Origin of the sequence: Palleronia abyssalis (assembly GCF_900302445.1) — a bacterium.
Taxonomy (GTDB): Bacteria; Pseudomonadota; Alphaproteobacteria; order Rhodobacterales; family Rhodobacteraceae; genus Palleronia; species Palleronia abyssalis.
Window position 1 is genome coordinate 56,681 of the sequence record NZ_ONZF01000013.1, and the last position, 53,983, is coordinate 110,663.

General features: G+C 64.8%; 55 protein-coding genes (1 of these 55 only partly in view). 30 read left to right on the plus strand and 25 right to left on the minus strand.

Features of this window, described 5'->3' with window-relative positions:
- The 3 genes in view from PAA8504_RS19020 to PAA8504_RS19030 are tightly spaced (each overlapping or abutting the next) and all read right to left on the minus strand, a layout consistent with a single transcriptional unit that may run on beyond the window.
- Positions 1-1,036: the 5' portion of an acyl-CoA dehydrogenase family protein gene (locus PAA8504_RS19020; protein WP_108895725.1), read on the minus strand. Its footprint begins 113 nt before the window's first position; the window shows 1,036 of its 1,149 coding nt (coding positions 1-1,036); it begins with the start codon at positions 1,034-1,036; its stop codon lies off the left edge, out of view.
- Entirely contained in the window at positions 1,036-1,836 is an 801-nt protein-coding gene (locus PAA8504_RS19025; protein ID WP_108895726.1) for an enoyl-CoA hydratase family protein, read from the minus strand. The genes PAA8504_RS19020 and PAA8504_RS19025 overlap by 1 nt, the downstream gene beginning before the upstream one ends.
- Positions 1,833-2,246 carry a MarR family winged helix-turn-helix transcriptional regulator gene (locus PAA8504_RS19030; protein ID WP_108895727.1) on the minus strand — a complete coding sequence of 138 codons (414 nt, stop codon included), beginning with the start codon at positions 2,244-2,246 and terminating at the stop codon, positions 1,833-1,835. The genes PAA8504_RS19025 and PAA8504_RS19030 overlap by 4 nt, the downstream gene beginning before the upstream one ends.
- Positions 2,247-2,562: 316 nt before the next feature.
- On the opposite strand from PAA8504_RS19030, the gene PAA8504_RS19035 reads away from it, so the two are divergent.
- Genes PAA8504_RS19035 through PAA8504_RS19065 form a run of 7 tightly spaced genes read left to right on the plus strand, consistent with a single transcriptional unit; the run spans position 2,563 to position 8,823 of the window.
- Positions 2,563-3,753 (plus strand): ABC transporter substrate-binding protein, encoded by a 1,191-nt coding sequence (locus PAA8504_RS19035; RefSeq protein ID WP_108895782.1) that lies wholly within the window; start codon positions 2,563-2,565, stop codon positions 3,751-3,753.
- A 22-nt stretch (positions 3,754-3,775) separates the two neighbouring features.
- A complete protein-coding gene (locus tag PAA8504_RS19040; RefSeq protein ID WP_108895728.1) occupies positions 3,776-4,693 on the plus strand; it encodes a branched-chain amino acid ABC transporter permease in 918 nt (305 codons plus the stop codon).
- Positions 4,690-5,676: a branched-chain amino acid ABC transporter permease gene (locus tag PAA8504_RS19045; protein ID WP_108895729.1), complete on the plus strand. Its 987-nt coding sequence runs from the start codon at positions 4,690-4,692 to the stop codon at positions 5,674-5,676. Before PAA8504_RS19040 ends, PAA8504_RS19045 begins: the two co-directional genes overlap by 4 nt.
- Positions 5,673-6,431: an ABC transporter ATP-binding protein gene (locus PAA8504_RS19050; RefSeq protein WP_108895730.1), complete on the plus strand. Its 759-nt coding sequence runs from the start codon at positions 5,673-5,675 to the stop codon at positions 6,429-6,431. Before PAA8504_RS19045 ends, PAA8504_RS19050 begins: the two co-directional genes overlap by 4 nt.
- Entirely contained in the window at positions 6,425-7,111 is a 687-nt protein-coding gene (locus tag PAA8504_RS19055; RefSeq protein ID WP_108895731.1) for an ABC transporter ATP-binding protein, read from the plus strand. Before PAA8504_RS19050 ends, PAA8504_RS19055 begins: the two co-directional genes overlap by 7 nt.
- A 23-nt stretch (positions 7,112-7,134) precedes the next feature.
- Positions 7,135-7,581 carry a cupin domain-containing protein gene (locus PAA8504_RS19060; protein WP_108895783.1) on the plus strand — a complete coding sequence of 149 codons (447 nt, stop codon included), beginning with the start codon at positions 7,135-7,137 and terminating at the stop codon, positions 7,579-7,581.
- 3 nt (positions 7,582-7,584) lie between these two features.
- The gene (locus PAA8504_RS19065) at positions 7,585-8,823 is read left to right on the plus strand and encodes a flavin-dependent oxidoreductase (RefSeq protein WP_108895732.1); all 1,239 of its coding nucleotides are present in this window, start codon (positions 7,585-7,587) and stop codon (positions 8,821-8,823) included.
- A gap of 9 nt (positions 8,824-8,832) precedes the next feature.
- Here PAA8504_RS19065 and PAA8504_RS19070 read toward each other — a convergent pair whose 3' ends face one another.
- From PAA8504_RS19070 to PAA8504_RS19090, 5 genes are all read right to left on the minus strand, one after another.
- A complete protein-coding gene (locus tag PAA8504_RS19070) occupies positions 8,833-9,993 on the minus strand; it encodes a pyridoxal phosphate-dependent aminotransferase (RefSeq protein ID WP_108895733.1) in 1,161 nt (386 codons plus the stop codon).
- Between the two features lie 7 nt (positions 9,994-10,000).
- A complete protein-coding gene (locus PAA8504_RS19075; RefSeq protein WP_108895734.1) occupies positions 10,001-10,666 on the minus strand; it encodes an amino acid ABC transporter permease in 666 nt (221 codons plus the stop codon).
- Between the two features lie 61 nt (positions 10,667-10,727).
- Positions 10,728-11,504 (minus strand): ABC transporter substrate-binding protein, encoded by a 777-nt coding sequence (locus tag PAA8504_RS19080; protein WP_108895735.1) that lies wholly within the window; start codon positions 11,502-11,504, stop codon positions 10,728-10,730.
- A 132-nt stretch (positions 11,505-11,636) separates the two neighbouring features.
- The gene (locus PAA8504_RS19085) at positions 11,637-12,386 is read right to left on the minus strand and encodes an SDR family NAD(P)-dependent oxidoreductase (RefSeq protein WP_108895736.1); all 750 of its coding nucleotides are present in this window, start codon (positions 12,384-12,386) and stop codon (positions 11,637-11,639) included.
- Positions 12,383-14,671, minus strand: a complete 2,289-nt coding sequence (locus tag PAA8504_RS19090) for a bifunctional salicylyl-CoA 5-hydroxylase/oxidoreductase (protein WP_108895737.1) — start codon at positions 14,669-14,671, stop codon at positions 12,383-12,385. Before PAA8504_RS19090 ends, PAA8504_RS19085 begins: the two co-directional genes overlap by 4 nt.
- A 191-nt stretch (positions 14,672-14,862) precedes the next feature.
- Here PAA8504_RS19090 and PAA8504_RS19095 point away from each other — a divergent pair, with 191 nt between their 5' ends.
- A complete protein-coding gene (locus tag PAA8504_RS19095) occupies positions 14,863-15,276 on the plus strand; it encodes an acyl-CoA thioesterase (RefSeq protein WP_108895738.1) in 414 nt (137 codons plus the stop codon).
- Between the two features lie 4 nt (positions 15,277-15,280).
- Complete coding sequence (locus tag PAA8504_RS19100; protein ID WP_108895739.1) at positions 15,281-15,685, plus strand: RidA family protein; 405 nt, start codon at positions 15,281-15,283, stop codon at positions 15,683-15,685.
- Between the two features lie 68 nt (positions 15,686-15,753).
- Here PAA8504_RS19100 and PAA8504_RS19105 read toward each other — a convergent pair whose 3' ends face one another.
- From PAA8504_RS19105 to PAA8504_RS19120, 4 genes are read right to left on the minus strand one after another with little or no spacing between them, the layout of a single operon-like run.
- A complete protein-coding gene (locus PAA8504_RS19105; RefSeq protein WP_108895740.1) occupies positions 15,754-16,311 on the minus strand; it encodes a nuclear transport factor 2 family protein in 558 nt (185 codons plus the stop codon).
- 18 nt (positions 16,312-16,329) lie between these two features.
- Positions 16,330-17,478, minus strand: coding sequence for an acetyl-CoA acetyltransferase (locus tag PAA8504_RS19110; protein WP_108895741.1), 1,149 nt, complete (start codon positions 17,476-17,478; stop codon positions 16,330-16,332).
- Complete coding sequence (locus PAA8504_RS22710) at positions 17,475-17,849, minus strand: Zn-ribbon domain-containing OB-fold protein (RefSeq protein ID WP_108895742.1); 375 nt, start codon at positions 17,847-17,849, stop codon at positions 17,475-17,477. The genes PAA8504_RS19110 and PAA8504_RS22710 overlap by 4 nt, the downstream gene beginning before the upstream one ends.
- A 10-nt stretch (positions 17,850-17,859) precedes the next feature.
- The gene (locus PAA8504_RS19120) at positions 17,860-19,140 is read right to left on the minus strand and encodes a CaiB/BaiF CoA transferase family protein (RefSeq protein WP_108895743.1); all 1,281 of its coding nucleotides are present in this window, start codon (positions 19,138-19,140) and stop codon (positions 17,860-17,862) included.
- A gap of 176 nt (positions 19,141-19,316) precedes the next feature.
- Here PAA8504_RS19120 and PAA8504_RS19125 point away from each other — a divergent pair, with 176 nt between their 5' ends.
- From PAA8504_RS19125 to PAA8504_RS19145, 5 genes are read left to right on the plus strand one after another with little or no spacing between them, the layout of a single operon-like run.
- A complete protein-coding gene (locus PAA8504_RS19125) occupies positions 19,317-20,078 on the plus strand; it encodes an SDR family NAD(P)-dependent oxidoreductase (protein WP_181375877.1) in 762 nt (253 codons plus the stop codon).
- A 20-nt stretch (positions 20,079-20,098) separates the two neighbouring features.
- Positions 20,099-21,382: an aromatic ring-hydroxylating oxygenase subunit alpha gene (locus PAA8504_RS19130; RefSeq protein ID WP_108895745.1), complete on the plus strand. Its 1,284-nt coding sequence runs from the start codon at positions 20,099-20,101 to the stop codon at positions 21,380-21,382.
- Positions 21,366-21,836: a MaoC family dehydratase gene (locus PAA8504_RS19135; protein ID WP_108895746.1), complete on the plus strand. Its 471-nt coding sequence runs from the start codon at positions 21,366-21,368 to the stop codon at positions 21,834-21,836. Before PAA8504_RS19130 ends, PAA8504_RS19135 begins: the two co-directional genes overlap by 17 nt.
- The gene (locus PAA8504_RS19140) at positions 21,833-22,582 is read left to right on the plus strand and encodes a ThuA domain-containing protein (protein ID WP_108895747.1); all 750 of its coding nucleotides are present in this window, start codon (positions 21,833-21,835) and stop codon (positions 22,580-22,582) included. Before PAA8504_RS19135 ends, PAA8504_RS19140 begins: the two co-directional genes overlap by 4 nt.
- On the plus strand, positions 22,579-23,466 hold the full coding sequence (locus tag PAA8504_RS19145) for an alpha/beta fold hydrolase (RefSeq protein ID WP_245897699.1): 888 nt from the start codon (positions 22,579-22,581) through the stop codon (positions 23,464-23,466). Before PAA8504_RS19140 ends, PAA8504_RS19145 begins: the two co-directional genes overlap by 4 nt.
- On the opposite strand, the gene PAA8504_RS19150 is transcribed toward PAA8504_RS19145, so the two are convergent.
- Positions 23,463-23,789 carry a Rieske (2Fe-2S) protein gene (locus PAA8504_RS19150; RefSeq protein WP_108895748.1) on the minus strand — a complete coding sequence of 109 codons (327 nt, stop codon included), beginning with the start codon at positions 23,787-23,789 and terminating at the stop codon, positions 23,463-23,465. The two genes, PAA8504_RS19145 and PAA8504_RS19150, sit on opposite strands and share 4 nt — an antisense overlap.
- A gap of 9 nt (positions 23,790-23,798) precedes the next feature.
- Positions 23,799-24,962 carry an acyl-CoA dehydrogenase family protein gene (locus tag PAA8504_RS19155; RefSeq protein ID WP_108895749.1) on the minus strand — a complete coding sequence of 388 codons (1,164 nt, stop codon included), beginning with the start codon at positions 24,960-24,962 and terminating at the stop codon, positions 23,799-23,801.
- 124 nt (positions 24,963-25,086) lie between these two features.
- Between PAA8504_RS19155 and PAA8504_RS19160 the strand changes: the two genes are divergently transcribed.
- From PAA8504_RS19160 to PAA8504_RS19170, 3 genes are read left to right on the plus strand one after another with little or no spacing between them, the layout of a single operon-like run.
- Positions 25,087-26,052, plus strand: a complete 966-nt coding sequence (locus PAA8504_RS19160; RefSeq protein WP_108895750.1) for a thiamine pyrophosphate-dependent dehydrogenase E1 component subunit alpha — start codon at positions 25,087-25,089, stop codon at positions 26,050-26,052.
- 12 nt (positions 26,053-26,064) lie between these two features.
- On the plus strand, positions 26,065-27,078 hold the full coding sequence (locus tag PAA8504_RS19165) for an alpha-ketoacid dehydrogenase subunit beta (protein WP_108895751.1): 1,014 nt from the start codon (positions 26,065-26,067) through the stop codon (positions 27,076-27,078).
- Between the two features lies 1 nt (position 27,079).
- The gene (locus PAA8504_RS19170) at positions 27,080-28,513 is read left to right on the plus strand and encodes a dihydrolipoamide acetyltransferase family protein (protein ID WP_108895752.1); all 1,434 of its coding nucleotides are present in this window, start codon (positions 27,080-27,082) and stop codon (positions 28,511-28,513) included.
- Between the two features lie 77 nt (positions 28,514-28,590).
- Here the strand turns inward: PAA8504_RS19170 and PAA8504_RS19175 are convergent, their stop codons facing one another.
- Complete coding sequence (locus PAA8504_RS19175; protein ID WP_108895753.1) at positions 28,591-29,277, minus strand: GntR family transcriptional regulator; 687 nt, start codon at positions 29,275-29,277, stop codon at positions 28,591-28,593.
- Positions 29,278-29,488: 211 nt separating this feature from the next.
- Here PAA8504_RS19175 and PAA8504_RS19180 point away from each other — a divergent pair, with 211 nt between their 5' ends.
- Together PAA8504_RS19180 and PAA8504_RS19185 are read left to right on the plus strand one after the other, a co-directional pair.
- Positions 29,489-30,031: a VOC family protein gene (locus tag PAA8504_RS19180; protein ID WP_108895754.1), complete on the plus strand. Its 543-nt coding sequence runs from the start codon at positions 29,489-29,491 to the stop codon at positions 30,029-30,031.
- Between the two features lie 10 nt (positions 30,032-30,041).
- A complete protein-coding gene (locus tag PAA8504_RS19185) occupies positions 30,042-30,842 on the plus strand; it encodes an SDR family NAD(P)-dependent oxidoreductase (RefSeq protein WP_108895755.1) in 801 nt (266 codons plus the stop codon).
- Here PAA8504_RS19185 and PAA8504_RS19190 read toward each other — a convergent pair.
- Genes PAA8504_RS19190 through PAA8504_RS19200 form a run of 3 tightly spaced genes read right to left on the minus strand, consistent with a single transcriptional unit; the run spans position 30,839 to position 34,123 of the window.
- Positions 30,839-32,512 (minus strand): class I adenylate-forming enzyme family protein, encoded by a 1,674-nt coding sequence (locus tag PAA8504_RS19190; protein ID WP_108895756.1) that lies wholly within the window; start codon positions 32,510-32,512, stop codon positions 30,839-30,841. The two genes, PAA8504_RS19185 and PAA8504_RS19190, sit on opposite strands and share 4 nt — an antisense overlap.
- 24 nt (positions 32,513-32,536) lie before the next feature.
- On the minus strand, positions 32,537-33,355 hold the full coding sequence (locus tag PAA8504_RS19195) for a ThuA domain-containing protein (protein ID WP_108895757.1): 819 nt from the start codon (positions 33,353-33,355) through the stop codon (positions 32,537-32,539).
- A gap of 6 nt (positions 33,356-33,361) precedes the next feature.
- A complete protein-coding gene (locus tag PAA8504_RS19200) occupies positions 33,362-34,123 on the minus strand; it encodes an SDR family NAD(P)-dependent oxidoreductase (RefSeq protein ID WP_108895758.1) in 762 nt (253 codons plus the stop codon).
- Between the two features lie 268 nt (positions 34,124-34,391).
- Between PAA8504_RS19200 and PAA8504_RS19205 the strand changes: the two genes are divergently transcribed.
- Genes PAA8504_RS19205 through PAA8504_RS19225 form a run of 5 tightly spaced genes read left to right on the plus strand, consistent with a single transcriptional unit; the run spans position 34,392 to position 40,818 of the window.
- Positions 34,392-35,537, plus strand: a complete 1,146-nt coding sequence (locus PAA8504_RS19205) for a thiolase family protein (protein WP_108895759.1) — start codon at positions 34,392-34,394, stop codon at positions 35,535-35,537.
- 10 nt (positions 35,538-35,547) lie between these two features.
- Positions 35,548-36,333: an enoyl-CoA hydratase-related protein gene (locus PAA8504_RS19210; protein WP_108895760.1), complete on the plus strand. Its 786-nt coding sequence runs from the start codon at positions 35,548-35,550 to the stop codon at positions 36,331-36,333.
- Positions 36,334-36,335: 2 nt separating this feature from the next.
- Positions 36,336-37,763, plus strand: a complete 1,428-nt coding sequence (gene lpdA, locus PAA8504_RS19215; protein WP_108895761.1) for a dihydrolipoyl dehydrogenase — start codon at positions 36,336-36,338, stop codon at positions 37,761-37,763.
- A 57-nt stretch (positions 37,764-37,820) separates the two neighbouring features.
- Positions 37,821-39,452 carry a GMC family oxidoreductase gene (locus tag PAA8504_RS19220; RefSeq protein WP_108895762.1) on the plus strand — a complete coding sequence of 544 codons (1,632 nt, stop codon included), beginning with the start codon at positions 37,821-37,823 and terminating at the stop codon, positions 39,450-39,452.
- Positions 39,445-40,818, plus strand: a complete 1,374-nt coding sequence (locus tag PAA8504_RS19225; protein ID WP_108895763.1) for an FAD-dependent oxidoreductase — start codon at positions 39,445-39,447, stop codon at positions 40,816-40,818. The genes PAA8504_RS19220 and PAA8504_RS19225 overlap by 8 nt, the downstream gene beginning before the upstream one ends.
- A 29-nt stretch (positions 40,819-40,847) precedes the next feature.
- Here the strand turns inward: PAA8504_RS19225 and PAA8504_RS19230 are convergent, their stop codons facing one another.
- From PAA8504_RS19230 to PAA8504_RS19240, 3 genes are all read right to left on the minus strand, one after another.
- On the minus strand, positions 40,848-41,417 hold the full coding sequence (locus PAA8504_RS19230) for a nuclear transport factor 2 family protein (protein ID WP_108895764.1): 570 nt from the start codon (positions 41,415-41,417) through the stop codon (positions 40,848-40,850).
- Between the two features lie 138 nt (positions 41,418-41,555).
- Complete coding sequence (locus PAA8504_RS19235) at positions 41,556-43,313, minus strand: FAD-dependent oxidoreductase (protein WP_108895765.1); 1,758 nt, start codon at positions 43,311-43,313, stop codon at positions 41,556-41,558.
- Between the two features lie 85 nt (positions 43,314-43,398).
- Positions 43,399-44,361 (minus strand): AMP-binding protein, encoded by a 963-nt coding sequence (locus tag PAA8504_RS19240; RefSeq protein WP_108895766.1) that lies wholly within the window; start codon positions 44,359-44,361, stop codon positions 43,399-43,401.
- Positions 44,362-44,429: 68 nt separating this feature from the next.
- Between PAA8504_RS19240 and PAA8504_RS19245 the strand changes: the two genes are divergently transcribed.
- A complete protein-coding gene (locus PAA8504_RS19245) occupies positions 44,430-45,170 on the plus strand; it encodes an SDR family NAD(P)-dependent oxidoreductase (protein WP_108895767.1) in 741 nt (246 codons plus the stop codon).
- Here PAA8504_RS19245 and PAA8504_RS19250 read toward each other — a convergent pair.
- The 3 genes from PAA8504_RS19250 to PAA8504_RS19260 are packed head-to-tail and all read right to left on the minus strand — an operon-like array spanning position 45,167 to position 48,091.
- Positions 45,167-46,039: an SDR family NAD(P)-dependent oxidoreductase gene (locus tag PAA8504_RS19250; protein WP_108895768.1), complete on the minus strand. Its 873-nt coding sequence runs from the start codon at positions 46,037-46,039 to the stop codon at positions 45,167-45,169. The genes PAA8504_RS19245 and PAA8504_RS19250 overlap by 4 nt on opposite strands.
- Positions 46,036-46,827, minus strand: coding sequence for an enoyl-CoA hydratase/isomerase family protein (locus PAA8504_RS19255; RefSeq protein ID WP_108895769.1), 792 nt, complete (start codon positions 46,825-46,827; stop codon positions 46,036-46,038). Before PAA8504_RS19255 ends, PAA8504_RS19250 begins: the two co-directional genes overlap by 4 nt.
- 7 nt (positions 46,828-46,834) lie before the next feature.
- Positions 46,835-48,091 carry an aromatic ring-hydroxylating oxygenase subunit alpha gene (locus PAA8504_RS19260; RefSeq protein ID WP_108895770.1) on the minus strand — a complete coding sequence of 419 codons (1,257 nt, stop codon included), beginning with the start codon at positions 48,089-48,091 and terminating at the stop codon, positions 46,835-46,837.
- A 115-nt stretch (positions 48,092-48,206) separates the two neighbouring features.
- Here PAA8504_RS19260 and PAA8504_RS19265 point away from each other — a divergent pair, with 115 nt between their 5' ends.
- Both PAA8504_RS19265 and PAA8504_RS19270 read left to right on the plus strand, forming a co-directional pair.
- Positions 48,207-48,731 (plus strand): VOC family protein, encoded by a 525-nt coding sequence (locus PAA8504_RS19265; protein ID WP_181375878.1) that lies wholly within the window; start codon positions 48,207-48,209, stop codon positions 48,729-48,731.
- A gap of 63 nt (positions 48,732-48,794) precedes the next feature.
- Complete coding sequence (locus tag PAA8504_RS19270; RefSeq protein ID WP_108895772.1) at positions 48,795-49,112, plus strand: 2Fe-2S iron-sulfur cluster-binding protein; 318 nt, start codon at positions 48,795-48,797, stop codon at positions 49,110-49,112.
- Positions 49,113-49,219: 107 nt separating this feature from the next.
- Here the strand turns inward: PAA8504_RS19270 and PAA8504_RS19275 are convergent, their stop codons facing one another.
- Positions 49,220-50,845, minus strand: a complete 1,626-nt coding sequence (locus PAA8504_RS19275; protein WP_108895773.1) for a class I adenylate-forming enzyme family protein — start codon at positions 50,843-50,845, stop codon at positions 49,220-49,222.
- A gap of 314 nt (positions 50,846-51,159) precedes the next feature.
- Between PAA8504_RS19275 and PAA8504_RS19280 the strand changes: the two genes are divergently transcribed.
- The 3 genes from PAA8504_RS19280 (at position 51,160) to PAA8504_RS19290 (ending at position 53,895) form a co-directional block, all read left to right on the plus strand.
- Complete coding sequence (locus tag PAA8504_RS19280) at positions 51,160-52,302, plus strand: ABC transporter substrate-binding protein (RefSeq protein ID WP_181375879.1); 1,143 nt, start codon at positions 51,160-51,162, stop codon at positions 52,300-52,302.
- A gap of 82 nt (positions 52,303-52,384) precedes the next feature.
- On the plus strand, positions 52,385-53,275 hold the full coding sequence (locus PAA8504_RS19285; RefSeq protein WP_108895775.1) for a branched-chain amino acid ABC transporter permease: 891 nt from the start codon (positions 52,385-52,387) through the stop codon (positions 53,273-53,275).
- Positions 53,272-53,895 (plus strand): branched-chain amino acid ABC transporter permease, encoded by a 624-nt coding sequence (locus PAA8504_RS19290; RefSeq protein WP_245897700.1) that lies wholly within the window; start codon positions 53,272-53,274, stop codon positions 53,893-53,895. Before PAA8504_RS19285 ends, PAA8504_RS19290 begins: the two co-directional genes overlap by 4 nt.
- Positions 53,896-53,983 lie beyond the last annotated feature (88 nt).

The window sequence follows — 53,983 nt, forward strand, 5'->3', positions numbered from 1 at the left end:
TCACGCCGTCGCCGCCGTGAAGCTGCACCGCCGCGTCGATGACCTTCTGCGCCTCGTCGGTGGCGTAAAGCTTGGCCATCGCCGCCTCGCGGCTGACGCGCGGGGCGCCGGAATCCTTGGTCCACGCTGCGCGATAGACCAGCAGGGCGGCGGCATCGACGCGCAGGGCCATGTCGGCGATATGGCCCTGGACCATCTGCAACTCGGACAGGGGTTTGCCCTGCACCTCGCGCGCGGCCACGCGGGACAGCGATTCGTCAAAGGCGCGGCGGGCGAAGCCCAAACCGGCGGCGGCAACGGTGGTGCGGAACACGTCCAGCACCGACATGGCGATCTTGAAGCCTTGACCGGGCGCGCCGATCAGAGCGGATTTGGGCAGCCGCGCGCCGTCGAACTGCAACGTGGCTAGCGGGTGCGGGGCGATGGTCTGCAACCGTTCGGCGATGGACAGTCCCGGCGTATCGGCGGGCACGACAAAAGCAGACAGGCCCTTGGCGCCGGGGCCTTCACCGGTGCGGGCGAACAGGGTGTAGACATCCGCGATCCCGCCATTCGAGATCCAGGTCTTCTGCCCGTCCAGCACCCAGGCGTCACCGTCATCGGTGGCGGTCATCGTCGAATTCGCCACGTCTGAGCCCGATTGCGGCTCGGTCAGCGCGAAGGCCGAGATCGCCTTGCCGGTGCGCGTCAGGGGCAGCCATTCGTCCTGCTGCGCTTTCGAGCCGAAAAGCGACAGCGCCCCGGTGCCAAGGCCCTGCATCGCGAAGGCAAAATCCATCAGACCGTCGTGGCGGGCCAGCGTCTCGCGCGACAGACACAAGGTCCGCACGTCCAACGGGTTCGGATCGGCGGGGTCCACGGCGGTGGGCTGAAGCCAGCCATCGGCCCCCAGTTTCGCGACCAGATCGCGGCAGGCGGCGTCGGTGTCGTGGTGATCGACCGAGCCAAGATCGCCTGCCCAGTCGTCCAGCGCCTTGGCGTGGTCGCGGTGGCGGTCTTCGAGGAACGGCCAGTCGAGATAGGAACGGTCGGGCATCAATCCCCCTGAAAGACGGGTTTTTCCTTCGCGACGAAGGCGTTGTAGGCGCGGGTGAAATCCTCGGTCTGCATGCAGATCGCCTGCGCCTGCGCCTCGGCCTCGATGGCCTGGTCCAGCGACATGGACCATTCCTGGTTCAGCATGGTCTTGGTCATCATGTGCCCGAAATTGGGGCCATCCGCGATCCGGCGGGCCATCGCTTGGGCCTCGGCCTCGAGCGCATCTGCGTCAACGACCTTGTTCCAGAAGCCCCAGGCTGACCCCTCGTCCGCGCTCATCGCACGGCCGGTATACAGCAGTTCGGCCGCGCGGCCCTGGCCGATGATCCGGGGCAGCATGGCGCAGGCCCCCATGTCGCAGCCCGCAAGCCCGACGCGGGTGAACAGGAAAGCGGCCTTGGTGTCGGGCGTGGCGATGCGCAGGTCGGACGCCATGGCGACGATCGCGCCCGCGCCGACGCAGACCCCGTCGGCGGCGGCGATCACGGGCACGCCGCAATGGATCATCGCCTTGACCAGATCGCCGGTCATGCGGGTGAAGGCCAGAAGCTCCTTCATGGTCATCTTCGTCAGCGGGCCGATGATGTCGTGGACATCGCCGCCCGAGCAGAAGTTGCCCCCGTTCGACCCGAAGACCACGGCTTTCACGTCGTCGCGGTAGGGCAGGGCGCGGAACCAGTCGCGCAGTTCGGCATAGCTGTCGAAGGTCAGCGGGTTCTTCCGGTCGGGTCGGTCCAGGCGCAGCGTCGCGATGCCGTCTTCGATCTGACAGCGGAAATGGGTGGTGTCGATGGTCAAGCTCTCTTCTCCCGTTGGGTGACGGCGTCGAACCGTTCGGACAGGGTGTCGGCCTCTTCGGCGTCGAAATCCGCCAGAAGCTCGTCGATCCAGGCTTCGTGGGCCGTGGCCTGGCGGGCGAATTCCTCGTGCCCCTTTCGGGTCAGCCGCACCAGCGAGGCGCGGCGATCGCCCGGCACCTGAACGCGCACGACGATCCCGTCCTCGACCAGCCGGTCGATGATCCCCGTGACGTTCCCGTTGGACACGCGCAGAATCCCCGACAGCGCGCTCATCTTCAGGCCGTTGTCGTACCGGGCCAGGGCGGCCATGACGTCGAAGCGGGGCAGGGTGGTGTCGAACTGGGCCCGCAGGCGTTCGCGCAGCTGGGATTCCACCATGCGGGTGCGTTTCAGCATCCGCAGCCACATGCGCAAACGGGCTTTCGAGGCATCCCCGGCCCGGTTTTCGGGTGTCGTTTCCGTCCCACGTTGCGCCACGCGCTTCTATCCCCCGCATGTGTGCCGAACCTATGAGCAAAGGCTAGGCGGCGCCCAAATTTGGTTCAAGCAAAAAAAGTTTGAGCTTGAAATACTATTTCCCCGACGTCAGCATCATCCCCGTCAGGATGGTCCCGGATGAGAACGGGGTTGCGAAACGATGCCATTCGCGCCCTGAATGCAGGATTACGGCACGACGCCCGCAAGACGGCGCGGCCTGAACGACAACCAACAAGGGATGACCGCAATGACCACCAAGACAATGCTTCTGGCGACCAGCCTTCTGACGCTGCCCGGCGCCGCGCTGGCGCAGGACGTGCCCCCCGCCGCTCAGGACGACGTGCTGAAGATCGGCCTGATCTATACGCTGTCCGGCCCCGCCGCCGCCCTGGGCGAGCAGGCGCGCAACGGCTTCATGCTGGCCGCCGAGCGCATCGGCGAACTGGGCGGGATGGAGACCGAGATCGTCGTGATCGACGACGAACAGCGCCCCGACAAGGCCGCCGACGACGCGCGCGAGCTGGTCCAGCGCGAGGAGGTCGATTTCGTTGTCGGCCCGATTTTCTCGAACATCCTCGTCGCGATCCACCAGCCCGTGACCGAGACGGGGACGATCCTGATCTCGACCAACGCGGGCACGTCGAATTTCGCGGGGGCCGAGTGCAACCCGAACTTCTTCGTCACCTCGTATCAGAACGACCAGAACCACGAGGTCATGGGCGCCTATGCCGAAAGCGAGGGGTATCAGAACGTCTTCCTGATGGCGCCGAACTATCAGGCCGGACGCGACAGCTTGGCGGGCTTCAAGAATTCCTACACCGGCGGGTTCGCGGGCGAGGTGTTCACCGAGATGGGGCAGCTCGACTTCTCGTCCGAGCTGGCGCAGATCGCCGCGTTCCAGCCCGACGCGCTGTTCACCTTCATGCCAGGCGGCATGGGCGTGAACCTGGTCAAGCAGTTCGACCAGGCCGGTCTGTCCTCGATGCCGTTCCTGTCGGCCTTCACGGTGGACGAGACCACGCTGCCCGCCACGCAGGACGCGGCCGTCGGCCTTCTGGGCGGCGCCAACTGGGCGCCCGATCTGGAGAACGAGGCCAACGAGGCCTTCGTGTCCGCCTATATCGAGGAATACGGCGCCGTTCCCGGCACCTATGCGATGCAGGCCTATGATGCGGCGCAGCTGATAGATTCGGCCGTGCGCAAGGTCGATGGCGACCTGACCGACCGCGACGCCCTGCGCGCCGCGCTGAAAGAGGCCGATTTCGACAGCCCGCGCGGCGACTTCTCGTTCGGGGTGAACAACTACCCGGTGCAGGACTTCTATCTGGTCGAGGCGGTCAAGCGCGACGACGGGATGTACGGCACCTCGGTCCGCGAGAAGATCTTCGACGACTACGTCGATACCTATGCCGACCAGTGCCAGATGGACGCGTCCTGATCCGGGAAGGGGGACCACGTTCATGGCGAACCTGTTCGTTCTGCAACTTCTGAACGGGGTGCAGCTTGGCGTCCTGCTGTTCCTGATCGCGGCCGGCCTGACGCTGGTCTTCGGGATCATGGACGTGGTCAACCTGGCCCACGGTGTCCTTTACATGGTGGGCGCCTATTTCGTCGCGACCTTCGCGGCGCTGACCGGCAGCTTCTGGTGGGGGTTGCTGCTGATGCTGCCCGCCGCCATCGCGGTGGGGCTGATCCTTGAGGTCGTGGTGATCCGAAGGCTCTACGCCCGCTCGCATCTCGATCAGGTGCTGGCGACCTTCGGGCTGGTGATGATCGCCAACGAGACGGTGAAGATCGTCTGGGGCACCTCGCCCCTGTCGGTCCCGACGCCCGAGCTTCTGTCAGGCTCGATCCCGCTGATGGGGCCGCTGCGATACCCGGTCTATCGCGTGGGGATCATCGTCGCGGGGCTGGCCGTGGCTTTGGGCCTGTTCCTGGTCATCAACTACACCCGCATCGGGATGCTGTTGCGCGCGGGCGCCACGAACCGGGCCATGGTGTCGGCGCTTGGGGTCGATATCGGCAAGTTGTTCGCCATCGTCTTCACGCTTGGCGCGGTGCTGGCCTGTTTCGCGGGCGCGCTGATCGCGCCGATCCTGTCGGTGGACACGGGCATGGGGGAAAGCGTGCTGATCCTGACCTTCGTCGTCGTGGTGATCGGCGGCATCGGGTCGATCAAGGGCGCGTTCCTTGGCGCGATCCTGGTCGCCGTCGTCGATACGCTGGGCGGGGTCTTCGGGCCCATCCTTCTGCGCGAGGTGCTGGATCCGTCGGCCGCGAACCAGACGGGGCGGATGCTGGCGCCGATGTTGGTCTATATCCTGATGGCGGTGATCCTGTTCGCCAAGCCCGCGGGCCTGTTCGGGGCAAAGGCATGACCGACGCGACCGCCCCCACCCCCCGCACCGCAGCGCCCGCGGTGGCGCCCCGGGTCAAGGTCGCGATGATCCTCTTCGCGGCGTTCGCGCTGTTTCCCCTGCTGGCGTTCGCGCTGGACGATCCGTTTCTCATCGTGATCGGCACCCGCATCCTGGCCTATGCCATCGCCGCCATGGCGCTGGATCTGATCCTGGGCTACGGCGCAATGGTGTCGTTCGGGCACGCCGCCTATCTGGGCTTTGGGACCTATGCCGTCGCGATCCTGTCGAGCTATGGTGTCACCGACATCTTCGCCCAGACCCTGTTCGCCGTCGCGATCTCGGCCGTGTTCGCCTTCGTTACCGGCGCGATCTCGCTTCGGACGAAGGGCGTCTATTTCATCATGATCACGCTGGCCTTCGGGCAGATGGCGTTCTTCTTCTTCATCTCCCTCTCGGCCTACGGGGGCGATGACGGATACGGGTTGTCCGGGCGGTCGACCGTACTGGGCTCGAACATGCTTGAGAACGACACGACGCTTTACTACGCGACGCTTGTCGCCCTGATCGCGCTGTTCGTTCTGTGCCACCGCATCGTGGCGTCGCGCTTCGGGCGGGTGCTGACCGGCATCCGCGAGAACCCGACGCGCATGGAATCCATCGGCTTTCCGCCCTTCCGCTATCAGCTGACGGCCTTCGTCATCTCGGGCTGCATCACCGCGGTCGCCGGGGTGCTTCTGGCCAATCAGGCGCAGTTCGTGTCGCCCGCGTTCATGTCGTGGCACCGCTCGGGCGAGCTGATCGTGATGGTGGTGCTGGGCGGGATCGGCACGCTGTCGGGGGCCATCGGCGGCGCGGTCGCGGCCCTGTTGCTAGAGGAAGTGCTGGGCATGATGACCGAACACTGGCGGCTGTGGTTCGGCATCTTCCTTGTCCTTATGGTGTTGTTCAGCCCGCGCGGCCTGACCGGCTTGTTCGAGCAGATCCGGGGGCGCCGGGAATGAGCCGCTTGGACATCTTAAACCTGTCGAAAAGCTTCGGCGCGCTTCAAGTCACCGACAACGTGACCCTGACGGTCGAGCCGGGAGAGGTGCATGCGATCATCGGTCCCAACGGCGCGGGCAAGACCACGCTGGTGGCGCAGCTTTCAGGACAGCTGAAACCCGACGCCGGGACGGTTGCGCTGGACGGGCGCGACATCACGCGGCTTTCGATGCCCGACCGGGTGCGCGCCGGGCTGGCGCGGTCGTTCCAGATCACGCAGGTCCTGCCCAGCTTCACCGTGCTGGAGAACGTGGCGCTGGCCGTGCAGGCGCGAAAGGGCTCCAGCTTTCGCTTCTTCGCGCCCGTCGCGACCGAGGCCGCGCTGAACGACGCCGCGATGCGGGTGCTGGACGGGTCGGGCCTGACGGAGCGCGCGGATGTCCCGGCCAGGGCCCTCAGCCACGGGGAACATCGCCATCTGGAGCTTGCGCTGGCGCTGGCGACCGACCCCCGGGTCCTGCTGCTGGACGAACCGCTGGCCGGGGTCGGCGGGGCCGAGGCGGACGCCTTCGTCGACCGGCTGCGCGCCATGAAGGGCCGCATGACCATGCTGCTGATCGAGCATGACATGGACGCGGTCTTCGCGCTGGCAGACCGGGTGTCGGTGCTGGTCAATGGCGCGATCATCGCCACCGGCGCGCCCGAGGATGTACGCTCGGATCCGCAGGTGCGCGCCGCCTATCTGGGCGAGGAAGAGGAGGCCCCGGCATGCTGACGGTCGAGGGGCTGGAAGCCGCCTATGGCGACAGCCGGATCCTGTTCGGGATCGACCTGCACGTGAAGGATGGCGAGGTCGTGACCCTGCTGGGCCGCAACGGGATGGGCAAGACCACGACGATCAAGTCGATCTTCGGGATGCTGAAGCCGCGCGGCGGTCGCGTCGCCGTCGACGGCACCGACCTGACAGGGGCCGAGCCGCACAAGATCGCGCTGGCCGGTCTGGGTCTGGTCCCCGAGGGGCGCCAGATCTTCCCCACCCTGAATGTCGAAGAGAACCTGCGCGCCACCGCCCGCCCCGGCAAATGGGATCTGGCGGGCATCTACGGCCTGTTCCCGCGCCTGAAGGAACGGCGGCGCAACATGGGCAACCAGTTGTCGGGCGGCGAGCAGCAGATGCTGGCCATCGGCCGCGCGCTGATGACGAACCCCCGTCTGATGGTTCTGGACGAGGCGACCGAGGGGCTGGCCCCCCTGATCCGTGCCGATATCTGGGCCTGCCTGACGAAACTGAAGGCCGAGGGCGAGGCCATCCTGGTCATCGACAAGAACGTCGATGCGCTGACGAAATTCGCCGACCGTCACGTGGTGATCGAGAAGGGCCGCGTGGTCTGGACCGGCTCGACCGCCGAAATCCTTGCCACCCCCGACGTGAAGGACCGCTTCCTGCACGTCTGACCCTTGAAGGAGCCCCCATGGTCATGCTGCCCGGTATCACGAAATCGAACTCCGGCATCGAGGATATCTCGTGGAACGTGCTGGGGCAGACCTATGTCCCCAAGCAACGCTCTGAAAGCTCGATGGCGTGGCACGCGACGTTGCCCAAGGGCACCTTCATCCCGCCCCATATCCACCCCACGCAGGACGAATTCATCTATGTCCTGGAAGGGCGGTTCGACCTGCAACTGAACGGGGTCGAAACCTATGCCGAACCGGGCGACCTGATCCGCATGCCCATGAAGATCCCGCACGGGATCTGGAACAAGACCGACAGCACCATCAAGTGCCTGTTCTGGGTCGCGCCGTCGCGGCGGCTGTTCGACCTGTTCTGGGCGCTGCACAACCTTGGCCCCGATGCGAACCCCGCCGACGTGGTCGCCGTCTCGGCCGAGCACGAGGTCGATTTCCTGCCCCCCGAGGAGGACTGAGCCATGCGCGTCGTCATCGCGGGCGCCGGCATCGGCGGGCTGACCACGGCCCTGATGTGCCACGCGCGGGGCATTCCCTGCACCATCTATGAGGCCGCGCGCGAAGTGCGCGAGGTCGGCGTCGGCATCAACGTGCTGCCCCATGCCATCCGCGAACTGGCCGCGCTGGGGCTGCTGGATGAGCTTGATACCGTGGGCGTGCGCACGCGCGAACTGACCTACCTGACCCGCGCGGGGCAGGAGGTCTGGTCGGAACTGCGCGGCACCCATGCGGGCCACGACGTGCCGCAATTCTCGATCCACCGGGGGCGGTTCCAGAAGGTTCTGTACGACGCGGTGCGGGATCGGCTGGGGCCGGATGCGGTGAAGGTCGGGCGGCGGTTGTCGGGCTTCATCCAGGACGAGGCCGGCGTGACCGCGCATTTCACCGATGCCGTCGATGGCGGCGCGGGACAGACCGTGCGCGCCGAGGTTCTGATCTGCGCCGACGGGATCCATTCGGTTGGGCGGCGGACCTTCTATCGCGACGAGGGACCGCCCTCTTGGCAGGGCGTTGTCATGTGGCGCGGCGCGGCGGAATGGCCCGTCTGGAAGGACGGTGAGAGCATGGCCATCGCCGGGGGGCTTGGGGGGAAGTTCGTCCTCTATCCCATCGCGCCGCGGATGGGTCGGACGCAGCTGATGAACTGGGTGGTGAATGTGCGGATCAAGGACCCGGCCGTGTCCACCCCGCCGCCCGACAGCTGGTCGCGGCAGGCGTCTTTGGCGACCGTGCTGCCCCACGCGCGGCGCTTTGCGGTGCCCGGCATGGATATCGAGGGGCTGGTCCGCGCGTCGCCTGCGATCTTCGAATACCCCATGGCCGACCGAGATCCCCTGCCGCGCTGGACCTTCGGGCGGGTCACGCTTCTGGGCGACGCGGCGCATCCGATGTATCCCGTCGGCTCGAACGGGGCCAGCCAGGCGATCCTGGACGCGCGGTGCCTGACCGACGCGCTGGCCCGGGCCGAGCATCCGCGCGCCGCACTTTGGGCCTATGAGAAGGAGCGTCTGCCCAAGACGGCCGAGGTGGTGCGGACGAACCGGATCGGCGGCCCCGAGCGAGTGATCGACGAGGCCGAGAAGCGCGCCCCCGCAGGCTTCACCGATATCGAGACGGTGCTGAGCTTCGAGGAGCGCAAGGCGATCACCGGTGGCTATGCCACGATGACCGCAGGCCCGCAGATCCGCCGGGTGGTCTGACCCAGGGGCCTACAGGTCGTTGAGGAACCGCGACATCCGGTCCATCGCGGTCTCCAGCACCTCGAGCGTCTGCGCGCCGAAACAAATGCGCAGGCGTCCCTCGCCCTCGGGGCCATAGAAGCTGCCCGCCTCGACCACGACGCCGGTTTCGTCCATCATCCGCTCGGCCATGGTCTGCGCGGGAAGGCCGGTGCCCGAGACGTCGGGCCAGGCGTAGATCGTGCCTTCGGGGCTGGGGCAGACGACGCCGGGCATCTGGTTCAGCCGGGACACGACCAGATCGCGCCTCGCGCGGTCGTCATCGACCATCTGGGCCAGAACCTCGGTCGGGCCGGTGACGGCGGCCAGTGCGCCGTGCTGGATGAAGGTGTTTACGTGGGTCACTTCTGACGTCGTGATCTTCATCGGCCCCGGCATCAGCGACGCATCGCAGGCCAGCCAGCCCAGACGCCAGCCGTCCATCGCATATGCCTTGGTAAACGCCGACATGGTGATCGTCCGCTCGCGCATCCCCGGTAGCGACGCGATCGAGACATGCTCGGCCCCGTCATAGACGATGCGGTCGTAAACCTCGTCCGACAGGATCAGCAGGTCGTGTTCGATGGCCAGATCCGCCAGCTCCTGCAACTCGGGCCGGGAATAGACGCGGCCCGTGGGGTTGCAGGGGTTCACCAGCGCGATGATCCGCGTGCGGTCGGTGATCTTCGGTTCGATCAGGGTGCGCTTGATGGAATAGTTGTCGTCCGCATCCAAGGGCGCGAAGACCGGGACGCCGCCGGCCAGTTCGATCTTGCCGATATGCTGGGGATAGTGCGGCGACAGCAGGATCGCCTCGTCGCCCGGATCCAGAAAGGCGGTGAAGGCGGCATAACTGGCCTGCGTCAGACCGTTGGTCACCAGGATCTCGTCGGGCGACAGGGTCAGCCCGTTCTCGCGGCCCATCCGTTCGGCCAGGGCGGCGCGCAGCTCGGGCAGGCCCTGAAGGTCGGAATAGTGGACGTGGCCCGCGCGCAGGGCGGCGACGGTCGCCTCCTTGATGTGGTCGGGCGTATCCTCGACCGGGCGGCCGAGCTCCAGGTGGATCAGGTCGCCCCCCGCGGCCATGGCACGGGCGAACATGCCGAAATTCTTGGGCGAGGTCTGGGTAATCCGGCGGGCGAAACGGGGCATTCGGGCCTCAGGCATGACGGTAACGTTGTTCGAAATAGGACACGAGGCGCACGGCAGGCAGCAGGAAGATCAGGTACATCACCGCCGCGGCGATCAGCGGCGAGGGGTTCGCCGTCAGCGCCTGCGCGTCCGTCGCCTGTTTCAGAAGGTCGGGCATCGCCACGACCGACGCCAGCGAGGTGTCCTTGGCGATGGCCACCGCGTTCGAGGTGTGCGGCGGGATCGCGATCTTCAGTGCCTGCGGCAGGATCACCTTCCAGATCGTCACGCGAAACGGCAGGCCCAGCGAATTGGCCGCCTCGACCTGGCCTTTCGGGATCGCCTCGATACCGGCGCGGAACACCTCGGCCGTGAAGGACGAGAACACCAGCCCGAGTGCTGTGACGGCCGCGAAGAACGACGACAGGCGGATGCCGACGAAGGGCAGGGCGTAATAGACGAGGACCAGCAGCACCAGGATCGGGATCGCTCGGAACACGTCGATATATGCAATGGCCAGCCAGCGGATCGGTTTCGGGGCGTAAAGCCGGACAAGGCAGATCAGCACGCCCAGGATGCCGCCGCCGGTGACGGTCGTAAAGGCCAGCGCCAGCGTGTTGCCGACGCCTTTGAGCAGCATCGGCCAGACGCGGATCATCACGTCGAAATTCAGGAAGGTCTGGAAGAAGTCCATGGCAATCCGTTCCGGGTAGGGCAGGGCGGGCGGCGCGCGGGGCGCCGCCCGGCCGGGTCTGTTACTGGCCCGGGATCGGCATGACGGTCACGCTGGACGTGCCTTCCGCCGGCTCGCTTTCCAGCCACCGGGTATAGATCTCGGCCAGGGTGCCGTCTTCCTTGATCTCGGTGATCGCGGCGTTGACCTCTTCCAGCAGGTCCGAGCCCTGGGGCATCATGATCGCGAACTGCTCGCCCGTCTGGATGCGGTCGGCAACGCGGATCTGGGGCATCTGCTCGGCCGCGAACTCGAAGCCCAGGATGTCGCCGATGCCCGCTGCGACGCGCCCGTTGGCGACGTCCAGCAACAGGTTCTGCTGCGTGGTGTAGGACCGGTAGTCGCCGAAGCCGTATTCCTCGGAATTGGCGTTGATCCACGTCTCGCCTGTTGAACTGGCCAGCGCGCCAACCGGGCGGCCTTCCAGATCCTCGACCGTTTCGACATCCTCCTGAGAGGTCACGAGGCCAAGGTCGCTGTCGTAATAGGGCTGGGTGAAGGCCTGATTCTCAAGCCGTTCGGGCGTGATCGTGATGGTCGAGATCGCCATGTCGATCCGCCCCGAGGACGTCGCCGCGAACAGCGCCTGGAAGCCCAGATCCTGGATGTTGACCTCGCGACCCATGCGTTCGCCGATCTCGCGCACCAGATCGACCTCGAACCCCTCGAACTCGCTCTGCTCGTTCTTGAACTCCCAAGGCGGGTTCGACGGATAGGCACCGACTTCCAGCGTTTGCGCGGCGACGGGACCGGTAAGGCAAAGCGCGGCAAGCGCGCCCGAGATGTAACGCAGTTTCATGTATCTTGTCCTTCCTGTTAACGGTCGGCCGGGTTTGCCCCAGCTCCTGATTGCGAGGTTAGCCAGAGCGGCCGGGTCGCGGCCAGCGGGATCTTGCGGAATGCGCGGTAAATATGCGTTTGCAAGGATCGATCAGACTTCGCCGCCCGCGATGGCGATGGCCTGCCCGGTGATCCCCTCGGACCCCGGACCGCAAAGCCACATGGCGGCGGCGCTGACTTCCGACGGTTGGATCAGGCGGCGTTGGGGGGACATCTTCTCAAGGCTCTTGCGGGCGTCCTCGGGCGTCATCCCGGTCTTGTCGACGATGTTCTGCACGGATTTGTCCGTCATCTCGGTCTCCAGAAACCCCGGGCACAGGGCGTTCACGGTGATCCCCGTCTTCGCCATTTCCAGCGCGGCGGATTTCACCATGCCGACAACCCCATGCTTGGCCGCCGCATAGCCCGAGACATAGCCGTACCCCTTCAGTCCTGCGGTCGAGGCGACGGCAATCAGGCGACCCCAATCGGCGCCCTTCAGGCGGATCGCCCCTTCGCGCAGGGTCAGGAACGCGCCGGTGAGGTTCACGTCGATCATCTGCTGCCACGTGGCCAGATCGGTGCGGGTGAACGGCGCGCTGACCGAAGCCCCGGCATTGGCGACCACGATGTCACACGGGCCGGTCGTGTCGAACATCGCCTGCACCGCGGTCTCATCGGTGACATCCGCGACCACGGGGCGAATACGCGCGTGGGATTCGGCCATGTCTTCCGGCGGCCCGGCCCGGCGGCCCGCGATCCAGACAGTCGCGCCGGCCTCGGCCAGCGTGCGCGCCAGATCCGCGCCCAGCCCGGTGGCCCCGCCCGTGACGAGGGCGGTCCGACCTGTCAGGTCGGTCATACGCGCACCCCCATCCCCTCACCCCGTTCGGCTAGGCGGCGCATCTGGTCCGCGCCGGGTCCGTAGGGCAGGGGCCATTGCGTGCCGTCGTCCTGCAAGGCGGCGGCGGCATGCAGCGTCCAGTAGGGATCGGCCAGATGCGGCCGGGCGAGGCACACCAGATCGGCGCGCCCGGCCATCAGGATCGAATTGACGTGGTCGGGCTCGTAGATGTTGCCGACGGCCATGGTGGGGATGCCACGCTCGTTCCGGATCCGGTCCGAGAACGGGGTCTGGAACATCCGGCCATAGACCGGCTTTGCCTCGACGCTGGTCTGCCCGGCCGAGACGTCGACGATATCGACGCCCGCATCGTGGAACATCTGCGCGATTTCCACCGCCTCTTCGCCGCTGACGCCACGTTCGGCGACCCAGTCGGTGGCGGAAATGCGGACGGACATCGGCTTGCCCTCGGGCCAGACGGCGCGCATGGCGCGGAAGACCTCCAGCGGATAGCGCATCCGGTTTTCCAGGCTGCCGCCATATTCGTCTTCGCGCATGTTCGAGATGGGCGAGATGCAGGACGACAGAAGATAGCCGTGCGCGGCGTGAAGCTCGATCATGTCGAAGCCCGCGCGGTCGGCCATTTCCGCCGCGCTGACGAACTGGTCGCGCACGGTGTCCATGTCGGCGCGGTCCATCTCCTTCGGGGCGGCGTGGTCGTCGTTCCACGGAATGGCCGAGGCGGACATCGTGGGCCAGTTGCCCTCCTTCAGGGGGGCGTCCATCGTCTCCCAGCCCAGCTGGGTCGAGCCCTTGCGCCCCGAATGGCCGATCTGCATGCACAGCTTGGCGTCGGTCTCGGCATGGACGAAGTCGCACAGGCGTTTCCACTGGGCCTCGTGCTCGGGCGCGTAAAGACCGGGGCAGCCGGGGGTGATCCGCCCTTCGGGGCTGACGCAGGTCATCTCAATATAGACCAGCCCCGCGCCGCCCTTCGCGCGTTCGGAATAGTGGACGAAATGCCAGTCGGTGGGCGTGCCGTCGACCGCCTTGTACTGCGCCATGGGCGAGACGACGACCCGGTTCTTCAGCCGCATGTCGCGCAGGCGGAAGGGCGCGAACATGGGCGCGCGGTGGGCACCATTGGCGCCGGCCTGCGTCTGGAACCACTCCTCGGCCGATTGCAGCCATTTCGCGTCGCGCAGGCGCAGGTTCTCGTGGCTGATCCGCTGCGACCGGGTCAGCAGGGAGTAGTTGAACTGGACGGGGTCGAGGTGGAGGTACCGTTCGACCTCCTCGAACCACTCGGTCGAGTTGCGGGCGGCCGATTGCAGGCGCAACACGTCGGTGCGGCGTTCTTCCTGGTATTTCTCGAACGCCTTTTCCAGGCTGTCTTCCTTGGTCACCAGATCGGCCAGCGCGATGGCCGATTCCAGCGCCAGCTTGGTGCCCGACCCGATCGAGAAATGCGCCGTGGCGGAGGCATCGCCCAGCAACACGACATTCTCGTGGTGCCATTTCTCGCACAACACGCGGTTGAAGTTCAGCCAGGCCGAGCCGCGCAGGTGCTTCATGTTCGAGATCAGGGGATGGCCGTCGAGATGGTCGGCGAACACCTTCTCGCAGACCGCGATCATGTCCTCCTGGCCCATCTTGTCGAAGCCGAAGTTCTTCCACGTATCCTCGGCGCATTCGACGATGAAGGTCGCGGTGTCTGCGTCGAACTGGTAGGCGTGGGCCCAGATCCAGCCGTGGTCGGTCTTCTTGAAGATGAAGGTGAAGGCGTCGTCGAACTTGGCGTTGGTGCCCAGCCACACGAACTTGCAGGCGCGGGTGTCGATCTCGGGGCGGAAGGCGTCCTCGTACCGGGTCCGGGTCTTCGAATTGATGCCGTCCGCGGCGACGACCAGATCGTATTCGTGGCGCAGGGCGTCGATGTCGTCGACTTCGGTTTCGAACCGCAGGTCCACGCCCAGCTCGCGCGCGCGCTCCTGCAGCAGCAGGAGCATCTGCTTGCGGCCCAGCCCGCAGAAGCCGTGCCCGGTCGAGGTGATCTCGACATCTTCCTTCACGACCTTGATGTCGTCCCAGTAGGCGAAATGCTCGCGGATCGCGGCGGCGCTTTTCGCGTCGTTGGCGCCCAGATTGTCCAGCGTCTCGTCCGACAGCACCACGCCCCAGCCGAACGTGTCGTCGGGGCGATTGCGTTCGATCACCACGACCTCGGCGTCGGGCTGTCGCAGTTTCAGGCTGATGGCGAAGTAAAGGCCGGCCGGCCCGCCCCCAAGACATACGGTCTTCATCGCGCGTTCCTTTCCTGCATCGTCGGGTCGACTGTCACATCGCCCGGTAAACATTTCAAGCCTGAAACTTCAGGCTTGAAGTTTATGTCGCACTGGGGAATTGTGATGGCAACAGGCGGCCCCGGCCGTGCGAGGGAGGGCGCGATATGATTGCGATGGAACGATCCGCCCGGCGCGGGACGGCTTGAGAGATGGCCGTTTTCCGCCATTCCACGGACGTCATGTTCCAGCACTGCGATCCCGCCGGCATCGTGTTCTATCCCCGCTATTTCGAGATGATCAACGAAGTGGTCGAACGCTTCTTCGGTGAGGCGGTCGGCTGGTCCTTTCGCCAGATGCATACGGTGGAACGGGTGGGCATTCCCATGGGCCGGATCGCGACCGACTTCCATGCGGCGTCCCGCCTGGGCGACCAGTTGGACTGGACGCTGACCACCGGGCGGATCGGCGGCGCCAGTCTGGACGTCACCGTCGCCGCGACGTGCGACGGGCAGGCCCGACTGACGGCGCAAGGAACGCTGGTCCTCGTCGATCTGGACCGCATGAAGTCGATCCGCTGGCCCGATGAACGCCGCGCGACGCTTGAGACCTACAAGGAGGACTGATCCCGTGAGCACGATCACCATTCATCCCGACGGCTGGAAGCCCGCCAAAGGCTACGCGAACGGAATCATCGCCGAGGGCCGGGTGCTGTTCGTGGGCGGCCAGATCGGCTGGACCGCGGACCAGGTCTTCGAAAGCCACGATTTCATCGGCCAGACCCGTCAGGCCCTGCAGAACATCGCCGAGGTGGTGCTGGCCGCAGGCGGTTCTGTCAGCGACATCACCCGGCTGACCTGGTTCGTGACGGACAAGCGCGAATACCTCGCCCGCCAGAAGGAAGTCGGCGCGGCGTATCGCGATGTCATGGGCTATCATTTCCCCGCCATGACCATGGTCGTCGTCGCGGCCCTGGTCGAGGACGAGGCCCTGGTCGAGATCGAGGCGACCGCGGTTCTGCCGCCAGAGGACTGATCGGGTAGAAACGAGGAAAGCCCCAACTGTGACCGAACCGGGGGATGGGTCACAGTCCGGGCGACAGCTCAGGCGCCTTCGTAGTGCCGTGCCCAGTCGTTGTAGCAGTCGAACGTCTCGGGATAGTCGGCGGCCCGCTGGTCGCCATAGGCCCGCATCCGCTTTTTCGAGCCGAGCGCCTCGGGGTATTCCTGGACCGGGACATAATACAGGAACTTCAGCGTCCGGCTTGAAAACTGCCATACCTCGTCGGTGCGGCGGTATTCGTCGTCATAGCGCAGCGAGCCGACGAGCGTCTGGCCGTTCCGGTGCGCTTCGGCGTGGCAGAAGCACTCGCCCGTCGCCCGGTCGGGATCGGTTTCGTCGAAGGTGATGATGTTGTCGTGAGTCCAGTGGACCGAGATCGCCAGAACCTCGAACCGCTTGCGATACACCTCCATCACCGCATTGAGGCCCTTGCCGTCCATCATGCCGTCCTGCGACCGCACCGTGGCATCTTCGGTGAAGATGGACCGCAGCAGCGGAACGTCGCGATCGTCGCAGGCCTTGCAGTACTTGGCGATCAGCTCGAGGATCTGGTTGCGGCTTTCCAGCCGGTCGAGCCGTCGCAGAATATCGTCGTTCATTGCTCTCTCTCCCTTGTTTCAAGCGGTCGCCTGGGTGCCGAAGACCAGCGTCGCCTGGCTGGACAGCACGCCGCCATTTCCGTGGCTGATGGCGATTTCGGGGGACGAAAGCTGACGTGCGCCGGCTTCGCCGCGCAGTTGGCGCACAGCCTCGACCATGGTGAACAGGCCGTACATGCCGGGGTGACAGCACGAGAGGCCGCCGCCATTGGTGTTCACCGGAAGCGATCCGCCCGGCGCGATGGCGCCCGAGGTCACGAACCGCCCGCCTTCGCCCTTGGGGCAGAAGCCCAGATCCTCGAGAAACAGGATCGTGTTGATTGTGAAGGCGTCATACAGCTGGACGCAATCGACATCGGCAGGGGCGATGCCGGCCTGCTTTATCGCGGCAGGGCCGGTGATGCTGGCCCCCGTGACCGTCAGATCGGGCATCGCCGCGATTTCCTTGTGCGTCACCGTCTGCGCACCGCCCAGAAGGGGGATCGGCGCGCGCGTGTCCTTGGCCCGATCCGCGCGGGTCATCACCACGGCCGCCGCCCCGTCCGTCACCAGACAGCAGTCCCGCGACGTCAGCGGGGTGGAGATCATGCGCGCGCCCAGGATGTCGTCTAGGGTCAGTTCGCCCTGGCGGAACGCTTCGGGGTTGAGGTTGGCCCACGCCCGGGCCGACAGCGCGACATGTGCCAGGTCTTCGCGGCTCGTTCCGAAGTCGTGCATGTGCCGGCTGGCCGCAAGCGCATAGCCGCCCACGGGCATCATCGGTTTGTGCGCCAACTCGTGTACGGAGGATCTGAGCGCCGAGACCAGCCCGCCCGACGCCGTGCGCTGGTTCGACCCATAGGCGATCAGCGCCACGTCGATCAGCCCGGCATCCAGCGCCAGCGCGGCATGGATCGCGTGGCACAGGAAGGACGAACCGCCGGTGCGGTTGTTGTCGGTGATCTTCGGCTGGATGCCCAGATATTCGGCCACCGCCAGCCCGCCCAGATAATCGTCGGGCAGGGCGACGAACAGGCCGTCGACCTCTTCCAGGCCGATCCCGGCGTCATCCAGCGCCAGGTATCCCGCCTGGGCCGTCATCTCCAACGCGTTGAAGCCCGGGCATTCGCCGACACCGAAGGTGGACGCACCGACGACGCTGGTGCGGGCGCGGGGAAAGCCGGTCACGAGCTATCTCCCGCCGGTGTGAACAGGATGTGCGGGGGGTCGGCCTCGGCCACGATGACGGCGCGCACGGGCATGCCGATCGTCACCTTGGCCGGGTCGGCATTCGTGATCTGCGACAGCATGCGCCCGCCTTCTTCCAGATCGACCAGGATGATCGCCCGCGGCGCGGCGTCCCGCTTCTGCTGGATCGTCACCGCATGGACGGTTCCGCGACCGGACATTTCCATCCACGGGCCAAGCGCCGCCCCGTCGCCGGGTCGACGCAAGCGCGGCGGAAAGACGGCCTGTCCCGAAGCTTCATCCCGTTGCAGCATGAAGCGGCCGTCGGACAGGTTGCGGAGGTACTGCGCTTCGGCGCCGGTGTCGTCCACGGTGATCCCCTCAGATGATGTTGCGCGCCCGCAAATCCTGGATCTGCGCGTCGCTGAGCGTCAGGCGTTCGCGCAAAAGCTCGTCCGTATGTTCGCCCACCAGCGGCGGGGGGGCGTTGTACACGACAGGCGTCGCCGAGAACTTCAGAGGGCTGCCCACCAGGCGCACGTCGCCCATCTTGTGATGCGTCAGCTTGATGAACATGTCGCGCTCGGCCAGTTGTTCGTCCTGTTCGATGTCGGACATGTCGTTGATCGGCCCGCAGGACACCTTGGCGGCGTTGATCGTCTTCATCCAGTGCAGTTTGCCGTGATGCGACAGCGCCTCGGTCATGTCGCGCGTCAGATCGACCCGGTTGGCCAGGCGGTCGCGCGACCGGGCGTATTTCGCGTCCGTGGCCCATTCGGGATGCCCCAAGGCCTCGGCCAGGCGGGCGAATTCGCGGTCGTTGAACGTGGCGATCAGGATATGGCCATCCGACACCTGGAACACGCCGTTGGGGACGGCCGTGGGATGGTCGTTGCCCGTGCGGGGCAGGGGGGCGCGGGCATTCAGCCACGCCGACAGGGAATTGAGCAGCAGCGCGACCTGGGAATCGAACAGCGAGATGTCGATATGCTGGCCCTTGCCGGTCTTCGCGCGGTCGATGATGGCAGACAGAATGCCGATCACCGCGTTGTTGCCTGCGGTGATGTCGGCGATCGGGACGCCAACCCGCATGGGTCCGGCGCCGGTCATGCCGTCGGGAAGCCCGGTGACCGCCATCTGACCGCCCATCGCCTGCACCAGGTAATCGTAGCCCGAGCGATCGGAATAGGGCCCGGTCTGGCCGAAGCCGGTGATCGAACAGTAGATCAGCCGCGGATTCAGCTTTGACAGTTCGTCATAGCCCAACCCGTACCGTGACAGCGTCCCGGTGCGGAAGTTTTCGATCAGAACATCGGCGTCCTTGATCAGGCCGCGCAGGATTTCGGCCCCGTCCGGGGTCGCGAAGTCCAGCGTGAGCGAGCGTTTGCCGCGATTGACGGTCTGGAAATAGGTGCTCTGTTCCAGTGAGTCATCCGGCGAGGTCACCCAGGGTGGACCCAGTGTGCGCAGGTCGTCGCCGCCGCCGGTCCGCTCGATCTTGACCACGTCCGCGCCGAGGTCGGCCAGGGTCTGCCCTGCCAGCGGACCTGCCACGACACGGCTGAGGTCGAGGACTTTGACACCTGCGAGGATTCCGCCAGCGCCGCGGCCCGTTTGATCGGCTTCAACTGCCGGGACAGTGTTCCCCGAGCTATCGTTCATGTGCTGGCTTCCTTTTTCCTCGCAACGCCCCGTATTCAAACATGGAATATGCGGAATATCCAATATTGGTATACAATAGTACCTTGCCGATATACATGTAAAGTATAATCATGTTGCGGAAGAGGCCGCGCGGGCCAAGGTTGTGCGCGGTAAGACTGAGGGGAGGACAGGTGGTCATGGACCTTGATCTGAAGGGATCGAAAGTCGCCGTCACCGGCGGCAGCCGGGGCATCGGGAAATCCATCGCAACCCTGTTTGCGGCCGAAGGCTGCGACGTGTCGATCTGCGCCCGCGGACCCGAGACGATCGAGAAGACGCGCGCCGAGATCGAGTCGCACGGGGTCAAGAGTTTCGGCACGGCGTTGCAAGGCCGGGACGGCGAGGCGGTGCGCACCTGGACCCGCGACACCTGCGATGCGTTCGGCGGGCTGGACGTTCTGGTCTGCAGCCTTTCGGCCGGCGGAGGCACCAATGACGAACGCTACTGGTACCGCTCGTTCGAGATTGACCTGATGAGCGCGACCCGCGCGGTCGAAGAGGCCTATCCGCACCTGAAATCCTCTGAGAACGCCGCGATTCTGGTGGTGTCCAGCATGGCGGCGGCTGAAACTTTCGTGTCGCCCATGGCCTACAATTCGATGAAGGCGGCGCTGATCACCTGGTCCAAGCAGCTGGCCGAGCAGTTTGCCCCGAAAGGCATCCGGGTGAACTGCCTGGAGCCGGGGCCGACCATGTTTCCCGGATCGAACTGGGAAATGATCAAGGTGGCCCGATCCCGGACCTATTCCGGGGTCCTCCGCCAGCAGCCGACCCGGCGCATGGCCGAGGCCGAAGAGATCGCGCGCTCCGCTGTCTTCCTGTGCAGCCCGGCGGCGCGGTGGGTGACCGGCGCCACACTGCGTGTCGATGGCGGGTATACCAAGGGCGTCCAATTCTAGACGAGCGTGAGGAGAGTCCCATGACCATTCAACGTATCAAGCCCGGTGACTATACCAAGACACCGATCGACAAGACCGAGGACCCAGATTTCGGGACCGACATGATCCCGAAAACTCGGTATACAAGCCGCGAGTTCATGCAAAAAGAGTGGGATCGCCTCTGGACCAAGGTCTGGAACTGGGGCTGCGCCTCCGAGGACGTGGCCGAGCCGGGCGACTATATCGTCACGTCGCTGGGCAAGGAGGAAATCCTGATCACGCGCCAGCCCGACGGCACGATCAAGGCGTTCTACAACGTCTGCCAACACCGCGGGAACCGGCTGATGATGGGACAGGGTAATGCCACGACGTTTCGCTGCAACTATCACCACTGGGAATACCGCCTGAACGGCGAGTTCGAAAACATCCCCGACATCGAAAGCTTTCCACAAGGCGCGCCGCCCTGCGGCGGCTTGACCGAGGTGCGGTCGCGGGAATGGAACGGGTTCGTGTTCTTCTGCCTCGACCCCGATGGCGAATCTTTCGAGGATTTCATCCATCCGCTCGAGGAGCACCTGGGCCCGTATCACTTCGACCGGATGGTGAAGGTCACCGACTGGACCGTCGAGTGGGAGTGCAACTGGAAGACCAGCGTGGACGCCTTCAACGAAAGCTATCACGTGCAGGGCATCCACCCCGAGCTGCTGTACTTCATCGAAGACAAGCACCTGCAGATCGACACCTACGACAAGCACAACCGCTATCTCATCCCGTTCGCGACGATCAGCCACCGCGTGAACGAGACCACCGAGATCCCCCACCTCATCAAGCACGCCATGAAAGAGGCCGGGATGGATCCGGCGGATTTCGACGGCCGGGTCAGCGAGGTGCGCGGCGCGCTTCAGAAGTTCAAGCGCGAGCACGGGGCCGAGATGGGCATCGATTACTCGGACCTGAACGACGAGCAGCTGACGGACGATTATCACTACATGATCTTCCCCAACATCACGATGAACACCCATGCCGAGGACCTGATGCTGTTCCGGCAACGTCCGCACGAGACCGATCCCGACCGCATGTATTTCGACGTGCAGATGTTCAAGCTGCTGAAGAAGGGCGAGGAGAAACCGCGAAAGCCGAAGAATGAACGGTTCAAGCATGGCGAGCGGTCCATGGGCCTGGTGATCGATCAGGATGCGGCGAACCTGCCCGGCGTGCAGCGCGGCATGCACTCGGAGGCGTATGAAGGTCTGTGGCTTGGCGATCAGGAGCTGCGCATCCGTCACTTCCACAAGGTGCTGATGGATTATGTCCAGGAAGACTGACCCGCATCCCGACCGCAAATGGGAAGATCTGGAGGTCGGCGAGACGACGCGCTCGCGGCCTCTGACGGTCACGGCCGAGGACATGCTGGCTTTCGCAACACGGTATGACCCGCAATATTTCCATTCGGACCCCGAGGCGGCGAAGGACAGCCTGTTCGGAGAGCTGGTGGCCTCAGGGCTCTATACGGCCGCGCTGTGGCGCATCCTCGACCACGAAGAGAACGGCAACGTCGATTGGGTCTGCGGCGTCCAGTGGGACGAGGTGCGCTGGCGCAAGGGCGTGAAGGCAGGCGACACGTTGGTCGCCAGCTCCGAGGTTCTGTCCAAGCGGCCTTCGGAAAGCCGCCCGGGCGTCGGGCTGGCGGTGCTGGCCCATACGGTCGAGAATCAGGACGGCGACATCGTGTTCAGTTTCCGCTCGACCGATCTGGTCTATCGGCGCGACGCCGCATGAGCTTTCCCCCGCGCTGCAATGCCTTGCTGATTGTGGGCGGTCCGTTCCACGACATGGATCATGCGCGGCATTCCCTGTTGGGCTATATGGGCGAACAGGAACGGCTGCGGGCGACCGTGCGCGACGTCTACGACCCGGACGCCATCGCGGCGGCAGACGTGATCGTGACGTATACGTGCAACCTGATCCCGGACGAGTCCGGGCTGGACGCGCTGGACGGGTTCCTGGCGCGCGGTGGGCGATGGTTCGCGTTGCATGGCACCAATTCCCGCATGGTTCTCAGCGGGGACGACCCGGTCGTCTGCCCGCCCCTGCCCAAGCGATTTCTGGACCTTCTGGGCAGTCAGTTCGCCGCCCACCCCGCGCCGGGACGCTACAAGGTGAAACCGGTTGGGCAGGACGCCCTGACCGTAGGTATCGGGACGTTCTTCGTAGAGGACGAGCAATACCTTCAGCATCATCTGCCCGGGAACGAGGTCCTGCTGGCGACGGTGTTCGAGGGGGAAACCCCCCTTTTCGAGACGCGTGACTGGCCCCGGTCTGAGCATCAGGTGATGTATCGCCGCGCCCACGGGGACGGCGCGGTTCTTTATCTGACGCTGGGCCACACGCGGGGCCGCTATGACATGCAGCCCGTGACCGAGTTCTATCCGTTCGTGGAGCGTGGGTCCTGGCCCCATCCGGAATTTCAGAAACTCATCCGCCGCGGCCTGTGCTGGGCGATGAAAGAGGAGCCGTTCGTATGAGACAGGCCATCGTCGAAGACGGCGCAACGCTGATCGAACTGACCATGGATGACGGCGTCGTCCTGCGCGCCGAAACCTTCGGCGATCCGGGCGCGCCGGGGGTTCTTCTGGCGCATGGCGGCGGGCAGACGCGTTACGCCTGGAGCCGGGTGGCCAGAACGCTGGGCGAAAACGGGTGGTACGCGATGGCACTGGATCTGCGCGGCCATGGCGAAAGCGACTGGGACGACAAGGCCGATTATTCGCTGGAACGCTACGCCGCCGACCTTGTGACGGTCGCCGGGCATTTCGCGGGCCCGCCCGTTGTCGTCGGCGCGTCGCTGGGCGGGAATGCGGGCACCCTGGCCGCAGGCGGCGCGGATCGGCAGGCGTTCCGCGCGTTGGTCCTGGTCGATATCACGCCCAAAATCGATGAGAAGGGCGTGGACAAGATCCTTGGGTTCATGGGCCGCCATCTGGAAGAGGGGTTCGCCAGCTATGAAGACGCGGCCGAGGCGATTTCAGGCTATCTGCCCGACCGCAAGGCCCGCAAATCGAATGTCACCTCCCTCAGCCGCTATCTGCGCGAAGGCCCCGACGGCCGGCTGCGCTGGCACTGGGATCCTGCGTTCATCATGGGGCGCAAATCGTCCCGGCTCGACCCGAAGATGGTGGAAAAGCTCAACACGTCGCTGGGCGATATCGAGGTGCCGCTTCTGCTGATCCGGGGGATGAACAGCGATCTGGTCACCGACGAAAGCGTGGCCGAGTTCCGCCGCATCGCCCCCCATGCCGCGCTTCAGGACGTCAGCGGGGCGGGCCACATGATCGTGGGCGACCGGAACGACATCTTTGTCCGGGCGCTGGAGGATTTCCTTGCAGGACTGACCGAAGACGACGCCTAGCGGTCCGGGCGGACGAGAACGCGCCGCCCTTCGATCCTGACGTCGAATTTCGGCAGGTTTGGACAGGCCGATTTCGATCGGCCCGTCCGCGTGTCGAACCTGGCCCCGTGATGGGGACAGGTGATCTCGCCTTCTTCGATCTCGCCACCCTCAAGCCTGCCGAACGAATGGGTGCAGAAGCCCGAAAAGGCGACAATCTCGCCTTGCCGGTCGCGCGACAGCATGACCTCTTGGCTGCCGACGGTCGTGAAGAAGACGCCCGTCTTCGGCACCTGCATGGTCGAGCAGGCGTCCTGAAAGTCCTTATTGCCGCCTGGTAGCATGATGTCCCCTTACCCGACGCGCTGATTGAACCGCCGTCCGACCATGGCCGAGGCGATGTTCACTTTCTGGATGTCGATTGCGCCGCCCGCAATCCCCCAGCCCCAGCTGTCGCGCAGGCGCCGTTCCATCGGGTATTCTTTCGAATATCCGTATCCGCCCATAAGCTGCACGGCCGTGCCGGTGACCTCGCGGCTGATCTCGTTCGCATAGCATTTGGCGATGGAGCTTTCGAGGATCGAGGGCATCCCGTCCTCGGCATTGCTGGCCGCGCGGTGGATCAGAAGACGCGCGCCTTCGATGCGGATCTTCATCTCGGCCAGCTTGATCTGCACGCCCTGGAATTCGACGATGGGGCGGCCGAACTGCTTGCGCTCCTGCACATATTCCTGGACATCGGCCAGCGCGCCCGACGCCTGCCCAAGCGACATGGTCGCGTTGCCGCAGCGTTCCAGATCGAAGGCTTCCATCAGCTTCTTGAACCCGCCGGCGGGGACAATGATGCTGTCGAGCGGCAGTTCCACATCGTCGAAATTCAGGTCCGACGACGGTACGCCGCGGAAGCCCATTAGTTCTTCCTGCGGGCCGAAGGACAAGCCGGGCGTGCCCTTTTCGACATAGACGGCGCCGATGCCCTTGGCGCCGGGGTCGTCCGACATCCGGCAGTACACCACATAGCCATCTGCATGCCCGCCCCCCGAACACCAGCGCTTGGTCCCGTTGAGGATGACCTTGTCGCCCTGGACGACGGCCTTGGTCTTGAGGTCGGTCAGAGCGGATCCGGCATCGGGTTCCGACATCGACACGGCGACCACCGCCTCGCCCGCGCAGACGCGGGGAATCACGCGCTCTTTCAGGCTGTCCTGGGCGAAATGCTCGATCGCGCGGATGGGGCCGACGCAGCTTTCGAAGACGGGGAACGCCACGGCCGAGCTGATCTTGGCGAATTCCTCGACCACCAGAAGCGCTTCGAGGTTGCCCAGGCCCAGCCCGCCGTATTTCTCGGCGACGTTGATCCCCAGAAAGCCCATCTCGGCATAGCGCAGCAGCCAGTCCGCGGGAACGGGCTGGTTCGTTTCCTCAAGCTCCTTTGCCAGATCCGGCAATTGCTCTTGGGCGAAACGTCTGGCGGCCTCTTGCAGGCTTTTCTGATCTTCGGTCAGCTGGAAGTCCATGTGGCCCTCTCCTCCGCTCTGGATACAAAAACAGGTCTTTTCATATACACAAAAATCTGGGATGAAATATACAATCGTTGCAAACGGCGAAATTGGTACCGCAAGGTGCGCTGGAGGATGGAACATGCAGCAAAGCCCCGACCAGATCCGAAGGGCCTATCGGCAAATGCGGTTGATCCGCGAGTTCGAAGAGCGTCTGCACGTCGAGAACCCGAAAGGTGAGATTGCGGGCTTCACCCATCTGTATTCGGGGCAGGAGGCCATCGCCGTCGGCGTCTGCGAGAACCTGCGCGATACCGACTACATCATCTCGACCCACCGGGGACACGGCCATTGCCTGGCGCGCGGATGCGACCCCAAAGGCATGATGCACGAGATCTACGGGCGGGCCGACGGGCTTGGCAAAGGCCGCGGCGGATCGATGCACATCGCGGATCTCGACAAGGGGATGCTCGGCGCGAACGGTATCGTCGGGGGCGGTCAGCCCATCGCTGTCGGCGCCGCGGTCGCCTGCAAGGCGCGCCAGGATGGATCGGTCTCGGTCAGTTTCACCGGCGACGGCGCCTCGAACCAGGGGACGGTGTTCGAAGCCATGAACATGGCCGTGGTGCTGAAGCTGCCGAAGGTCTTCGTGCTCGAGAATAACGGATATTCCGAACACACCGGCGCAAGCTACGGGATCGGCGGCGACCTGAAGACCCGGACCGAAGGCTTTGGCATCCCCGTGTGGGAAGCGGACGGGTTCGACTATTTCTCGGTCTACGACGCGGCGGGCGAGGCCATCGAACATGCCCGGGCCGGCAAGGGCCCAAGCGCCATTCTGGCCACGGCGACCCGCTATTTCGGGCATTTCGAGGGCGATCCGCAGAACTATCGCGCGAAGGACGAGGTGAAGAACTTCCGCGAGACGAAGGACGCGCTGAAGCGGATCAGGGAGAAGGTGACAGGGGCCGGTATCTTCACGGCCGAGGATCTGGATTCCATCGACGCCGAGGTTCTGAAGCTGATCGACGACAGCGTTGGAACCGCGCGCAACGGGCCGGTCCCGGGGGCCGACATCATGATGTCCGACGTCTACGTCGATTACTGAAGGGGGCGCGATATGGCCGTATTAACGATGCGCGACGCGCTGAATCAGGCGTTGCACGAGGAAATGGAACGCGATCCCAGCGTGATCGTGATGGGCGAGGACGTCGCGGGCGGTGCCGGCGGCAGTTCCGGCAATGTCGAGGCCGCCGGGGGTATCTTCGGCGTGACCAAGGGTCTCAAGACCAAATACGGCGCCGACCGCGTGATCGACACGCCGATCTCGGAAAGCGCGATCGTGGGTCTGGCGAACGGCTCGGCGCTGGCGGGGATGCGTCCCGTGGCCGAGCTGATGTTCGCGGATTTCGTGGGCGTCTCTCTGGACCAGATCTTCAACCAGATGGCCAAGTTCCGGTACATGTTCGGCGGCAAGGCGAAGGTGCCGGTGGTCCTGCGGATGTCGATGGGGGCGGGCATGAACGCCGCGGCCCAGCACAGCCAGACGATCTATCCCATGCTGACGATGGTGCCCGGTCTGAAGATCGTGATCCCGTCGAACCCCGCCGACGCCAAGGGCATGATGAAGCAGGCGATCCGTGACGACGATCCGGTGATCTTCTTCGAGCACAAGGCGCTGTATTCCCGCAAGGGCGAGGTCCCGGATGGCGAACACCTTGTCCCGTTCGGACAGGCCGAACTGGTCCGCGAAGGCAGCGACGTGACCGTTGTCGCCCTGGCCCGCATGGTGCCGTTCGCGATCAAGGCCGTGGACAAGCTGGCCGAGGAAGGGATCACCTGCGATCTGATCGACCTGCGCACCACGTCGCCGCTGGACGAGGACGCGGTACTTGAAAGCCTGTCGATGACCGGGCGGCTGGTCGTGGTCGACGAGTCGAACCCGATGTGCTCGATCGCTTCCGAAATTGCCGGGATCGCAGCCTCGAAAGGGTTCTCCAGCCTGCGCGCTCCGGTCCAGAAGGTGACCGCGCCGCATACCCCTGTCCCCTTCGCCCGCGAGCTTGAGCGTATGTACGTACCCAGCCCCGGCGACATCGAAGCCGCGATCCGTCGCGTGATGGAAGGAGCGTAAGATGACCGAGATTACGCCGATCACCCTGCCGAAATGGGGCCTGGAGATGTCCGAGGGCACTGTCACCAACTGGCATCTTGCCGAAGGTGACACGGCCGAGAAGGGCGTCGATCTGGTCGATGTCGAAACCGACAAGATCGTCAACGCGGTCGAGCTGGAACAGGGCGGCACGCTGCGCCGGATCCTCGTGCCCGAAGGCGAGACGGTGCCCGTCGGCACCCTGATCGCGGTCATGGCAGACCCGGCAATCGACGATGCCGCGGTCGAGGTGTTCATCTCCGATTTCAAGCCGGTCGACGCATCGTTCGATCCGTCCGAGGACAGCGCGCCCGAGACCAAGGCACAGGCTGCGCCCGAACCTCAAGCCGCCCCCGAACCGGCCCAGAATGTGAAGGCCACGCCGCTTGCCAGGCGGGCCGCCGAGGCCGGAGGTGTCGATTTGGCGGGTGTCAAAGGATCGGGCCGCGGCAACAAGGTGATGAAGGACGACGTGGCGCAGGCGGCGGCGGGCGGTTCGGCGCCGAGCCCCGAAGACCTGCGCGCCGAGAATGCCGGCGTCCATGCCAGCCCTATCGCCCGCAAGTTCGCCAACGAGACCGGCATCGCCCTGAAAGGCATGACGGGTACGGGTCGCAAGGACCGCATCTCGTTGCAGGATGTGCAGGACGCCGCGATCGACGCCGGCCTCTGGAGCAGACCGGCGCCGGTCGGGCGGGGCCCGGTCGTCGCAGCCGATGGGCCGGCGAGCGCGGGGGCGGAACAGCCGTTCACGGGGATGCGAAAGTCCATCGTGAAGGCACTGACAGCCTCGAAGCAGACCATCCCGCATTTCTACACCACGGTCGATATCGAGATGGACGCCCTGATGGATTTGCGCCGCGGGATCAATGACGCCGGGGACGAGGGGGCGGCCAAGGTCTCGGTGAACGACTTCCTGCTCAAGGCCTGCGGGCTTGCGCTGGAAGCGCATCCGGCCGTGAATGTCCATGTCACCGAAACCGGGGTGACCTCGTTCGATCGCGCCGATATCGCGATGGCGGTGGCGATCGATGCCGGGTTGATCACGCCGGTTATGCGAAATGTGGCCAACCGGGGTTTGCGCGACATCGCGGCCGACTCGAAGGATCTGGCGACCCGCGCACGTGAGCGTGGCCTGACGGCCGATGATTTGAAGGGCGGCACCTTTACGCTGTCGAACCTTGGCATGTTCGGGGTGCGCACCTTCGATGCGATCATCAATCCCCCGCAGGCGGCGATCCTGGCCGTCGGCGGTCCCCGGCGCGAACCGCGCGAGATCGATGGCGAGGTCGGGTTTGTCACCGTGATCTCGGCGACGTTGTCCGCCGATCACCGTGCGGTGGATGGCGCAGTCGCGGCGCAGTTCCTGGCGACGCTCAGGACCCTCATCGAAACGCCCATGAAGCTCGTGTCATGAAATAATGGCGGCTGCCTTCTGGGCAGCCGCCATTCTTCCGATTGAAGCGGTTGCGCCTAAAGGCGCCGCCCGGCAGATCAGCCGACCGACTTGATCTTCGCGGGCTCCTGATGGCCAAGCGCGATGTATTCGGCCAGAACGTCGCCCTGCACATTCGTATGCTTGCGGAACAGATCGGCGGCGTGCTCGTACTCGCCCGCGCAGATGGCTTCCATGATCTTTTCGTGGTCGCGCAGGTTGTTCTCGGACCGGCCGGGATAGGACAGCTGGAACCGCCGATAGGGGACCAGCTTGATGCCCAGCCGATTGGTCGTCTCGATCAGCTCGTGATTGTGCGTCCCTTCGATCACCATCAGGTGGAACTTGCGGCTGAGGTGATAGTACTCGTCGTGCCGGCCGGACTCGTAGGCGGCAACCGAGGCCTCGTGCAGCTTGCGAAGGGCGGTCCGTTCCTGCGGTGTCATGCGACGGGCGGCCAGTTTGGCGCAAATCCCCTCGAGCTCGGACATGACTTCGAACAGCCGGATCATGTCCGACAGATCGATCTGGGCCACGATGGCGCCCTGGCGCGGCCGTTTCTCGACCAGACCGGACTGGATGAGCTGAAGCATCGCCTCGCGGACGGGGGTTCGCGACACCGAGAACCGGCGGGCCAGCGCCTCTTCGTCGAGGGACGCGCCGGGGGCCAGTTTGCCGGCGAAGATATCGTCTTCCAGTGCCAGTCGAACCGTCTGCGCGTGCGTCATCCCTGAAGTTTTGGCCATTGGCGATAAGCCCTTTCCGCGTGGTTTGGTGTGTTTCATACTATATTATTTTGAATACATAAGGATCCAGAACGTAACGTCGCTTCCGTGGCTTTTAAGTGCGATGCGACGCTTTCCCGCCAGTCTCCCTGCCCGTGGAATGGGCGTTATTGGCTTTCTCCCTCTGTAAGTATGCATTACACTGCTTTTAAGTATACCAAAAAGGTGAAGCTTGAGCAGCGTTTTCGGCGATATCCGGCAGATCGCATATGTCAGCGCCGATCTGGACCGGGCCCTGGGCTTCCTGTCGCGTTCGCATGGGATCGGTCCCTGGTTCGTCACACGCGGCTACAGCGTTCCCAACAGCCGGATTAACGGGACCGAGCAGGAGGTGATCGTCGATGCCGCCCTCGCCTACGGATCGGGGATGCAGTTCGAGGTCATCTATCAGCGTAGCACCGCCCCGACCCTCTATTCCGAATTTCTGGCGCGGTTCGGCGATACCCTTGTCCCGCACAGCGTATCGTCCTGGGTGACGGATTTCGACGCGGTGATTCATCGCGCCTTGGGCCGGGGATTCCGGCAGGTGTTCGATGCGCATACCGGGTTGGGCAAGATCGCTTATTTCGAACATCCCGACCGGCCGCACTTCGCCTATGAAGTGACCGAGTACACGCCGGCGCGGCAATCCATCTTTCGCAAGATCCGCGAGGCGGCCGCCGATTGGAATGGCGCGGCGCCGATCCGCGAGGACTGGCCCAAACCACAGATCTAGGGAGGATCGGATGGCTAAACGACTGGACGGCAAACGCGCGATCATACTGGGGGCCGCGGCCGAGGGGAATCTGGGCCAGGTCACGGCCAGACGCTTCGCCGCAGAGGGGGCCCGTGTGCTGGTCGCCGGGCGTCACGAGGCCGCGTTGAGGACGCTGGCGGACGAGATCAGCGGCACCCACGCGCTGTGCGATATCACCGACGAGGCCGATCTGGCCGCGATGGTGTCCCATTGCGTCGCCACGCTCGGCGGCGTCGATCTGGCGGTCAACTGTACCGGCTGGGGGCTGTTGACCCCGTTCCTCGACAACACCCGCGAAGAGCTGGAAAAGATGGCGGCGCTTCAGTTCACCGGACCGTTCCAGTTCTTTCAGGCGGTCCTGAGAAAGATGGCGGATGGTGGCGCGGTGGTCCAGGTCTCCTCGGCCACGGCCAAGATCATGATGGACGATCACGCGGCCTACATGGGAACCAAGGCAGGGATGGATCATGTGATCCGTTGCATCGCGAACGAGTTCGGGGCTCGCGGCATCCGCGCCAACAGCGTGGCGCCGGGGTTCACCGCCTCGCCCATGACCGAGCGTGCGGCGAAGAACCCGGCCGTCGTCGGCGCGTTCGAGAAGGAATATCCGCTGGGCCGTGTCGGCACACTCGATGACACCGCCGAGGCCATCGTCTGGCTGTGTTCGGACGCATGTTTCGTAACCGGCGAGGTCATGCAGGTGAATGGCGGCGTCACGCTGCGCCGCAACCCGACAAACGCCGAGATCGTGGCCGCAGCCAAGGCCGCCAAGGCGGCGCGGTCGGCCTAACCCGACCGCGGACGGGATTTGGGATCGATCTTCTCCTCCCGCGCGAAGGCGCGCGGGAGTTTGAATTTCTGGATCTTCGTGGTCGACATTGGCCACGAGTCAACAATGCGTACATATCGCGGAATCTTGTAGCTGGCGATCTGATCGATGCAGTAGTCGACGACCGCCTCGGGCGTCAGCGTCGCGCCGGGGACCAGTTCGACGAAGGCCGCGGCCACTTCAAACAGGTGGTCGTCCTCGACCCCGATCACCTGCGCGATCTGGATGTCGGGATGCGAGCAGAGATAGGTCTCGATCTCGAGCGCGGCGACGTTCTCACCACCGATCTTGAGCATGTCCTTCAGGCGGCCGTCATACGTGATGTGCCCGTCCTGCGAGACATAGCCCATATCGCCGGTGCGCAGCCACTGCCCGCCGTCGACAAGCGTCTCGGCCGTCTTTTCGGGGTCCTTGTAGTACCCGTCGAACAGGCAGAACCCGCCAATCCAGATTTCGCCCCGTTCGCCGAAGGGGACATCCTCCAGCGTGGTCGGGTCCACGGCCTTGGCCCTGACGCCGTCGAAGACCCGCCCCGAGACGGTGGTCGCCTGATCGGCCGGATCCAGCGGATCGGTATAGCAGCACACGCCCGTTGCTTCGGTCAGCCCGTAGGCGTTGATGTAATGCGCGCCGGGAAAGACCTTCGTGTATTTCTGCATGAGGTCCGCGGGCCCGACCGTGTGCAAGAAGCGCAGGCTGGTCAGATCCCGCGATGCGAAGTCGGGATGCTGGATCACCTGGTTCACTAGCGTCGGGAACGAAAGATAGCCGAAACTGACCCGCTCGGATTCCATTTGGGCCAGCGTTCGGCCCGGGTCGAAATGAGCGGTGCAGATCTGCGCGGCGCCCGATGCGCGGCAGGCGGCCATGGGCAGCATGGTGGACATGTGGAAGAACGGCAGCGGGTTCATCACGCTGTCTTCGACGCTGAGGTCGAACCGTTCGGCAAAGCTCTGCCCGATCATCGACAGCGTCCGGTGCGTGATCATGCAGGCCTTTGGATGCGCCGTGGTGCCCGATGAATACATCATCAGTGCGTGGTCGTCGGGCGACGTGCTGGCCATGAGGGCATCGATCCGCGCCTCTGGGATCGTGTCGCTGGCCTTCAGGAAATCCTGCTCGGTCGGCCAGCGCGTCTCACGCGAGTCAGCCAGGTTGTAGATCGCCCGAAGGCGCGGGGCGTCTTCGAGGTCCAGCGGGCCGCCGTTCCAGATGTCGAGGTCGGGATAAATCCGCGTCAGCATCGCCCGGAAATCGACATGGGGCAGGGCGTGCCCGCCGATGAACAGAACGTCCATGTCCGAATGGCGCACCGCATAGCCCAGGTCGTCGTCCTTGAACCTGGAATTGATGGTCAGGGCGACGGCACCGATCATCCCCGTCGCATAGAACAACCGGACGTAATCCATGGAATTGGGCATCAGGATCCCGACATGCGCGCCCGGTGCGACCCCGGCGCCGCGCAGCGCACGCGCCCAGTGGCGCGCTTCGGCGTAGAGCTCGGCCCAGGTCAGGCGCGCGTCGTCCACGATGATCGCCGTGGCGTCGGGCCAGTCCCGCGCGGCCCGTGCAAGCATGGTCGCCGCCGTCTCGTTCCCGGCGGCGCGCACGGTTTCACCAGCTTCGTTCATGTGTCCCCCTTGTCCCGACAGGCGTCAGCCGGACCTTGCCCACTCGGCGGCCGCGTCGCTTGTCACCCAGTCTATCGCGTTGCGCAGCAGCCGGCGGAAATTGTCGTCGCCATAGGTCTTGGCGTCGTTGCCGCACAGGATGGTGACAGTCGGCGCATTGCCCGAGATCTTGGCCCATGCGATCAGGTCCGTGCCGGGGCCGTGCGTCCAGCCGTCCCGCGTCCACATGCGCGCCTCCAGCGCGTTGGCCGCGGAATAGAAATTGTCCTGGTGGAACGCGTAGTCGGCCCGCAACAGCGGCACGATTCCGTCCTCCAGCATCTCGATAAGGTAAAGCTCGTCGGTCAGGGTGAACCCACCCTCCAGCCCTTTGGTCACGGGATGGTCGCCCTCGGGGGTCAGCGTGAATTCGACCGGGAACACATAGCCGCTGTCGGGGTGATCGCGCCCCTTGTAACGCCCCGGCTGATAGAAGAAACGCGCGCCGATCGCCTCGGCATAGTCGTCCCACAAGGGCCATCCCGCGATGGCGTGGTGCAGGAAGATCATCGGCTTGCCTGCGTCCAGAAGCCCGCGGAACCCGGACTTGAAGGCCTCGGTCGGCGCGATCAGGTCAGGCGGCTTCGGCGTTTTGAACTGAAGCCCGGGCACGTCGTAGAAGAGAAGCGCATCGAAATCCGATGCGCCCTCGGGCGACATCAGCGCCGCGGTCGCGGGCTGTTCGACATGGGTCCAGGTCATTCCGCGCATGGCGTCGAACATGCCGAAGAAGGCCGGCGTGTCGAACGGGTGCCCCTTGGTCGATACCAGGACGTTCAGGGGCGCATCGTAGCGGATGACCATCGGGGCTTAGAACTGCACGCGTTTGGTGAAGCCGCCATCGACGATCAGGTTCGTCCCCGTCACCCAGCTGGCCGCATCCGACGCGAGGAAGGCGATGCATTTCGCGACTTCGTCGGCTTCGCCCATGCGCCCGTCGGGTTGCTGAGCGAGGATCGAGTTGAAGAACGCCTCGTCCTGTTGGCGAAGCTGGTCCCAGCTGCCGCCGTCGATCAGGATGGGTCCGGGCGAGACCACGTTGAACCGGATCCCGCGCTTGGCGTGGAACTGGCTCATCTGCTTGGCATAGGTGATCAGGGAGGCCTTGATCGAGTTATAGGGCATCGGCGCGATGAACGTCTCGACGGCGGCCGTGGTCGAAATGAAGACCACGGACGCATTCCCGGACGCCTTCATGTGGGAAAACAGAGCGTCGAAGCCGCGAACGCAGCCCATCAGGTCGATCTCGAACGCCTTGTACCAGCTCTTCTCGCCGTCCATGCCGCCCCCGGCCGAAACGCCGGGCACGAAGATGTCGCAGCCGCCAAGCTCGTCCGCGGCGTCCTTCAGCCACTGCTGATAGCCTTCGACTTCCTTGACGTTCGCGGTGCCGCCGACGACCTTGACGCCGTGGCTCTGCAGTTCGTCCTTGGTTTTGGTCACGTCGTCTTCGCTGCGGGCGCAGAACGCGATGTCGCATCCTTCGGCGGCGAGAATGTCCAGAAGCGCACGGCAAATGCCCTTCGTCCCGCCCGTCACGATCGCCTTCTTGCCCTTCAAGCCCAGGTCCATGCCTGTTCCTCCCGTTGATTCCGGCCCGTGGGACCATTCTTTCATATACAGACAAGTTTCTTTTCCGGCCAATGGCAAGCAGAAATTCAGCGAAATACCGGTCGGTTCGACGTGAGAACGTGCGCAGACCACTGATAATAATATAGAATAGCGCGTGGTATCGTGAATACGGAAAAAGCTGTCTTTACATACAAGAATGCTGTTTCGTATACCAGACGGCGGGAGGGTTGCCCAGAATGGTGCCTGAAATCTGCCGAAGGTCCGGGGTATGAGGTCTGGTGACGTGATCGTCGGCGCAGGCCGGCGCACGCCTTTGGGCAATTTCGGGGGCGCGCTGCGCGATGTGCCCCTTGCCGATCAGGCCGCGCATGCGATCCGCGACAGCGTGCGTGCCGCCGGGCTGAACCTTCAGGACATCGACCACTGCGTATTCTCGACCACGGTGCCCACGGATCGCGACAGCCTGTTCTCTGCCCGCGTGGTCGGCGTGCGGGCCGGTCTGCCCGAGGAGGCGCCGGCCTTGTGCGTTTCGCGGGCCTGCGCGTCCGGCCTTCAGGCCATCATTTCCGCCGTTCAGCAAATCGCCGACGGGCAAAGCCGCGTGTCGGTCGTCGCGGGGGCCGAGGCGTTTTCGAGGGTGCCGCACGTGGTCTCGGACCTGCGGTGGAACGCAGCGCGGGGCGGCCGCGCGTTCGAGGATATGCTGGACTGGGCCTATCGTTGTCCGTTCAGCCTGGAGTACATGGGCGAAACGGCCGAGGCGCTGGCCGACCGCTTTGGTTATACCCGAGAGGCGATGGACGACTGGGCCGCGATGAGCCAGTCCCGCGCCTTGGCTGCGCGCGACTTCCTTGGCCGCCAGATCGCGCCGATGACGATGCTGACCGAGGATGAAAGCCCGCGCCCGGATGCCACCCGGGAAAAGCTTGCCGGACTGCGCCCGGCCTTTCGCGACGGCGGGCGGGTGACGGCGGGAAACGCCAGCGGCGTGACGGACGGGGCCGCCGCGATGATCGCCTGCGCCCCCGGCGAGCCGACGCCCGAAAACGCCTTTCGGATCCGGGCCTGGCGCGCCGTCGGTGTCCCGCCCGAGATCATGGGGATCGGTCCGGTGCCAGCCGTGCAGGCCGTGCTGAAGGACACCGGGCTGACCCTGGCCGATATCGACTATTTCGAGGTGAACGAGGCCTTCGCGGCGGTGAACCTGCATGCCGAAGCCGAACTCGGGATCCCGCGCGATCGCCACAACCTGTATGGCGGCGGAATTTCATTGGGCCATCCGCCCGCGGTGACCGGGCTGCGCATGGCGATGACGGCCGCACAGCACCTGCATGAAGCCGACCAGACCCTGGCGATGCTGACCATGTGCCTGGGCGGCGGTCAGGGGATGGCGATGCTGATCGAACGTGTATGAGGGCCAGCCGATGACCGATCTTGTGATTGTGACCAAAACCGCAGGGGTGGCCGAGCTTCGGTTCAACCGGCCAGAAGCGCTGAACGCGCTGGATCTTCCCCTGGCGCGTGCCTTTGCGGCTGCGGTCGAAGATGTCGCCGGCGACCCGGCGATCCGCGCAATCCTGTTGTCGGGCGAAGGCCGGGCCTTCGTCGCCGGAGGGGACGTCTCGGCGATGGCCGCCGATCCCGACAAGGGGCATGAGGTTGTCGATGCACTGCTCGAGGTGCTGAACCCGGCCATCCTGGCCCTGCGGGCGAACGATGCCCCGGTGATCGCCGCCGTCCGGGGCGTGGCGGCGGGCGCAGGCCTGTCGCTGGTCGCGGGCGCCGATCTGGTTGTCGCGGACCCGGCGGCCAAGTTCGTGATGGCCTACGATCAGGTCGCCGGGGTGCCCGATTGCGGGGGGTCCTGGTTTCTGACCCACAGGCTGGGCCGGACGAAGGTGCTGGACATGATGCTGACCGGCACCCCGATGACCGCCGACGAGGCGATGGCGGCCGGGCTGGTCTCTTGCATCAGCGCGGCGGACATGGTCGAGGACGAGGCCCGCGCGCTGGCCGCCAAGATCGCCACGGGCCCGACCGCCAGTTTCGGGCGGTTCCGCAGGCTGGTGGACGCCGCGCCCGCCACGACGCTTGCCGATCAACTGGAGGCCGAGCGCGCGGCCTTCGTCGGGGCGGCCCGCAGCGAGGATTTCCGCGAAGGCGTCGCGGCGTTCACCGCGCGGCGCAAACCTGAATTCAAGGGACGATAACCATGGCAGACTACGACATCATCGTGATCGGCGGCGGTCCAGGGGGCTACACCGCGGCGATCCGTGCGTCGCAACTGGGCCTCAAGGCGGCCGTGGTCGAGCGGGAGCATCTGGGCGGCATCTGCTCGAACTGGGGCTGCATTCCGACGAAGGCCATGCTGCGCTCGGCCGAGATCCTGACCCATATCCGCGACGCCGACGCGTTCGGCCTGGACCTTTCCGGAACCGTGACGCCGAACGTCGAGGCCATCGTCAAACGCTCGCGCGGGATCGCCGAGCGGATGAACGGCGGCGTCGCGATGCTGCTGAAGAAGAACAAGGTGGACGTGATCTGGGGGCAGGCGAAGCTGACGTCGCCCGGCACGGTCGAGGTCGGCGCGCCCGACAAGGCGGCCTGCGAGCCCCAGCCGCCCGCGCCCAAGCAGACCAAGCCGCATGGGACGTATACCGCGGCGCATGTCATCATTTCCACCGGGGCGCGGCCGCGCGTCCTGCCGGGGCTGGAGCCGGACGGGGATCGCGTCTGGACCTATTTCGAGGCGCTGAAGCCGGCCGAGATTCCTGAAAGCCTGGCCATCGTCGGATCCGGCGCGATCGGGATCGAATTCGCCAGTTTCTATGCCGCCATGGGGACCGACGTGACTGTGGTCGAGATGGTCGACCGCATCCTGCCCGCCGAGGATGACGAGGTGTCGGCCTTCATGCGAACCGCGTTGGAAAAGCGCGGAATCGCGTTCCGGACCGGGACGAAGATCAACGGTGCAAATGTCGGCAAGGATGGCGTTACCCTGACGCTCGACGGGGGCGACACGATCGAGGTCGAGCGGGTGATCTCGGCCGCCGGTGTCGTCGCCAATACCGAGGGCCTCGGGCTGGAGGACCTGGGGATCACGGTCGAGCGGGGCCTGATCGCGACGACCGGTGCGGGGCGTACGTCGGTCGCGGGTGTCTATGCCATCGGCGACGTCACCGGCGCGCCGATGCTGGCCCACAAGGCCGAGCACGAGGGGGCCCTGTGCGTCGAAGCCATTGCGGGGGACGCGGTCCACCCGCTGAACAAGGATCGGATCCCGGCCTGCACCTATTGCGACCCGCAAGTCGCGTCCATCGGTCCGACCGAAGCACAGGCGAAGGCGGACGGGCGCAATCTGAAGGTCGGAAAGTTCCCGTTCCTTGCGAATGGCAAGGCCATCACCCTGGGCGAGGCGCAGGGCATGGCGAAAGTCATCTTCGACGCGGACACGGGCGAATTGCTCGGGGCGCATCTGGTAGGTCCGGAAGTCACCGAACTGATCCACGGCTTCGCCACGGCGATGGAGCTTGAAAGCACCGAGGCCGAGATTTTCGACACCATCTATCCCCATCCGACCATTTCCGAGGTGCTGAAAGAAGCCGCCATGGCCGCGTTCGGCCGCGCCGTGAACGTCTGAGATGGGCGTGGCGGCAGCCTGCAATGGGCCGGGCAACCCGGCCGGTCCGGCGTCGCGATGACCGCGTTCGATTACATTGTCGTCGGCGCCGGTTCGGGCGGGGCGGTCATGGCCGCGCGCCTGTCGGAAGATCCGAAGGTCCGGGTCCTGCTGCTTGAGGCAGGGCCGGAAGACAAAGCGTTCTGGATCACGCCGCCGATGGGTTATCCCATGCTGTTCACCAACCCCAAAGTGAACTGGATGTTCGAGACCGAACCCGAGCCCGAACTGAACGACCGCCGCATGTATCAGCCGCGGGGCAAGGTGCTCGGCGGCTCGTCCGCGATCAACGGCACGCTCTATATTCGCGGCCACCCCGAGGATTACGACGGCTGGCGCCAGCTGGGGAATACCGGCTGGGGATGGGACGATGTGCTGCCCTATTTCAAGAAGGCCGAGAACAATACCCGCGGTGGCGATGCGCTGCACGGCGACAAGGGCCCCTTGAGCGTGACGGATCAGGCCGGCGGGTCCGAGGTGGCCGATGCGATCGTCGCGGCGGCGTGCGAGGCCGGACTTCCGCGCAACCGTGATTTCAACGGACCCACGCAAGAAGGCGCGGGCCATTTCCAGACCACGACCAAGGATCGGCAGCGTCATTCCACGGCGCGGGCGTATCTCAAACCGGCGCGACACCGTCGCAACCTGACCGTCCTGACCGACGCCCAGACGACCCGGATCGTGATCGAAGACCGCCGCGCGACGGGGGTGGACTACACCAGGGACGGAACATCCCAAATCGCCCGGCTAACCGACGGGGGCGAGGTGGTTCTGTCGGCCGGGTCGTTCGGATCGCCGCAGATCCTGTTGCGATCGGGGATCGGACCGGCGGATCATCTGGCCGAATGGGACGTGCCCGTGGTCCACTATCTGGCCGGCGTGGGGCAGAACCTGCGGGACCATTTCTATTGCTCGCTCATGTTCCGGTGCAAGAAGCCCGTGACCATAAACGAGCTGGCCAACAGCCCCGCGCGTCAGGTGCTGGCGGGGATGCAATACGTGCTGTTCAAGCGCGGGCCGCTGGCCTCGAACGGGATCTTCGCGGGGGTCTTCGCGCGGTCGACGCCGGACAAGCATCGCCCCGATATCCAGATCAACACCAACATGTGGTCCGTCGCGGGGCGCACCAAGTCGGGGATGAAGGCGCATCCCTTCCCGGGCTTCACGATAAGCGCCGTGCATCTCGACCCGCGGGCGACCGGGACGATCCGGCTTGCCTCGGCCGATCCAATGGCGCCGCCCGAGATCCGGATGAACTTCTTCCGCGATCAGGTGGACCGCGACACGATGGTGCGCGCGGTGAAGCTGGTGCGGCACATCGCAGCCCAGCCCGCGCTGTCGGAGTATGTCGAGACCGAGATCGCGCCGGGATCCGAGCATGTCACCGACGTCCAGATCGAAGCCTGGCTGCGGGGCGCGGCGATCGCGAACCTGCACCCCGTCGGCACCTGCCAGATGGGGCCCGACCCGTCGAACGGTGCCGTGGTCGATCCGCGGTTGCGGGTGCATGGGATCGACGGGCTCAGGGTCGTGGACGGGGCGGTCATGCCGCGTCTGCCGCACGGGAACACCAACGCCCCGATCATCATGATCGCCGAAAAAGCGGCCGACATGATGAAGGAGGACAGGAAGGGAGGGCCCCATGCCTGACACCGATTACGACGTGATCATCATCGGCGCCGGCGGGGCCGGACTGGCCGCCGCGATCGAGGCGACCGATGCGGGCGCGCGGGTTCTGCTGGTCGATGCGGGGGCCAAGGCCGGTGGGTCGACCGCCTTGTCCGGCGGGGTCTACTGGGCGTCGGGCACCTCGCTTCAACGGCAGGCGGGGGTCGAGGACGACGCCGACAGCCAGTTCCGCTATTACATGACCGTCAACCAGTACAAGGTCGACCCGGCCCTGGTGCGCCGGTATTGCGACATGTCCGGCCCCACCTTCGAATGGATGGTCGATCTCGGCATCAACTTCCCGCTGGACAATCTCTACGTCTCGGGCGTGGACAAGATCAGGCGGGGCCACCGGGCCGGGGGGCACGGGGCCGAGATTGCCGAGGTCCTCGAAGGGGCGCTTTCGGGGCGGTCCGTGGACCTTGCGACCCAGACCCGGGTCGAAGGACTGATTGTCGAGGATGGCAGGATTGCCGGTGTCGAGGTTGCAGGCGCCGCGGTGCGGGCTGGGGCGGTCGTCATCGCATCGGGCGGGTTCGGAAACAACCGTCGCCTTTGGGCCGAGCTATACCCGTCCGCCGCCAAACAGGGTGCGCTGGCATGGTATATCGGCGCCGACGAATGCCGTGGCGACGGGCTTGAGATGGCGCGAAGGACCGGGGCCGACCTTGTGGGGTTCGACCGGGGGCTTTTGCTGATGACGCCCGGGTTCGCGGAAGACGTGGAAAGCTATCTGCCGCCATGGGTCATGCACGTGACCCACGAAGGGCGACGGTTCATCGACGAATCCACCGAGTATTCGGTCCTGTCCGAAGTGCTGTCGACGCAAACCGCGGGCGAGTGCTTCGCGGTGTTCGACGAGGCGTCGCGCGCGGCGTCGAAAGCGCATCCAGCCCCCAACTGGGCGGCGGATCGTCTGGCCGAGTTTGCCCGGAAAGGCCCGCTGGTGGCGGCGGACACCCTGCCGGAGCTTGCCGAGAAACTGGGCGTGCGCCCCGACACCATGGTCACGACGGCCGAGAGATACTCGAACGATGCGCGGGCCGGCCAGGACACGGCCTTCTTCAAGGACCCCGCCCATCTGCGCCCGGTCGAGACTCCGCCATTCTACGGGGTGCGCATTCGCCCTGCGATCGTGTGCTGGACGGGCACCGGGCTGCGTATCGATGCAGAGGCGCGGGTGCTGGATCGCGCGGACCGGTGGATCCCGAACCTGTTTGCCGCGGGCGAGACGACCGGCGGGTTTGCCGGGCCATGCTATGCCGGTGGCGGCGCCTCTGTCGGGAACGCGGTGATCTTCGGGCGTGTGGCCGGGGCGAATGCCGCGCGGGTCGCGGCCGGGCGATAGGGCTTCCCCGATCCCGGCCGCGGACCGGATCAGTTCAGGTTACCGGCGTAGTCGTCGATCGCGATGGTCAAGCGTTCGAATTTCCACACGCCGTCGTCGCCCTTGGTCAGATCGCCGGTATACACGACCGAGGACCCGACGCTCAGCCCGTCTGCCGCGACCATCACGATGCCGTAGGCCATGGCCGATGCCTCAGACTCCGAGATCTCTTGAACCAGGAAATTGGTGATCGAATGACGACGCTGGTCGCCTTGCTGTTCCAGCGTGGCATCGACATAGCCGCCGATCTCCTCGGGGCCGGTGAACGTGGCAATCGGCTCGGCGCTGCCCAGCGTGGCCACCATTTCCCCGCTCTCGGTGAACAGCGAAGGCAGCAGATCGCTGCGTCCTTCGTCATAATAGAGCCCCCAGCGGATGAACGCTTCCTCGATGCGCAGGATATCCATCGGGTCGGCGGCAGACAGATCGACCTGACCATTCTCACCCAGGCTCAGAAGGCCGGACTCGCCCGCCCAGTGCTGGGGCGGGAAGGTCTGGGCCGCGATCTGTGTGGACACGACCGACAGCGCCACCACCGCGGAAACCAAGTGGATATTCATGGGATCACCTCAGTATTTGGATATTTACGCAAAGTCAGTGTATGCACAACAGCGCCCCAGTCCATAAAATTCGGTCTTGGACCGTCGGTCGAATGTAACGCCCGAGGCGGTCGCTGGGGGGCGCCTTGGCCCAAAGCGCTATTCGGCGGCGAGCCCCGGCTTGTCGGCGGGAACACCGGGCAGGGTGCGCCCCGATTTCTCGGCGATATGCTTGGCGGCGATCCAGCCGAAGACCATCCCCGGCCCGATCGTGCCCCCGGCACCGGGATACCCGCCGCCGAATACGTTCGCCTGATCGTTGCCCACCGCATAAAGCCCGTCGATGGGTTGGTCGTCATGCCCCAGCACGCGCGCATTCGCATCCGTCGCCAGTCCCTTGTAGGACGTAATCTCGCCGGGATAGATCCGAACGGCGTAATACGGCCCGGTGTCGAGGGTGCCCAAAGCCGGGTTCGGCGTGTTCTCCTCGTCGCCGTGGTGCTTGTCGTACGCCGACGCGCCACGCTGGAAATCCGCATCCACGCCCGCCTTGGCGAAGCCGTTGAACCTTTTGACCGTGCTGGCCAGTTCGACAGGGTCGATGCCGCAGATCCCCGCCAGATCCTCCAGCGTCTCGCCGCGTTTCAGATACCCGCTGCGCACGTAGTGGCCGTGCGGGATCGGGAACGGGCGGACGAAGCCCATGCCCCATCGTCGAACGGCCCGGCGATCCCCGATCAGCCAGCAGGTGTCGGTTTCGCGCGCCTCGAACGTGGCGATCATGTCCAGACCGAGATCGCGGTAATTCTCGGATTCGTTCGCGAACCGCCGGCCGTCGGGCGTGACCATTATGAAACCGGGCTTGTTGCGATCGACCAGGTGCGGCCAGACGCCTGTGAAATCGGTCGCGTCCGGCAGCTTGGAGGTGGGCATCCAGGCCGCAGCCGAGGACAGGTTGCCGTTGAACCGCGCGCCCACCGCTTCGGCCATCTGCGCGCCGTCGCCGGTATTGCCCATGGGAACCGGCAGAACAGGCTCCATCGTCGCGGTGACCCCGGGATGATGGTCGCGCCGCCGCGCCATGTCGCGGGGATAGCCGCCGCCTGCCAAGACAACGCCGTGGCGCGCGCGCACCTCGACCGTTCCGTCCGGAGTCTCCAGCCGGGCGCCGACGATCTTGTCGCCGTCAAGGATCAGCTCGCGCGCCGGGCTTTCCAGCCAGAAGGGGACGCCGTCGTCATGCAGGGTGCGGGCCAGTCGCGCGATCAGGGCACGCCCCCGGACAATGCTTTGCGATGATCTGTGCAGAGCAAGGTCGCGAAAATGTCCGACCATGCGCTTTGCCACGAACCCCATCGCCTTGACCGACCGGCCGGCCTTCATGAAATTCTCCATCTCCAGGGAAGAGCCGAGCGCGAGGCCCAGGAAAAGCGTCTGGGGAAGTTCGCCCTTCAGGGTCTTCATCAGGGGACCCATCTTGCGCGCGTCGTATTCCACCGTGCCCAGAGAGCGGATCTTGGACGCGCCGGGTTCCTCGGGGTGGTAGTCGGGAAATTCCATGGCGTGGAACTTCACCTCTGTTTGGGCCTCGATGAAGTCGACCATGACGGGGCCGTATTTCAGATACGCTTCGATGCGCGGCTCGTCGACATGCTGGCCGGCCTCGATCCGAATATAGGTGCGCGCCGCGTCGGTGGTGTCCGACACCCCGATCGAATCGCCCAGCTTGGCGGCGTGGCGGTTGCCCGGGATCCAGATGACGCCGCCGGACGTCGCGGTCGTGCCGCCGAACACCGGCTCCTTTTCCGCGACCAGAACGTCAAGCCCGGCCTTGCGGGCGGTGGCCGCCGCCGTCAGACCCGCACCGCCAGAGCCGATCACCAGAACATCCACGGTACACGCTGATTTCGTGGTCATCACCTGCCTCCCATCACCGCTGATCCGCATAATTGTACGTTATCAACCGGTATTGAGTATACATTAAATCGCGACCGCCGCTGCCCTAAGGATAGCCGATGCGCAACGTGTCTTCCTCGGTCTTTGGCAGGACCAGCCGCCCCTCGGAATCGAGGTGGCCCAGAACGCCGGTGGGCAGGAACCGGCCCTGGACAAAGGGGGCGTCGCCATCGGCAAAGCCTGCCATCACGCCCGGTCCGCGCAGCCAGATTTCGCCGGTCTGATACAGCAGCATGTCCATTCCGGTGCGGGGATCGACGATCATCACCTCCATCCCCGGAAGCGGTCGGCCCAACGTGGTGTGCATCACCGAGCGGGGATCGCGGGGGTCCGTGCAGACGGGCAACCCGCCGCCTTCCGGCAGGTTCAGGCCGTTGCCGACCGTCAAGTCCGGCCTTTCGGTCTGCAACGACAGCAACGCATCCCGGCCCGCACGAAGATGGACGGTGCGCAGCGTCTTGCTGTCAGGCACCGGATTATCGTTCAGAAGCCATGCGACCGTCGCGCCGTCCGGATCGGTCAAAACTTGGGCGCCAGCCACCAAGGCGGCAACGAGAATGAGCCATGTGCCCGGTTCGGTTAGCGATCCGTCGATCCAGATCCGGTCAGTGGCGGACAGGCGATAGCGCGAGGCCAGACCGGTGGCCATACGGATCAGATTGGACTGCGGAAACCGGACCAGCTCCGGTGCCATGCCGTCGCGCGACACGGGCAGGACAAGATCGCCGGGCTTGGCGCGGGGGGCCGGTGCCTCTGGCCCGATACGGACGGCGCCCCGGGACAAGGCGGACACTGCGGTGACGACAGCCTCGGGGGATATCTCGGCCGACACGGCCGTGACGGGTTCCCGGCCGACCGGAGCGGCCTTCACCCGATGCGCCAGCTCGCCATAGGTCAGACCGGCCAGGGCGGGGGCGTCGGCGGATCTGGCGGCCCATCCCTGGACGATGGCCGCGAATCCAATCGCGTCGTCGGCTTGTAAGTCAGGCAAGGCGTCGGATGGCGGCATCTGAGGACTTCCTTCTGAACATAAATTGTGTTCGCTATGAAGCGTAGGATATACAATGAGGTTCCGCAATGGCACTGGCATTCATCACCGGCGGGGGGACGGGCCTTGGCGCCGAGATGGCCCGATGCGCGCAGGCGCAGGGTTGGGACGTGGCGATACTCGACCTGTGCCGCGATGCCGCCCGGCCCATCCTGGACGAGCTGCCCGACGTGCGGTTTTTTGAAGGCGACGTTGCGCGCGAAGACACGGTGGTGTCCGCGCTGGATGGCCTTGGCGCCGTACCGGACTTGTTGGTGAACAACGCGGGGATCTTGAAGTTCGGATCATTGCTCGAGACGTCGTTCGACGAGTTTGCCCGGATCTTGAACGTCAATCTGACAGGGGCCGTCAATGTCTCCCGGCTGGTCGCGGCACGGATGATCGCGCGCGGACACGGGTCTATCGTCAACATCACCTCGACGGCGGGCATTGCTACCTCGCCCGGCGTCAATGCCTATGCCGGTGCGAAACGCGGTCTGGCCGCGATGACCGAGATGATGGCGCAGGAGTGGGGGCCGCTTGGGGTTCGGGTCAACTCGGTCGCGCCGGGGATGATCCAGGGCGGGATGTCCCGGTCAATCTATGCCGACCGAGCCGTCGCGGACCGCCGGGCGTCGGCGGTGCCGTCCAGACGGCTTGGCGCCGAAGCCGATATCGCCAACGCGGTACTGTGGCTGGCGTCGGAGGAGGCGTCCTATATCAACGGGCACGAGCTGGTGGTCGATGGTGGCCTGACCAAGGCCACCATGTCGATGATCCCGCGGGACTAGTACGTCTGGAATTTCTCGGGGACGCCTGCGGGCCAGACCGTGCCCCACATGCGCATGCCACCGTCGATGGTCAGAACCTCGCCGGTGATGAAATCGCCGCTTGGGGCGGACAGATAGACGACGCCTTCGGCCACATCCCAGCTGTCGCCCATGCGGAACATCGGATTGACGTTGTTGAACCGTTGGGTGGCTTCGGGCGGATAGTCCGACAGACCCTCGGTCGCGATGGCGCCGGGGGCCACGCAGTTCACGCGGATGCCCAGCGGACCCCATTCGGTGGCGACGGTCCGCGACAGATAGATGACCCCCGCCCGCGCGGCGCAGGTATGCGCGGCCTGGGGCATGCCACGTTCGACATGGGCCACGTTCGAGACGACGTGCCCCGGCGCGCCCCTGTCGCGCCACCGCTGCGCGGCGCCCTGCATCAGCCACCACGGCGCGTTGAGGTTGAGGTCCAGAACCGACTTCCAGCCCTTCCGGGTGAAATCGATCGCGTTCTGGGGATACTGCCCGCCGGCATTGTTCACGAGCGTATCGAGGCCGTCGAACTCCTCGAACGTTTCGTCCAGAAGGGCATCGACCTGATCTTCGTCGCGAACCGACATGGCGCGATAGCGGATGTCGGCGCCGATCAGCTCCTTCGCCTGGCTTTGCGTCTCCTGCAGCAGCTCTTCGCGCCGCCCGCAGATCATGACCTTCGCACCCAGCCGCGCGCAGAGAAAGGCCATCGCCTTGCCCATGCCCTTCGACCCGCCCGTGATCAGGAACCGCTGACCTTCCAGAAGGTCGGGGGCGAAGATGGTCTTGTGCGTTGCCAGCTCTTCGGGGGTCAGGCCCCAGTTGGGCTTCTGCGGCGACTGGTCGTTCATGGTGTCCTCCCGAAAGCGGCATCGCGTTTGTGGGCATAGGCCGCGATCCCTTCGCGGCTGTCCTCGGATCTCATCAGCCGATCTGCATTGGCGTGTCCCCGGTTGATCGCGGCGGGGAGCGGTTCGTTCTGGGCCTCGTTGAACAGCGCCTTGCCGAAGCGGATCGCGTGCCACGAGTTTCGCAGCATGGTGTCCGCGAAGGCGTGGGCCTCGTCCATCAGGCGGTCGCGGGGCACGACGCGGTTGACGACGCCGAGGGCCTGGAGCCGTTCGGCAGACACAAGCGTGCCGCAGGTGATGATCTCCATCCCGATCTGGCGGGGCAGCTGCTGGGCCAGCCTCTGCACGCCGCCGGTAAAAGCCACCATGCCGCGCTTGACCTCGGGCAGGCCGAACAGGACGCCGTCCGCGGCGATCAGGCAGTCGCAGGCCAGCGAAATCTCGAACCCGCCTGCGACGGCCGCGCCGTTGATCGCGCCGATCACGGGCTTTCCGATGACCCGTTCGGTAACGCCGCAGAAGCCCGCGCCCGGAACCAGCCCGTGGCCAGGGCCGCGCTCTGCGGCCTCCTTGATGTCCATGCCCGCGCAGAACGCCTTGTCGCCCGTCGCGGTCAGGATGATCGCGCCGATCTCGGGGTCGGCCTCGGCCTCGCGCAGGTAGCGGTCGACAAGATACGACCCTTCGGCATCCATCGCGTTCGACACGTGGGGCCGGTTCAGCGTGATGACGAAGACCGCCCCCCGCCGCGCGGCCAGGACCGACGGCTGCTGGGCCGTTGTGGACATGACCGCCTCAGCTTTCGACGGGTTCGGCGGCTTTCGGTGCGTCGGCCGGTGCCGGTTCGTCCACCCAGTCCCCCAGCTTGTCGGGAACGCGCAGCTCTTCCGGCAAGTCCTGGGCGCCGATGCGTTTGTCCAGTTCGGCATGCCAGTGATAGATGCGGCGTTCCTGATAGTTCAGCGGGAAGCCACGCAGCCCGGCGCTTTCGACCGAGGTCTGGATCTTGTCGGCGAACTGCAAATCCTCGTCCAGGATGTCGAGGAAGTTCTTCAGCCGCATATCCCACCGTTCGGGCCGCTCGCCATCCCCCCAGGATGGCGCGAACCAGTGAACCTCGATCGTCATCGTGTCGATGGTATCGGGCCAGAAGCACAGGACCGGTATGCCCGCGGGTGCGATCGGAGAGACGAAGTTGGGATAGGCAAACAGCGAGTAGTTCGTCGTCTCGAAATACGGATCGACGCCTTCGACTTCGGGCAAGCCCTTGACGCCGGGATCCTTCCAGCCGTCGCGCTTGTAGGGCGTAACCATGCGGCTGTGCCCCTTGTCCCACAAGGTGATGGCGGTGCCCCGATGGTCCAGGAAGCGGTCGACCGTATTCTGGTGGATCGATTTCAGGTGATAGGTCTCCATGAATGCATCCAGAAGGATCTTCACGTTGCAGTTCACCTTGATCGCCGTCTTGTCGACAAGGACCAGCGTGTCGGGCTTGACCTCGTCCAGATCGCGCGCGGCCGGTCCAAGATAGTCGCGGAGCGGTTCGGCCTCGGGGTCGAGGTTGACGAAATAGAGGTTGCCGATGTTCTCGCACCGGACCTGGATCAGCCCGCGGCAGGACATGTCCAGATCGACGAAATCGCGACGGTCCCGCAGATTGATCAGCTCGCCGCGCGTGTTGTAGGTCCAGCCGTGATATTTGCAGGTCACGCCGCGCGACTTGCCGCTTTCCTCTGTCACGACGGGCGCGCCGCGATGGCGGCAGGTGTTATAGAAGCAGCGCACTTCCTGGTCTTCGCCGCGGATGAAGAACAGCGGCTCGCCCAGCCGCGTCCACTGCACGTACGACCCGGTTTCGGGGACCTCGTCGGCGTGGATCGCGTAGACCCACGTCTTGTGCCACATCCGCTCGATCTCGAGCCGATTGAATTCGGGGTCGACATAGCGGCCGCCGGGAATGTCGGGCAGCTGCGGGAAGCCTTCGGGCGGGCCACCGCGCTTGGATTCGTAGGCCTGTTGGTCCTTGATGGACTGAACATCGCTGGATTTCATCGTGGTCCTCCTCGCATCAAAGCGTTCATGGCACCCGGGCGCTGAATTTCTTGTATGTTATCGACGCCGCTCGTATATGCAAACATATATCATTGTATTTTTGAGGGGGCCAGCCATGAGCGACCGTTTCGGCGAGATCATGCAACTGGGATACGTGGTGACCGATCTTGATGCCGCAGTGGATCACTGGGTCGATGTCATGGGTGTGGGGCCATTCTTTGCAACCAAAACGGTGCCTTACGCCTCTGTCACGTTTCGTGGTCAGCCCTGCGACGCCGAGACCCGTGTCGCGATTTCAAGCCACAAGGGCCTTCAGATCGAGATCATCGAGCAAACCGGCGGGGGTGCGTCGATCTTCACGGAATTCCTGCAATCCCAGGGCGGCGGGCTGCACCACGTCTGCGCCATGACAGAGGATCTGGACGCCAGCCTGGCCTCCTGGAAGGCCCGCGGAATCGATCCGCTTCAAAGCGGTGTCACGATGGCCGGTATCCCTTTCGCCTATATGGACACGGATCCGGACAATACCGGGCGGGTGCTCGAGCTTGTGCAACCAAGCGCCGGGCTGTTGAAGTTCTTCGACAAGATCGAACGGACATGCGCCGAGTGGGACGGGAGCGCGCCTCGCATCGATCTATAGCGTGTATGCGTTGACGGTATTCAATGAATACAATATCCAGATCCAAAGAACAGGGAGGGTCACATGCCCAAGATCATCGCCGTCGATCGCGACGGAACGGAAAAGACCATCGATGCGGAAAACGGGCTTTCGCTGATGCTGAACCTTCGGGACAAGGGCGACCTCGACATCGCGGCGATCTGCGGTGGCATGTGTTCCTGCGCGACCTGTCACGTCTATGTCGACGAGGCATGGCGGGACAAGACGGGTGAACGCTCGATCGACGAGTTCGAGCTGGTCGAATTCTCGGCCCACTACCAGGAAAACTCGCGGCTTTCGTGCCAGATCGAGATGACCGACGAGCTTGACGGCATCAAGGTGACGCTCGCCCCCGAGGAATGACTTTCTAATCGCGGACCGACCGATCTGGCCGGGTCCGCGATCTTTGCTCTTGCGCCAAAACCGGTCCCGGATCCTGGCGCTCGTGCGCCAGGATCACCAACGCGCGTTCAGTCCAGCATCTCTTTCAGCTTGAACTTCTGAATCTTGGACGACGACATCGGCCATTCCGACACGAACCGGACTTCGCGCGGTACCTTGAAGCTTGCGATCTTGTCCTTGCAGAAGGCGATGATGTCGTCGGGTGCGACGTCGCTTCCGGGCACAAGCTCGACAAACGCGACCGGGACTTCCTGAAGCCGCGGGTCGGGCTTGCCCACGACCTGGCACAGTTTCACCGCCGCGTGCCCAGTGACCATCGCCTCGATCTCTTGCGCGGCCACGTTCTCTCCACCGACTTTCAGCATGTCTTTCAGCCGCCCGTGGAACATCAGCGACCCGTCGCTGTCGAAGGCCCCCAGGTCGCCGGTATGGAACCAGCCGTCGCGCTTGGCCTCGTCCGTCTTGTCCGGGTCCTTGTAATACGCGGTGAAGATCGAAAACCCGCGGACGCAGATTTCCCCGATTTCGTCAGGGCCGCAGGGGCCGGTTTCGGGGTGGACGATCTTGACCTCCAGCCCGTCGAAAGGCTTGCCCAGGCGCCGGGTCCGCTCTTCGTAGGTGTCGGTCGGAAAGCTTGTGGTGACGGTGCCCGAGGTTTCGGTCATGCCGAACGTCCCCACCTGGATCGCATTGGGGATCTTTTCCTGGATTGCCTTGGCGAAACTGGCCGGTTGCATGGCCATGTTCGAGTTCATGATGCGGATCGAGGACAGGTCCCGCTTGGCGAAATCCTCGTGATAGATCATGTCGCCAATGAACGTCCCGAAGCTCGGATAGGTCACGGTCGCCTTCTCTGCCTCGATCATCTCAAGGGCGACGCCCGCGTCGAAATACTGCATTGAAAGGTAGGTCGACCCGACCGAATAGGCGGCACACAGCGGGAACATCGCGCCGATATGGTACATCGGCAGCGGCGACCAGAAGACATCGCGGTCCGTCATCTCGTACCGCTTGGCCATCGCCTGTCCCGTGCGGATCAGACTTTCATGCGAGATCATGCAGCCTTTGGGACGGGATGTCGTGCCAGACGTATAAAGCATGAGCGCGGTGTCGACAACGCGGACGCGGTTCCGGATCGCGTGGATCTGGTCGTCCGACGTGGTCTTGGCCGCGGCCCGGAACGCCTTGCCCGAGGTAAAGCCGTTCCCGGCGTCATCCCCGGTCAGGATGATCCGCTTCAGAAGCGGAGCCTCGGCCAAGCCCAGATCCGCATCGGCGGGCTGATCGGCCAGAGAGGGAAAGGCCTGAGTCAGGCGGGCGACGAAATCCAGCCCCTCGGTCACCTTGCCTTGGGTGACAACCGCCTTGAGGTCGGCGTTTTCGATCACGAAGCTCAGTTCGGTGCTGCGATAGCGGGCGTTGATCGGAACCGAGACGGCCCCGAGCAGCGCGATGGCGAAGAAGTACTCGACGGCCTCGATGCATGACGGAAGCAACATGCCGACATGGTCCCCGGGTCCGACCCCAAGGTCGTGCAGCCCGCAGGCGCGATTCATCACGTTGGCATTCAGTTCGGCAAAGGTCAGTCGGCGGTCGGGAAAGACGATTGCATCTTTCTCGGGGTAGACCGATGCGGTTCTGAGCAGCAGGTCGCCGATGGTCGTGACGGCCGTGAATGTCTTGAAGTCCAGCATGGTTGTTCCTCCCACCGTCGCCATTCTAACCCTCCCCGGATCACATTGCGTATGAAGATCAGTAAATAAGTATACAACAAAAAAAGAGATGGCAAACACCGGCGCCGGCTTCCATCGCCCCCGTTTTTCAGCGTTTTTCCGCTTTATTGCCGGCTCTTCGCGGGTGTCCCACGGGGCGTTTGGACAGAATTTCATTGATTGTTGTGTATATTGATGGACAAATCCGTCATACAATGCGCGGAATGCGGTGGGGCCGGCCGGATCCGTGCGGAAACTGTATACGCAAAAAACGGCCATGCAAGGCGGAGGAAAACATGAAGATTCGGACACAAATCCTGGCGGCGACCAGCGGCGCGGCGGTGATGCTTGGCGGTGTTGCCCAGGCCGAAGACTACAAGGCCGTGATTCTGCAGTCTCTCACCGGGGGCGCAGCCTTCATCGGGAAGAACGTCGCCGACGGGGCCACGCTTGCGGCAGAACAGCTGAACGAGGAAGGCTTTTTCGGCGAGGGCAACAAGCTGGTCTTCTCGGTCGAGGACGATGCCACGGACCGCACGCAGACGCTGTCGCTGATCACGCGCCTTGCCGCCGATCCCGATGTCCTGATGATCATGGGGCCGACCTCGGGCTCGGTCGCGCTGGCGGGTGCGAACGTCGCCAACGAGCGCGAATTCCCCGTCATGACGACGACGAACTCGATGGAAGTCCTCGAAAACGGGCCGTGGTCGTTCATCATGACCCAACCGGCCAGCGTCACGATGCCGTTCATCGCCGACTATACCTCGGAAACGCTGGGCGTCGAAACCTGCGCGGTGATCGGCGTCAAGGATAACGAGGCCTATGTCGCCCTGCAGCGCATGTACGAGGACCTCATCACCGAGGCCGGGGTCGACATCGTGTCGAACGACGGCGTGGCCCTCGCCGACAGCGACTTTTCCGCTTTGGCGACGAAAGTGGCGTCCGCCAATCAGGATTGCGTCTTCGTCGGCACGCCCGCCGCGCAGGGGGCGAACATCATCCTGCAGCTCAAGCAGGCCGGGCTGGACCCGTCGACAGCGATCCTGGGCCACAACGCCTTCGCCTCGCCCACCTTCATCGAAAAGGGCGGTGCCGCGGTCGAGGGCGTCTATCTGATCGGGGCCTGGGTGCCGGGCGGCGGCGATGACGCGTTCTCGCAGGAGTTCGCGACCAGCTTCGAAGAGAAGATGGGCTTCCCCGCCGACGAATGGAACGCGATGGGCTATTCGGGAATGCAGGTCGTCGCACACGCGATCCGGGATGCGGCCGAAGCCGACAACGCGACGCGGGAAGGCGTGCGCGACGCGCTTGGCGCGCAAGAGGACGTCCCGGTCGTCGTGGGAACCCACTCCTACAGCTTCGATGAAGAGCGGGTGCCCTACTTCGGAATGAAGGTGCTTCAGGTCACGGACGGCGAATTCGCTGTCGCGCCCGAGTGATCCTTTTGCCTGAGGGGCGGGGGCCAGGCCTCCGCCCCTCGTTCGACACGAAAAGTCGTTTCCCCCACGACGGGTTGATACCATGCTAGCACAGCAAATTCTGAACGGGCTTGTCTCCGGGTCGGTCTATGCCCTCTTCTCACTGGGCTTTACCTTGATCTTCGGGGTGCAGAAGCTTCTGAACTTCGCCCATGGCGCCACCTTCATGGCCGGGGCGTTTATCGCTTACTACTGCACCATCAACGGCCTGCCTTTCTTCATGGCCATCGGGTTCTCGATGCTGGCCACGGGCCTGATCGCGATCCTGATCGACCTCATCGCCTTCCGCACCCTGCGCAAACGCGGCAACGCCGAGTTTCCGGCCCTCGTGTCGTCGATCGGCGTGGACCTGATCCTGGTCTCGATCGCGCAGCAGGTGTCGAACACGCAGGTGCTGAACTTTCCCTTCGGGACCTTCCCGATCCAGTTCTACAATATCCTCGGGCTTCGGATCTCGCTGTTGCAGATCGTGATCCTGGTGGTGGTGGCCGTTCTGGTCGCGGCGCTGATCTTCTATCTCAAGAAGACGACGTTCGGACGGCAGGTCCGCGCGGTCGCGACGAACGAGCGGGCCGCCGCCCTGCTGGGGGTCAACGCGCAAAGCGTCTATCTTCAGACCTTCTTCATCGCGGGGGCGCTGGCCGGGCTGGCCGGTGTTCTGATCGGGCTGCTGTTCAACTCGATCCAGTTCCTGATGGGAGAGCCCTACATGCTGCGCGCCTTCGTCGTCGTCGTCATCGGCGGTCTGGGCAGCGTTCAGGGGGCCATCGTCGCGTCGCTTCTGCTGGGTGTCGCCCAATCGCTGACCGTCGCGTATCTGCCCTCGGGGCTGACGGATGCCATCATCTTCGGTCTTCTGTTTCTTGTCCTGCTGGTGCGGCCCAACGGGCTGTTCGGTGACATCAATGCCGTCGCAGGGGGGACCCGCCAATGATGCAGTTCTATCTGGCCTATCAGCCGATCATCGACTTCTTCCTGTTGTCGGTCGGGTTCGGGTACAGCCAGCAGATCGCGTTGCGCGCCGGGGTGTTCTCGATCGCGACGGCGGGTTTCGCGGCGCTGGGGTCCTATTGCGTGGCGATCCTTGCGACCGAAACCGACGTTCCGATCTTCCTGACCGTGATCCTGGGCACCGCACTGGCGGCGGGTGTGGGCGGCTTGCTGGCGTTCCCGCTGGCCCGTCTGCGGGGCGCGTTCCAGGCCATCGCCACTTTGGCTTTCGTGCAGATCATCCTGTCGCTGCTGCTGTATGGCGAGGGGTTCACCGGCGGCGCATTGGGGATCGTCGGAATCCCGCGCGAGGTGAACACCTGGATCCTGCTTCTGGTGGTCGCGGCGACGATGTTCGTTCTGTGGAACATCGGCCGGTCGGGGATGGGGCGCGTGTTCAACGCGCTGCGTCAGGAGGAAAGCGTCGCGTCCTCTCTGGGCGTGAACATCGGCAAGTACCACATCATCGCCTTCATCCTGTCGGGCGCGTTGGGCGGTCTCTTCGGGGGTCTGCAAAGCCTTTATCCCGCATTATTCACCGGAACGGCTCCCCGGTGGGCTTGAGGCAAGGTGAGGCCGTTCCTGCCGGCCTCTGGGCGAGCGTTTGCTGCGAGTGTCAGCCGCGCTTCGCGCATGAGTTGATAGAGCTGCT

Excerpts from the sequence above, each read along its gene's own strand:
- PAA8504_RS19030 (WP_108895727.1), bottom strand. The coding sequence starts at position 2,246 with ATGTGGCTGCGGATGCTGAAACGCACCCGCATGGTGGAATCCCAGCTG.
- PAA8504_RS19035 (WP_108895782.1), top strand. The coding sequence starts at position 2,563 with ATGACCACCAAGACAATGCTTCTGGCGACCAGCCTTCTGACGCTGCCC.
- PAA8504_RS19040 (WP_108895728.1), top strand. The coding sequence starts at position 3,776 with ATGGCGAACCTGTTCGTTCTGCAACTTCTGAACGGGGTGCAGCTTGGC.
- PAA8504_RS19045 (WP_108895729.1), top strand. The coding sequence starts at position 4,690 with ATGACCGACGCGACCGCCCCCACCCCCCGCACCGCAGCGCCCGCGGTG.
- PAA8504_RS19050 (WP_108895730.1), top strand. The coding sequence starts at position 5,673 with ATGAGCCGCTTGGACATCTTAAACCTGTCGAAAAGCTTCGGCGCGCTT.
- PAA8504_RS19055 (WP_108895731.1), top strand. The coding sequence starts at position 6,425 with ATGCTGACGGTCGAGGGGCTGGAAGCCGCCTATGGCGACAGCCGGATC.
- PAA8504_RS19060 (WP_108895783.1), top strand. The coding sequence starts at position 7,135 with ATGCTGCCCGGTATCACGAAATCGAACTCCGGCATCGAGGATATCTCG.
- PAA8504_RS19065 (WP_108895732.1), top strand. The coding sequence starts at position 7,585 with ATGCGCGTCGTCATCGCGGGCGCCGGCATCGGCGGGCTGACCACGGCC.
- PAA8504_RS19070 (WP_108895733.1), bottom strand. The coding sequence starts at position 9,993 with ATGCCCCGTTTCGCCCGCCGGATTACCCAGACCTCGCCCAAGAATTTC.
- PAA8504_RS19075 (WP_108895734.1), bottom strand. The coding sequence starts at position 10,666 with ATGGACTTCTTCCAGACCTTCCTGAATTTCGACGTGATGATCCGCGTC.
- PAA8504_RS19080 (WP_108895735.1), bottom strand. The coding sequence starts at position 11,504 with ATGAAACTGCGTTACATCTCGGGCGCGCTTGCCGCGCTTTGCCTTACC.
- PAA8504_RS19085 (WP_108895736.1), bottom strand. The coding sequence starts at position 12,386 with ATGACCGACCTGACAGGTCGGACCGCCCTCGTCACGGGCGGGGCCACC.
- PAA8504_RS19090 (WP_108895737.1), bottom strand. The coding sequence starts at position 14,671 with ATGAAGACCGTATGTCTTGGGGGCGGGCCGGCCGGCCTTTACTTCGCC.
- PAA8504_RS19095 (WP_108895738.1), top strand. The coding sequence starts at position 14,863 with ATGGCCGTTTTCCGCCATTCCACGGACGTCATGTTCCAGCACTGCGAT.
- PAA8504_RS19105 (WP_108895740.1), bottom strand. The coding sequence starts at position 16,311 with ATGAACGACGATATTCTGCGACGGCTCGACCGGCTGGAAAGCCGCAAC.
- PAA8504_RS19120 (WP_108895743.1), bottom strand. The coding sequence starts at position 19,140 with ATGAACGATAGCTCGGGGAACACTGTCCCGGCAGTTGAAGCCGATCAA.
- PAA8504_RS19125 (WP_181375877.1), top strand. The coding sequence starts at position 19,317 with ATGGACCTTGATCTGAAGGGATCGAAAGTCGCCGTCACCGGCGGCAGC.
- PAA8504_RS19130 (WP_108895745.1), top strand. The coding sequence starts at position 20,099 with ATGACCATTCAACGTATCAAGCCCGGTGACTATACCAAGACACCGATC.
- PAA8504_RS19135 (WP_108895746.1), top strand. The coding sequence starts at position 21,366 with ATGTCCAGGAAGACTGACCCGCATCCCGACCGCAAATGGGAAGATCTG.
- PAA8504_RS19140 (WP_108895747.1), top strand. The coding sequence starts at position 21,833 with ATGAGCTTTCCCCCGCGCTGCAATGCCTTGCTGATTGTGGGCGGTCCG.
- PAA8504_RS19145 (WP_245897699.1), top strand. The coding sequence starts at position 22,579 with ATGAGACAGGCCATCGTCGAAGACGGCGCAACGCTGATCGAACTGACC.
- PAA8504_RS19150 (WP_108895748.1), bottom strand. The coding sequence starts at position 23,789 with ATGCTACCAGGCGGCAATAAGGACTTTCAGGACGCCTGCTCGACCATG.
- PAA8504_RS19155 (WP_108895749.1), bottom strand. The coding sequence starts at position 24,962 with ATGGACTTCCAGCTGACCGAAGATCAGAAAAGCCTGCAAGAGGCCGCC.
- PAA8504_RS19160 (WP_108895750.1), top strand. The coding sequence starts at position 25,087 with ATGCAGCAAAGCCCCGACCAGATCCGAAGGGCCTATCGGCAAATGCGG.
- PAA8504_RS19165 (WP_108895751.1), top strand. The coding sequence starts at position 26,065 with ATGGCCGTATTAACGATGCGCGACGCGCTGAATCAGGCGTTGCACGAG.
- PAA8504_RS19170 (WP_108895752.1), top strand. The coding sequence starts at position 27,080 with ATGACCGAGATTACGCCGATCACCCTGCCGAAATGGGGCCTGGAGATG.
- PAA8504_RS19175 (WP_108895753.1), bottom strand. The coding sequence starts at position 29,277 with ATGGCCAAAACTTCAGGGATGACGCACGCGCAGACGGTTCGACTGGCA.
- PAA8504_RS19185 (WP_108895755.1), top strand. The coding sequence starts at position 30,042 with ATGGCTAAACGACTGGACGGCAAACGCGCGATCATACTGGGGGCCGCG.
- PAA8504_RS19190 (WP_108895756.1), bottom strand. The coding sequence starts at position 32,512 with ATGAACGAAGCTGGTGAAACCGTGCGCGCCGCCGGGAACGAGACGGCG.
- PAA8504_RS19195 (WP_108895757.1), bottom strand. The coding sequence starts at position 33,355 with ATGGTCATCCGCTACGATGCGCCCCTGAACGTCCTGGTATCGACCAAG.
- PAA8504_RS19200 (WP_108895758.1), bottom strand. The coding sequence starts at position 34,123 with ATGGACCTGGGCTTGAAGGGCAAGAAGGCGATCGTGACGGGCGGGACG.
- PAA8504_RS19205 (WP_108895759.1), top strand. The coding sequence starts at position 34,392 with ATGAGGTCTGGTGACGTGATCGTCGGCGCAGGCCGGCGCACGCCTTTG.
- PAA8504_RS19210 (WP_108895760.1), top strand. The coding sequence starts at position 35,548 with ATGACCGATCTTGTGATTGTGACCAAAACCGCAGGGGTGGCCGAGCTT.
- lpdA (WP_108895761.1), top strand. The coding sequence starts at position 36,336 with ATGGCAGACTACGACATCATCGTGATCGGCGGCGGTCCAGGGGGCTAC.
- PAA8504_RS19220 (WP_108895762.1), top strand. The coding sequence starts at position 37,821 with ATGACCGCGTTCGATTACATTGTCGTCGGCGCCGGTTCGGGCGGGGCG.
- PAA8504_RS19225 (WP_108895763.1), top strand. The coding sequence starts at position 39,445 with ATGCCTGACACCGATTACGACGTGATCATCATCGGCGCCGGCGGGGCC.
- PAA8504_RS19230 (WP_108895764.1), bottom strand. The coding sequence starts at position 41,417 with ATGAATATCCACTTGGTTTCCGCGGTGGTGGCGCTGTCGGTCGTGTCC.
- PAA8504_RS19235 (WP_108895765.1), bottom strand. The coding sequence starts at position 43,313 with ATGACCACGAAATCAGCGTGTACCGTGGATGTTCTGGTGATCGGCTCT.
- PAA8504_RS19240 (WP_108895766.1), bottom strand. The coding sequence starts at position 44,361 with ATGCCGCCATCCGACGCCTTGCCTGACTTACAAGCCGACGACGCGATT.
- PAA8504_RS19245 (WP_108895767.1), top strand. The coding sequence starts at position 44,430 with ATGGCACTGGCATTCATCACCGGCGGGGGGACGGGCCTTGGCGCCGAG.
- PAA8504_RS19250 (WP_108895768.1), bottom strand. The coding sequence starts at position 46,039 with ATGAACGACCAGTCGCCGCAGAAGCCCAACTGGGGCCTGACCCCCGAA.
- PAA8504_RS19255 (WP_108895769.1), bottom strand. The coding sequence starts at position 46,827 with ATGTCCACAACGGCCCAGCAGCCGTCGGTCCTGGCCGCGCGGCGGGGG.
- PAA8504_RS19260 (WP_108895770.1), bottom strand. The coding sequence starts at position 48,091 with ATGAAATCCAGCGATGTTCAGTCCATCAAGGACCAACAGGCCTACGAA.
- PAA8504_RS19265 (WP_181375878.1), top strand. The coding sequence starts at position 48,207 with ATGAGCGACCGTTTCGGCGAGATCATGCAACTGGGATACGTGGTGACC.
- PAA8504_RS19270 (WP_108895772.1), top strand. The coding sequence starts at position 48,795 with ATGCCCAAGATCATCGCCGTCGATCGCGACGGAACGGAAAAGACCATC.
- PAA8504_RS19275 (WP_108895773.1), bottom strand. The coding sequence starts at position 50,845 with ATGCTGGACTTCAAGACATTCACGGCCGTCACGACCATCGGCGACCTG.
- PAA8504_RS19280 (WP_181375879.1), top strand. The coding sequence starts at position 51,160 with ATGAAGATTCGGACACAAATCCTGGCGGCGACCAGCGGCGCGGCGGTG.
- PAA8504_RS19285 (WP_108895775.1), top strand. The coding sequence starts at position 52,385 with ATGCTAGCACAGCAAATTCTGAACGGGCTTGTCTCCGGGTCGGTCTAT.
- PAA8504_RS19290 (WP_245897700.1), top strand. The coding sequence starts at position 53,272 with ATGATGCAGTTCTATCTGGCCTATCAGCCGATCATCGACTTCTTCCTG.